General features: G+C 74.5%; 45 protein-coding genes (1 of these 45 running past the window's edge). 21 read left to right on the top strand and 24 right to left on the bottom strand.

What is annotated here, in order from left to right:
* Together ACH436_RS09360 and ACH436_RS09355 are read left to right on the top strand one after the other, a co-directional pair.
* A protein-coding gene (locus tag ACH436_RS09360; RefSeq protein WP_430559930.1) for a LutB/LldF family L-lactate oxidation iron-sulfur protein crosses the window boundary here: on the top strand, positions 1-963 show its 3' portion. It extends 603 nt beyond the left edge of the window; the window shows 963 of its 1,566 coding nt (coding positions 604-1,566); its start codon lies beyond the left edge, outside the window; the stop codon is at positions 961-963.
* Positions 960-1,685 (top strand): lactate utilization protein C, encoded by a 726-nt coding sequence (locus ACH436_RS09355; RefSeq protein ID WP_430559929.1) that lies wholly within the window; start codon positions 960-962, stop codon positions 1,683-1,685. Before ACH436_RS09360 ends, ACH436_RS09355 begins: the two co-directional genes overlap by 4 nt.
* 24 nt (positions 1,686-1,709) lie before the next feature.
* Here the strand turns inward: ACH436_RS09355 and ACH436_RS09350 are convergent, their stop codons facing one another.
* From ACH436_RS09350 to ACH436_RS09340, 3 genes are all read right to left on the bottom strand, one after another.
* Entirely contained in the window at positions 1,710-2,474 is a 765-nt protein-coding gene (locus tag ACH436_RS09350; protein WP_430559928.1) for a CPBP family intramembrane glutamic endopeptidase, read from the bottom strand.
* Positions 2,475-2,636: 162 nt separating this feature from the next.
* Positions 2,637-3,302: a response regulator gene (locus tag ACH436_RS09345; protein ID WP_430559927.1), complete on the bottom strand. Its 666-nt coding sequence runs from the start codon at positions 3,300-3,302 to the stop codon at positions 2,637-2,639.
* Positions 3,299-4,495, bottom strand: coding sequence for a sensor histidine kinase (locus ACH436_RS09340; protein WP_430559926.1), 1,197 nt, complete (start codon positions 4,493-4,495; stop codon positions 3,299-3,301). Before ACH436_RS09340 ends, ACH436_RS09345 begins: the two co-directional genes overlap by 4 nt.
* Before the next feature lie 91 nt (positions 4,496-4,586).
* Between ACH436_RS09340 and ACH436_RS09335 the strand changes: the two genes are divergently transcribed.
* The 3 genes from ACH436_RS09335 to ACH436_RS09325 all read left to right on the top strand — a co-directional run bounded on the left by ACH436_RS09335 (position 4,587) and on the right by ACH436_RS09325 (position 7,033).
* Positions 4,587-5,252: a uridine kinase gene (locus ACH436_RS09335; protein ID WP_430559925.1), complete on the top strand. Its 666-nt coding sequence runs from the start codon at positions 4,587-4,589 to the stop codon at positions 5,250-5,252.
* A 46-nt stretch (positions 5,253-5,298) separates the two neighbouring features.
* On the top strand, positions 5,299-5,673 hold the full coding sequence (locus ACH436_RS09330) for a VOC family protein (RefSeq protein ID WP_430559924.1): 375 nt from the start codon (positions 5,299-5,301) through the stop codon (positions 5,671-5,673).
* 115 nt (positions 5,674-5,788) lie between these two features.
* Entirely contained in the window at positions 5,789-7,033 is a 1,245-nt protein-coding gene (locus tag ACH436_RS09325; protein ID WP_430559923.1) for a glycosyltransferase, read from the top strand.
* 38 nt (positions 7,034-7,071) lie between these two features.
* Here the strand turns inward: ACH436_RS09325 and ACH436_RS09320 are convergent, their stop codons facing one another.
* The gene (locus ACH436_RS09320; RefSeq protein ID WP_430559922.1) at positions 7,072-8,085 is read right to left on the bottom strand and encodes a LacI family DNA-binding transcriptional regulator; all 1,014 of its coding nucleotides are present in this window, start codon (positions 8,083-8,085) and stop codon (positions 7,072-7,074) included.
* Positions 8,086-8,271: 186 nt separating this feature from the next.
* On the opposite strand from ACH436_RS09320, the gene ACH436_RS09315 reads away from it, so the two are divergent.
* The gene (locus tag ACH436_RS09315; protein WP_430559921.1) at positions 8,272-8,979 is read left to right on the top strand and encodes a GntR family transcriptional regulator; all 708 of its coding nucleotides are present in this window, start codon (positions 8,272-8,274) and stop codon (positions 8,977-8,979) included.
* 44 nt (positions 8,980-9,023) lie between these two features.
* On the opposite strand, the gene ACH436_RS09310 is transcribed toward ACH436_RS09315, so the two are convergent.
* The 6 genes from ACH436_RS09310 to ACH436_RS09285 all read right to left on the bottom strand — a co-directional run bounded on the left by ACH436_RS09310 (position 9,024) and on the right by ACH436_RS09285 (position 15,498).
* Entirely contained in the window at positions 9,024-10,367 is a 1,344-nt protein-coding gene (locus tag ACH436_RS09310) for an MFS transporter (protein WP_430559920.1), read from the bottom strand.
* A 102-nt stretch (positions 10,368-10,469) separates the two neighbouring features.
* Complete coding sequence (locus ACH436_RS09305; RefSeq protein ID WP_430559919.1) at positions 10,470-11,429, bottom strand: 3-hydroxyacyl-CoA dehydrogenase family protein; 960 nt, start codon at positions 11,427-11,429, stop codon at positions 10,470-10,472.
* Positions 11,430-11,464: 35 nt separating this feature from the next.
* Positions 11,465-12,220: a triose-phosphate isomerase family protein gene (locus ACH436_RS09300; RefSeq protein WP_430559918.1), complete on the bottom strand. Its 756-nt coding sequence runs from the start codon at positions 12,218-12,220 to the stop codon at positions 11,465-11,467.
* A complete protein-coding gene (locus ACH436_RS09295) occupies positions 12,217-12,765 on the bottom strand; it encodes a ribose-5-phosphate isomerase (RefSeq protein ID WP_430559917.1) in 549 nt (182 codons plus the stop codon). The genes ACH436_RS09300 and ACH436_RS09295 overlap by 4 nt, the downstream gene beginning before the upstream one ends.
* Positions 12,762-14,504: a dihydroxyacetone kinase family protein gene (locus tag ACH436_RS09290; protein ID WP_430559916.1), complete on the bottom strand. Its 1,743-nt coding sequence runs from the start codon at positions 14,502-14,504 to the stop codon at positions 12,762-12,764. Before ACH436_RS09290 ends, ACH436_RS09295 begins: the two co-directional genes overlap by 4 nt.
* Before the next feature lie 64 nt (positions 14,505-14,568).
* Positions 14,569-15,498 (bottom strand): sugar phosphate isomerase/epimerase family protein, encoded by a 930-nt coding sequence (locus ACH436_RS09285; protein ID WP_430559915.1) that lies wholly within the window; start codon positions 15,496-15,498, stop codon positions 14,569-14,571.
* Positions 15,499-15,744: 246 nt separating this feature from the next.
* Between ACH436_RS09285 and ACH436_RS09280 the strand changes: the two genes are divergently transcribed.
* The 11 genes from ACH436_RS09280 to ACH436_RS09230 all read left to right on the top strand — a co-directional run bounded on the left by ACH436_RS09280 (position 15,745) and on the right by ACH436_RS09230 (position 30,700).
* Positions 15,745-16,881 (top strand): Gfo/Idh/MocA family protein, encoded by a 1,137-nt coding sequence (locus ACH436_RS09280; protein ID WP_430560520.1) that lies wholly within the window; start codon positions 15,745-15,747, stop codon positions 16,879-16,881.
* 74 nt (positions 16,882-16,955) lie between these two features.
* Complete coding sequence (locus tag ACH436_RS09275; protein ID WP_430560519.1) at positions 16,956-18,143, top strand: dihydrodipicolinate synthase family protein; 1,188 nt, start codon at positions 16,956-16,958, stop codon at positions 18,141-18,143.
* Between the two features lie 5 nt (positions 18,144-18,148).
* Entirely contained in the window at positions 18,149-19,039 is an 891-nt protein-coding gene (locus tag ACH436_RS09270) for a sugar phosphate isomerase/epimerase family protein (RefSeq protein WP_430560518.1), read from the top strand.
* A 220-nt stretch (positions 19,040-19,259) separates the two neighbouring features.
* Entirely contained in the window at positions 19,260-19,691 is a 432-nt protein-coding gene (locus ACH436_RS09265) for a hypothetical protein (protein ID WP_430559914.1), read from the top strand.
* Positions 19,692-19,938: 247 nt separating this feature from the next.
* On the top strand, positions 19,939-21,465 hold the full coding sequence (locus tag ACH436_RS09260) for a glycoside hydrolase 43 family protein (protein ID WP_430559913.1): 1,527 nt from the start codon (positions 19,939-19,941) through the stop codon (positions 21,463-21,465).
* Complete coding sequence (locus tag ACH436_RS09255; RefSeq protein ID WP_430559912.1) at positions 21,465-23,432, top strand: DUF6807 family protein; 1,968 nt, start codon at positions 21,465-21,467, stop codon at positions 23,430-23,432. Before ACH436_RS09260 ends, ACH436_RS09255 begins: the two co-directional genes overlap by 1 nt.
* Positions 23,433-23,488: 56 nt before the next feature.
* Positions 23,489-24,094 (top strand): hypothetical protein, encoded by a 606-nt coding sequence (locus tag ACH436_RS09250; RefSeq protein ID WP_430559911.1) that lies wholly within the window; start codon positions 23,489-23,491, stop codon positions 24,092-24,094.
* On the top strand, positions 24,046-24,867 hold the full coding sequence (locus ACH436_RS09245; RefSeq protein WP_430559910.1) for a glycosyltransferase family 2 protein: 822 nt from the start codon (positions 24,046-24,048) through the stop codon (positions 24,865-24,867). The genes ACH436_RS09250 and ACH436_RS09245 overlap by 49 nt, the downstream gene beginning before the upstream one ends.
* Positions 24,868-25,118: 251 nt before the next feature.
* Positions 25,119-27,893, top strand: coding sequence for a pectinesterase family protein (locus ACH436_RS09240; protein ID WP_430559909.1), 2,775 nt, complete (start codon positions 25,119-25,121; stop codon positions 27,891-27,893).
* Positions 27,890-29,935 (top strand): pectinesterase family protein, encoded by a 2,046-nt coding sequence (locus ACH436_RS09235; RefSeq protein WP_430559908.1) that lies wholly within the window; start codon positions 27,890-27,892, stop codon positions 29,933-29,935. Before ACH436_RS09240 ends, ACH436_RS09235 begins: the two co-directional genes overlap by 4 nt.
* A gap of 216 nt (positions 29,936-30,151) precedes the next feature.
* Complete coding sequence (locus ACH436_RS09230) at positions 30,152-30,700, top strand: ATP-binding protein (RefSeq protein WP_430559907.1); 549 nt, start codon at positions 30,152-30,154, stop codon at positions 30,698-30,700.
* Here ACH436_RS09230 and ACH436_RS09225 read toward each other — a convergent pair.
* The 5 genes from ACH436_RS09225 to ACH436_RS09205 all read right to left on the bottom strand — a co-directional run bounded on the left by ACH436_RS09225 (position 30,685) and on the right by ACH436_RS09205 (position 37,087).
* A complete protein-coding gene (locus tag ACH436_RS09225) occupies positions 30,685-32,151 on the bottom strand; it encodes a rhamnulokinase family protein (protein WP_430560517.1) in 1,467 nt (488 codons plus the stop codon). The genes ACH436_RS09230 and ACH436_RS09225 overlap by 16 nt on opposite strands.
* Positions 32,152-32,156: 5 nt before the next feature.
* Entirely contained in the window at positions 32,157-34,223 is a 2,067-nt protein-coding gene (locus ACH436_RS09220; RefSeq protein ID WP_430559906.1) for a bifunctional aldolase/short-chain dehydrogenase, read from the bottom strand.
* Positions 34,224-34,287: 64 nt separating this feature from the next.
* The gene (locus ACH436_RS09215) at positions 34,288-35,265 is read right to left on the bottom strand and encodes an alpha/beta hydrolase (RefSeq protein ID WP_430559905.1); all 978 of its coding nucleotides are present in this window, start codon (positions 35,263-35,265) and stop codon (positions 34,288-34,290) included.
* Between the two features lie 2 nt (positions 35,266-35,267).
* Positions 35,268-36,449, bottom strand: coding sequence for an L-rhamnose isomerase (rhaI, locus tag ACH436_RS09210; RefSeq protein WP_430559904.1), 1,182 nt, complete (start codon positions 36,447-36,449; stop codon positions 35,268-35,270).
* A gap of 263 nt (positions 36,450-36,712) precedes the next feature.
* A complete protein-coding gene (locus ACH436_RS09205) occupies positions 36,713-37,087 on the bottom strand; it encodes an L-rhamnose mutarotase (RefSeq protein ID WP_430559903.1) in 375 nt (124 codons plus the stop codon).
* Between the two features lie 111 nt (positions 37,088-37,198).
* Between ACH436_RS09205 and ACH436_RS09200 the strand changes: the two genes are divergently transcribed.
* The 4 genes from ACH436_RS09200 (at position 37,199) to abc-f (ending at position 44,652) form a co-directional block, all read left to right on the top strand.
* Positions 37,199-38,218, top strand: coding sequence for a LacI family DNA-binding transcriptional regulator (locus tag ACH436_RS09200; RefSeq protein WP_430559902.1), 1,020 nt, complete (start codon positions 37,199-37,201; stop codon positions 38,216-38,218).
* 165 nt (positions 38,219-38,383) lie between these two features.
* Positions 38,384-40,453, top strand: coding sequence for a beta-galactosidase (locus tag ACH436_RS09195; RefSeq protein ID WP_430559901.1), 2,070 nt, complete (start codon positions 38,384-38,386; stop codon positions 40,451-40,453).
* Entirely contained in the window at positions 40,450-42,843 is a 2,394-nt protein-coding gene (locus tag ACH436_RS09190) for a hypothetical protein (protein ID WP_430559900.1), read from the top strand. The genes ACH436_RS09195 and ACH436_RS09190 overlap by 4 nt, the downstream gene beginning before the upstream one ends.
* Positions 42,844-42,978: 135 nt before the next feature.
* The gene (gene abc-f / locus ACH436_RS09185; protein WP_430559899.1) at positions 42,979-44,652 is read left to right on the top strand and encodes a ribosomal protection-like ABC-F family protein; all 1,674 of its coding nucleotides are present in this window, start codon (positions 42,979-42,981) and stop codon (positions 44,650-44,652) included.
* A 67-nt stretch (positions 44,653-44,719) separates the two neighbouring features.
* Here the strand turns inward: abc-f and ACH436_RS09180 are convergent, their stop codons facing one another.
* The 9 genes from ACH436_RS09180 to ACH436_RS09140 form a co-directional block, all read right to left on the bottom strand.
* Entirely contained in the window at positions 44,720-47,797 is a 3,078-nt protein-coding gene (locus ACH436_RS09180) for a glycoside hydrolase family 2 TIM barrel-domain containing protein (protein WP_430559898.1), read from the bottom strand.
* 7 nt (positions 47,798-47,804) lie between these two features.
* Complete coding sequence (locus tag ACH436_RS09175) at positions 47,805-48,722, bottom strand: carbohydrate ABC transporter permease (RefSeq protein ID WP_430559897.1); 918 nt, start codon at positions 48,720-48,722, stop codon at positions 47,805-47,807.
* The gene (locus ACH436_RS09170) at positions 48,719-49,675 is read right to left on the bottom strand and encodes a carbohydrate ABC transporter permease (protein WP_430559896.1); all 957 of its coding nucleotides are present in this window, start codon (positions 49,673-49,675) and stop codon (positions 48,719-48,721) included. Before ACH436_RS09170 ends, ACH436_RS09175 begins: the two co-directional genes overlap by 4 nt.
* A complete protein-coding gene (locus ACH436_RS09165; RefSeq protein WP_430559895.1) occupies positions 49,672-51,009 on the bottom strand; it encodes an ABC transporter substrate-binding protein in 1,338 nt (445 codons plus the stop codon). The genes ACH436_RS09170 and ACH436_RS09165 overlap by 4 nt, the downstream gene beginning before the upstream one ends.
* 208 nt (positions 51,010-51,217) lie before the next feature.
* Positions 51,218-52,369 carry a Gfo/Idh/MocA family protein gene (locus ACH436_RS09160; protein ID WP_430559894.1) on the bottom strand — a complete coding sequence of 384 codons (1,152 nt, stop codon included), beginning with the start codon at positions 52,367-52,369 and terminating at the stop codon, positions 51,218-51,220.
* Between the two features lie 37 nt (positions 52,370-52,406).
* The gene (locus ACH436_RS09155; protein ID WP_430559893.1) at positions 52,407-53,732 is read right to left on the bottom strand and encodes an ABC transporter substrate-binding protein; all 1,326 of its coding nucleotides are present in this window, start codon (positions 53,730-53,732) and stop codon (positions 52,407-52,409) included.
* Between the two features lie 135 nt (positions 53,733-53,867).
* Positions 53,868-56,189, bottom strand: a complete 2,322-nt coding sequence (locus tag ACH436_RS09150; RefSeq protein ID WP_430559892.1) for a rhamnogalacturonan lyase — start codon at positions 56,187-56,189, stop codon at positions 53,868-53,870.
* A gap of 95 nt (positions 56,190-56,284) precedes the next feature.
* The gene (locus tag ACH436_RS09145; RefSeq protein WP_430559891.1) at positions 56,285-56,935 is read right to left on the bottom strand and encodes a hypothetical protein; all 651 of its coding nucleotides are present in this window, start codon (positions 56,933-56,935) and stop codon (positions 56,285-56,287) included.
* Between the two features lie 50 nt (positions 56,936-56,985).
* Positions 56,986-57,671, bottom strand: a 686-nt coding sequence (locus ACH436_RS09140; RefSeq protein ID WP_430559890.1) for a carbohydrate ABC transporter permease, incomplete at its 5' end; no start/stop codon positions are given.

Here is a 57,671-nt window from a genome sequence, read left to right as displayed (position 1 = left end):
CGCATGGGCGACGCCCCGCCGGACCTCTCCGACGTGCCGCGGGAGCTCGCGATGGCGGCCCGCGCGCACCTGCGCCGCAAGTTCCTGTCGGCCAAGGTGGCGGTGAGCGGCGCGAACTTCGCCGTCGCGGACACGGGCACCCTCGCCGTCGTCGAGTCCGAGGGCAACGGCCGCATGTGCCTCACGCTGCCCGAGACGCTCGTGACCGTGATGGGCATCGAGAAGCTCGTGCCCACCTTCGACGACCTCGAGGTGTTCCTGCAGCTGCTCCCCCGCTCCTCCACCGGCGAGCGGATGAATCCCTACACCTCCCTGTGGACCGGCGTGACGCCGGGCGACGGGCCGCAGGAGTTCCACCTGGTGCTGCTGGACAACGGCCGCACCGACGTGCTCGCCGACGAGGTCGGTCGCTCCGCCCTGCACTGCATCCGCTGCTCCGCGTGCCTCAACGTCTGCCCCGTCTACGAGCGGGTCGGCGGCCACGCCTACGGCTCGGTGTACCCCGGCCCGATCGGCGCCATCCTCACGCCCCAGCTCACCGCGTCGACGGGCGGCGTCTCCGGGCACCACGACCCGAACGCCTCGCTGCCCTACGCGTCGACGCTGTGCGGCGCCTGCTACGAGGTGTGCCCCGTGAAGATCGACATCCCGTCGATCCTCGTCGACCTGCGCGCCCGCGAGGTCGACGCCGACCGCTCGTCGCGCGGCGTCGACCCGTGGAAGACGGCCATGAAGGCCGCGTCCTGGGTCATGGCCGACGGCGACCGGTTCGCCCTCGCCGGCCGCGCCGCCACGCTGGGCAGCGGGCTCGGCGGGCGGGACCACGCCGTCTCGGTGGCGCCGCCGCCCGCGTCGGCGTGGACGAGGGCGCGCGACCTGCCCGCGCCGCCCCGCCAGACGTTCCGGCAGTGGTGGCAGGCCGAGCACGAGACCACCCAGCAGCACGAGGAGGACGCCCGATGAGCGAGGCCCGCACCGAGGTCCTGGCGCGCGTCCGTGCGGCGCTGGGGCAGACCGGCTCCGGCACGACGCCGTCGGGCAAGGTCGGCACCGCGCCGCACCCCGAGCCGGTGCCGCGCGCGTACCGCGCCGCCGGCGAGCACGCCGCCGGGTCCCCCGAGGTCCTGGAGCAGCTCGTCGACCGGCTGGTGGACTACAAGGCGCACGTGCACCAGGTCTCCGCCGCCGATCTCCCCGCCACCGTCGCCGCCCTCGTCGCCGACCTGTCAGGACCAGCGCACGGTATGCAGGGCGCTCACCCTGACAGGTCGCTGCGGGTGGTGGTGCCCGACGGGCTGGACGACGCGTGGCTGGCGGCGCTGCCCGACGACGTCGAGGTCGTGCGCGACTCGCGCGAGCGGCCGCTGGCCGCGACGGACCTCGACTCCGTGGCCGCGGTCGTCACCGCGGCGCGGGTCGCGATCTCCGAGACGGGCACGATCGTGCTCGACGGCGAGCCCGACCAGGGCCGGCGCGCGATCTCGCTGGTGCCCGACGTGCACCTGTGCGTGGTGCGGGCCGACCAGGCCGTGCAGACCGTGCCGGAGGCGGTGCGCCTGCTCGGCGAGCACCCGGACCGTCCCCAGACGTGGATCTCGGGCCCCTCCGCGACGTCGGACATCGAGCTCGACCGCGTGGAGGGTGTGCACGGCCCGCGGACCCTGCACGTCCTCCTGGTGGGCTGACCCCGCCGGGCCGGCCCCCGCGGCTCAGCCGAGGATCGCGGCCGAGCCGAACAGCGCCCAGTCGTTGAGCACGTGCGCGGTGGCGGAGGCGGTGAGGTTCTTGGTGACCAGGTAGGGGATCAGGAGGATCACCCGCGCGGTGCCGATGACCAGCACGCACTGCAGCACGTTCCAGCCGTAGGTGGGCAGGTGCAGCGCCGCGAACAGGAGTGCCGAGACGACCACGGCGAGCACCAGGCTCGAGCGGCGCGACAGGCGCAGCACCGACATGCCGAGCGTGAGGACCGCGAGCAGCGGCAGGACCGTGAAGACCTCCTCGCCGACGAGCTGCGGGATCATCGCGAGGAACGTGAGCACCTTGTCGAGGCCGCCCTGGGCGGCGATCGTGCCGCCCAGGGGGTTGGGCCGGGTCCCGACCAGGACCGAGACGAGCGCCCCCACGAGGACCGACGCCAGGACGTTCGCGACGGCGATCCCGACGGCGAGCAGCCCGGCCCGCGGCCGCAGCCGCTGGAAGAGCCGGCCGACCGTGCCCGGCGCGACCAGGTGCAGCGTCAGCAGCGGGATGCCGGCGAACAGGGTGCCGCGCAGCGCGAGCGCCAGCCAGGCGGGCCCGGGGACGGCGACGAGCAGGTCGCACGCGGCGGCCACGACGACGGACGCCATCAGCACCGCCCACCGGCGGCCGGACAGCCGCACGGGGTCCCCGGCGTAGAGGGGGAAGTCCGGGGCCGGGCCCCTCGTGGGCACCTCGTGGGTGGTGGCGCTCCTGCTGGTCATGGTGGTCATCGTGCGCTCCTGGCGTGCGGGTTGCTCGGTGAGGTCCCGCTCCTCGATCGATGCCTGCTGCATCGATGACCCCAGGGTGCGCGCCGTGCACCCCCGCGGTCGTCGTGCCGGAGGGTGGACCTGCGCGTACTCCGCAGGGAGTACGCCCGACGACGACGCGGCTCAGCGCGGCTCGACCAGCCCCGACCGGTAGGCGATGACGACGAGCTGGGCGCGGTCCCGGGCACCGGTCTTCGCCAGCGCCCGGCTGACGTGCGTCTTCGCCGTGAACGGCGACACCACGAGCTCCGCGGCGATCTCGTCGTTCGACAGCCCCTGGCCCACGAGGGCCACGACCTCGCGCTCCCGGTCGGTGAGGTGCGCGACGAGCCCCGGGTCGATGCCGCGCGCGGCGTGCGGGCCGCCGCCCAGGTGCGCGACGACGGCCCGCGTCGCGGCGGGCGACAGCAGCGCCTCGCCGGCCGCGACCGTCCGCACGGCGGCGACCAGGTCGGCGGGCGCCACGCCCTTGCCGAGGAAGCCGCTGGCGCCGGCGCGCAGCGCCCCGAGCACCTCGGCGTCACCCTCGAACGTCGTGAGGACCACGACGCGCACGGCCGCGAGGTCCGGGTCGTCCGCGATGCGCGCTGTGGCCGTGAGGCCGTCGGTGCCCGGCATGCGCAGGTCCATGAGGACGACGTCGGGGCGCAGCTCGCGCGCCAGGCGCACCCCCTCGTCGCCGTCGCCCGCCTCGCCCACCACCTCGACGCCGTCGGCGTGCCGCAGGAGGGCGACGAAGCCACCGCGGATGAGCTCCTGGTCGTCGACGACGAGCACGCGGACGGTCATGCCGGTCCCTCCTCAGGGGTCGGGGCGGGGGTCGTGGGGGAGGCCGGGACGGGGGCCGGCAGCTCCGCGCGCACGACGAACTCGCCGCGGCGGGGGCCGGCGTCGAGCACTCCGCCCACCGCCGCGACGCGCTCGCGCATGCCGAGCAGGCCGTGGCCCGTGGACGGCGCCGGCGTGACGTCGCCCGCCTCGCGGGACACCGGGTTGACCACCTCGAGGCCGAGTCCGGCCGGCGTCCAGGCGAGGACCAGCCGTGCCGTGCCGGCCCCATGCTTGTGCGCGTTGGTGAGCGCCTCCTGCACGACTCGGTAGGCAGCGAGGTCGACGACGGGGACGAGCGACCGGGCGTCGCCGTCGACCCGCACCTCCACCCGCAGCCCGGTGGCGCGCACGGCGTCGAGCAGCTCGTCCAGACGGGTGAGCGACGGCGCCGGCGCGGCGCGCTCGGGGGCGTCCTCGTCGCCGCGACGCAGCAGGTCGAGCAGGGTCGCGAGCTCCCGCAGCGCGTCGGCGGAGGCCGTGCGCACGTGCACGAGCGCCTCCCGCGCGGCGTCGGGGTCGTCGACCAGCAGGGTCTCGGCGACCCCGGACTGCACGCCCACGACGGCGACCTGGTGTGCCAGCACGTCGTGCAGCTCGCGCGCGATCCGCAGCCGCTCCTCCGCGACGGCGCGGCTCGCCTCGGCCTCGCGCGCCGCCTCCGCGCGCGCGGCCCGGTCCCGCGCCGTCGTCAGCTCCGCCCGCCGGGCCGCGACGACGAGCCCGACCACCGCCGCGAGCGCCAGCAGGAGCGGCACAGCCGCGACCACGCCCGAGCCGGCGCTCGCACCTCGCAGCAGGAGCACGCCGTCGAGCACGACGGCGGAACCCGCCGCGGCCAGGAGCCCGAGCCGGCGCTCGCCGAGGGAGACGACGGTGTAGACGGCGATCGCCAGCGGCAACAGCAGCGTCCCGCCGGGCGCCGCGGCCACGGTCTCCGCGGCTCCGAGCACCGCGGTGACGGCGAGGACGACGGTCGGGTGGGTGCGGCGCCAGAACAGCACCGCGCAGGAGGTCACGGTGGCAGCGGCGCCCCACGGCACGAACGGCATCGCCCCCGTGGCCCACAGCGTGACCGGGAGGGTGAGCACGACGACGGCGACCGTCGCGTCGAGCGCGACGCCGGCGGCCGGCCGGGGCGCGCGGTCCTGCACGTCCGCAACGTACCCGGGGGCGGGGCGGCGCGCCCGCCGGTCGGGCCCAGGTTTCGACAAGTGCGACCGCGCCCGCCGAGAATGGGTGCCCGTGACCGACAGCGCGCCGCCGACCGACGACCCGGCGAACGAGTCCGACGCCCTCTTCGAGGTGCCGCCCGGTGCCCGCCGCCCCGCGCGGCGGATCGTGCTCCTCACGGGGCCGTCGGGGTCGGGCAAGACGGCGCTCACGCGGCGGCTGGGCCTGCCGGTGATGAACCTCGACGACTTCTACCACGACGTCGACTTCCCGGGGATGCCGATGCGGTACGGCATCGTCGACTGGGACGACCCCCGCTCCTGGGACTCCGCCGCCGCCCTGGACGCCCTGCGCACCGTGGTCCGCACCGGCCGCGCGGAGGTCCCGGTGTACGACATCCCCACGTCGCGCCGCACGGGCGGCGCGGTGCTCGAGGCGGGCGACGCGCCCGTCGTGGTCGCCGAGGGGATCTTCGCCGCGGAGCTCGTGTCGGCGTGCCGGGGCGAAGGGTTCCTCGCCGACGCGATCTGCCTCAGCCAGCCGCGCGTCGTGAACTTCTGGTTCCGGTTCCTGCGCGACGTCGCCGAGTCGCGCAAGCCGTTGCCCACGCTGGTGCGCCGGGGCTGGGGGCTGCTGCGCGCCGAGCCCGCCCTGGTGCGCCGGTGGACGGACCTCGGCTGCCGGCCCGCCACGCCCGCCCAGGCGGAGCGGGACATCCGCGCGCTCCTCGCGCCCTGACCGTTTTTCCCTTCGGCGCCCCCGCGCCAGCACCTACGGTGGGCGCATGGCCACGGTGCGCAAGGTCCAGGTGACGTTCGACTGCGCGGACCCGGAGCGGGTCGCCCGGTTCTGGTGCGAGGTGCTCGGGTACGTCATGCCCGACGGGGTGGACTGCGTCGCGCAGGACCCCACTGGCGAGGGCCCGCGGCTGTACTTCCAGCAGGTGCCCGAGGGCAAGGTCGTGAAGAACCGGGTGCACCTCGACGTCCGCGTGGGCACGGGGCTGGTGGGCGACGAGCGCCTGGCCGCGCTGCGGGCCGAGCAGGCGCGGCTCGAGCCGCTGGGCGCCGTGCACCTGTACACCCAGTACGCCGACGGCGAGGAGGAGTCCTGCATCACGATGCAGGACGTCGAGGGCAACGAGTTCTGCCTGGACTGACGCCGGATGCCCAAAACCTGCCCATCGCCGGCCCACGACGCGTCATGAGAATGTCACACGCCGGTCATCGGCCCCACACCATCGCCGCTCACGCTGGGGGCAGGAGGTGGTCCCCATGGCCGAGCTGCACGTCGATCGCACGATCGACCGGTACGTCGAGCACGGAACGGTCCGCGTGCTGTCCCTCTACGAGGGCTTCTTCAGCGGCGGCGCCCGCGTGCTGCACTCGTCGGTCGTGGCGGGCCTGCACGCCCAGGGCCGCCAGCGGCACGCGGCGCTGAGCATCCACGACGAGGTGCGGCGCGACGCCGCCCTGCAGCGGATGGTCGACGACCGCCGGTACCGGCAGCTGACGGCCGCGGGGGTCCGCGTGACGTCGCTCGGCCGGTCCTCGGAGGTGCCCCACGACCCGGAGGTCCTCACCGACGCCGAGACCGAGACGCTGGCCCGCGAGCTGCGGCGCACCGACGTGGTGCTCTCGCTCAAGGAGCAGCCGCTGCGGCTCCTCGCCCGCGCGGACGCGCTGCCGGACCGGCCGGTGGTCGCCTGCCTGCACCGCTCCGACCCGGAGCACCAGGGGTCGGGGCTGGGGCACCTGCTCAGGGCCGCGGACGACGGCCGCCTCGCCGCCGTGGTCTGCTGCGCCGAGTCCACCCGGGACGCCTACGAGGCCGCCGGGGTGCCCGCGCACCTGCTGCGGGTGATCCCCAACGGCGTCGACCTCACCCGGTTCCGCCCGGCCCGCCCCGCACGGCGCCTGGCGGTCCGTGGGGCGCACCGGCTGCCCGCCGACGGGACGGCCGTGACGTACGCGGCCCGCTACGACGCGATGAAGAACCCGCGCCTGTTCCTGGCGGCGGCACGCGAGCTCCTCGGGCAGGACGCCGACGCGCACGTCGTGATGTGCGGCTCCGGCATGAGTGCCGCCAACCCGGACCTGGCCGCCGACCTGCGCGAGGCGTTCGGCGACCGGCCCGACCTGCTGGGACGCGTCCACCTGCTCGGCGTGCGCCACGACATGGAGCAGGTGCTCGCGGCATCGGACGTCGTCGCGCTGACCTCGGCGTTCGGCGAGGCCGCCCCGCTGTGCCTCATCGAGGGCGCCATGTGCGGCGCGGTGCCGGTGACCACGCCGGTGGGCGACAGCGCGCGGATCGTGGACGGCATCGGCCTCGTCACGAGCTTCGACCCGGCGGAGATCGCCGCGGCGTGGCGCGAGGCGGCCGCGCGCCGGGACGCGCTCACGGCGGCCCTGGTCGCGGCGCGGCCGCGGTTCAGCCACGTCCGCATGCTGTCCTCGTACGCGGCCACGATCGAGCGGGCGCACCGCGGGCTGGGGCTGACGCTCGCCCGCGCGTGAGGTCCGCGCGACCCGCCGAGGACGGGCGGCGGCGCAGGTCAGCGCGTCGAGTCGCGCAGCTGCACCTCGAAGTCGACCTCGGTCACGGCGCCGGGCGCGGTGTCGCCGACGGCGGCCTGCACGGCGAGGCTGCCCATCTCCTCCAGCGGGATGCGGACGGTGGACAGGGCGGGCGCGTGGTCGCGCAGCGTGGGGACGTCGTCGAACCCGGCGACGCGCACGTCGCGCGGCACCTCGACGCCGAGCTCGCGCAGCCGGGCGATGAGCCCGATCGCCATGACGTCGGTGACGGCGAAGACCGTCAGCGGCTTCTCGGCGGCGCGCTCGCGCACCAGCTCGGCGACGTCCTCGCCGGCCGCGTACCCGCCGTCGCGGGAGAACTCGGTGACCAGCACCTCGGCGACCTCGCCGCCGCCGGCACGGGCGGCGGCGGTGAACGCGTCGGTGCGCTCGCGGGAGGTGACGACGCGCGTCGGCCCGCCGAGCACGACGAACCTCCGCTGCCCCTGCGCCAGCAGCGCCTCCGCCAGGGCGCGGGCCCCGGTGGCGTTGGGCGGGCGCACCACCGAGCCGTCGCCCACGGGCTGGCCGACGATGACGGACCGGCCCCCCGCGGCGACGAAGGCGTCCAGCTCGGCGGCGAGGGCGGCGTCGTCGTCGGGGGTCCACCGGGTGCCGGCCACGACGACGGCGTCCACCCGCTGCGCGGCGAACGCGGCGACGGCCTCCCGCTCGGCGACCGGGTCGCGGCCGGTCGACGCGAGCAGCACGAGCCGCCCGCTGGCCCGGGCCGCGGCCTGCGCGCCGGCGGCGATGGAGGAGAAGTAGGGGTCGGAGATGTCCTGCACGACCAGCCCGAGCAGCCCCGACCGGGCGCGCGCCAGGGCCTGGGCCTGCGCGTTCACGACGTAGCCCAGGTCCGCGGCCGCGGCCTTGACCCGGGCGACCAGCTCGGCCCCGGGCTGCCGCGCCGAGCCGTTGAGCACCCGCGACGCCGTGGCGAGGGAGACCCCCGCGCGGTCAGCGACGTCCTGCAGCCTTGCTCGGGCCACGAGCACACCTCCATCTCCGGGGCGGCCGGTAGCCCGCCCGACGCGGGCACTCCGGACGTGCTCGCCGGTGCACAGCCTATCGGCGCCCGGAAAGCGGATTCCGTGGACGGGCGGCACCTCGCCGGGACGGTCGGCGCACCCGCCGCGCCGCGGGGCCGGCGGCGCGTGCACCGATAGAATCGGCACGTGCCCAGGACCAGCAACTCGACGGCGCGTCCCGTCCCGCGGCGGGCGCTCGCCGACCACGTGTTCGACGAGCTGCTCTCGTGGCTCATGGACGGCACCCTGACGGCGGGCAGCAGCCTCAACATCGACGGCATCGCCCGCGACCTCGACGTCTCGCCCACCCCCGTGCGCGAGGCGCTCGCGCGCCTCGAGGCGACCGGCATGGTGCGACGGGTGGCCCTGCGCGGCTACTTCGTGAAGCCGGCGCCGACCACCAAGGAGCTGACCGACCTCATGGACGCCCGGCTCGCCGTCGAGCCGGCGAACGCGTACTTCGCGTGCGAGCGCGGGGACGCGGCGTTCCTGGCGAGCCTCGAGGACGCCGTCGACGAGCTGGAGAGCTCGCCCAACGGGCCCACCTACCAGGACTTCCGCGACTACTGGGAGGCCGACGAGCGGTTCCACGCCCTGGTGGCCGAGGCCGCGGACAACTCCTACCTGCAGGCCGCCTTCGCCGCCCTCGGCGGGCTGGCGCAACGGTTCCGCCAGTTCTCCGGCAAGGGCGTCACCGACAAGGCGGTGGCGGTCGAGGAGCACCGGGCGATCCTCGAGGCCCTGCGGTCGGGGGTGCCGGAGCGGGCCCAGGAGCTCATGCGCCGGCACATCGAGGGGGTGCGGACGCGGTCCCTGTCGGAACGCGAGGAGCCGGCACCCCCGCAGAGCGCGTAGCCCTGCGGGAGCGCCGGCTCCCCGACCCGGTGCCAGACCCGGAGTCAGACCCGGGCGGCGTCACGCTCCTCGGGGCTCGACCCGGCATCCTGCTCCGGCGCGTCGTCCGCCCGCTGCATCCGCACGACGGCCCGCCGCGCGACGAACGTGCCGACGGCGCCGAGCAGCAGCACCCCCATGAGGAAGTACATCCCCGCCTCGGTGGTCCCGGTCGCCTGGGTGAAGATGCCCACCACGTACGGCCCGATGAAGCCGCCGAGGTTGCCGAACGAGTTGATCGCCGCGATCGCCACCGCGGCCGTGGCCCCGGCGAGCACCCCGCTCGGCAGGGACCAGAAGACGCCCGCGATGGAGTAGACGCAGAACGCCGCGAGGGACAGGGCGGCGAGCTGCAGCACCGGCGAGTCGACGGCGGCGCTCGCCCCCATGCCGATCGCGGACCCGACGAACAGGCAGGCGAGCGGCACCCAGTTGTCCCGGAAGTGCCGGGCGGCCCAGCGCGACGTCACCAGCACGCCCACGAGCGCGAACAGGTACGGGACGTCGGTGAGGAGCCCGGTCTGCAGGGTGGACGTGGAGAACTGGTTCACCACCTGCGGCAGCCAGAACGACAGCCCGTACACGCCCACGGTCGAGGGGAAGAACAGCAGGGCGAAGACCAGCACCCGCTTGTCGATCAGCGTGCGCAGCGGGTTCTTCCCGTCCTCCTGCTTGCGCTCGGCCTTGTCCTTGTCGAGCTCGCGGGCGATCCAGTCGGACTCGTCCTTCGACAGCCACTTCACGCGGTGCGGGCCCTCGGGCAGGAGCTTCCACGTCGGGATCGCCATGAGCACGGCGGCCGCGCCCACGACGAGGAACAGCCACTGCCAGCCGGCCATGCCGAGGCCCGAGACGCCGAGCAGCCACCCTGCCAGCGGCGACATGATGATGAAGGCGAGCGGCGCCGAGATCACGAACGTGCCCGTCGCCTTCGTCCGGTGCCGGTGCGGGTACCACGTGGTGAGGTAGAAGATCACGCCGGGGTAGAACCCCGCCTCAGCGACGCCGAGGAGGAAGCGCAGCACGTAGAAGCTGATCGGCCCCTGCGTGAACGCCATCGCCATGGTGATGGCGCCCCAGGTCACGAGGATGCGCACGAACCACATCCGCGGCCCGTACTTCTGCATGAGGACGTTGCTCGGCACCTCGAACAGGAAGTACGCGATGAAGAACAGCCCGGCGCCGAGGCCGAACGCCGCGTCGCCGATGCCGACGTCGGCGCCCATGCTGAGCTGCGCGAACCCGACGGCGGAGCGGTCGATGTAGGCCACCGTGTAGAGGGCCACCAGCAGCGGCAGCAGCCGCAGCGTGACCTTCTTGACGAGGGCGGACTCGTTGACCTGTGTCACGTTCGAGGACTCCTGTGTCTCGTGCGGGGGCACGGCTCGACGACGAGCCGTGCACGGGGGCGCGGCGCGACCCGCCGGGGGTCGCGCCGCGGGGGGAAGGGGTCAGGCGGGCGAGGGCCCGAGCGAGCGGACGAGACGCCCCATCTCGCTGTACGCCTTGTTCCGGTGGGCGACCAGCGCCTTGACCTGCTCGGGCGTGTAGTCCTTGAGCAGGCCCTTGCCGTTCTTCACGCCGCGACGGTCGCCGGCGACGGCGTCCTGGATGAGCGCGGGCGTGCTGAGCCGCTCGCCGAAGGCCTCCTCGAACGTCCGGAAGCCGCCGGCGTACACGTCGAGGCCGGCCTGGTCGGCGATGGCGAACGGGCCGAAGAAGCCCAGGCGGAACCCGAAGGTGGTGCGGACGACGGTGTCGATGTCCTCGGGGGACGCGATGCCCTCCTCGGCGATCGACATCGCCTCCTTGAGCAGCACGTACTGCAGCCGGTTGAGGACGAAGCCGGGCACGTCGGCGACGATCGCGGCCTCCCGGTCGGCCTTCGCCAGCAGCTCCTTGACCACGGGCACGACGGCCTCGTCGGTGCGCTCCCCCAGCACGAGCTCGACGCCCGGGATGAACGGGGCCGGGTTGGAGAAGTGCACGGTGAGGAAGCGCTCGGGGTTCTTCACCGCGGTGGCGAGCACGCGCGCGGGGATCGTCGACGTGTTCGAGCCGATGATCGCGTCCTCGCGGGCCGCGGCCGAGATGCGGGCGAGCACGTCGTGCTTGACCTCGACGGACTCGAAGACGACCTCCTCCACGAAGTCGACGTCGGCGACGGCCTCCTCGATGGAGGGCGCGGTGCGCAGGTTGGCGCGGATGGTCTCGGTCGCGCCCCCGTCGTACAGGCCCGCGTCCTCGAACTCCTGCGCCTCGGCGATCAGGCGCGCGAACGCGGTCTCGGTCGCCTCGGCCGAGACGTCGGCGATCGTGACGGGCAGGCCCGCGAGCGCGAGCGACTGCGCGATGCCGCCTCCCATGTAGCCGGCACCGATCACGGCGACGCTGCTGATGCTGGTGACCATCGTTGCTTCCTCTCTCGTGGTCCAGTCTGTGGCGGTCACGGCCGAGCGGCCGAATCCGCAGGTCGCGCGGACGCGGCCTCGTCGAGCACGTCCCGCAGGGCCGCGACGTCGTGGGCGAACCGCCCCAGGAACACTCCGTCGACGGCGCCCGCGAGCGCGGTGAGCGTGCCGGGCCCGGCAGCCCCGCCGTAGAGCACGCGGCCCTCGACACCCAGCGCGTCGAGCCGCTCGCGCAGCGCGTGCGCGACGGTCACGACGTGCTCGGCAGGCGCCGGCCGCGGGGCGCCGATCGCCCAGACGGGCTCGTAGCCCACGACGACCTCGCGCGGCGTCGAGCCCCGCAGCGCGCTCTCCAGCTGCGCCGTCGCGACGTCCGCCGCCTCCCGGGCGGGGACCTGCTCGCGCTCGCCCACGCACAGCAGCGGGGCGACCCCCGCCTCGGCGAGGCGCGCGACCTTGGCGCGCACGACGTCGTCGTCCTCGTGGAACGTCGAGCGGCGCTCGGCGTGCCCCACGACGGCGAGCTCGCAGCCGAGCTCGGCGAGGAGGGCCGCCGTGACCTCGCCGGTCTGGGCGCCGTGCGCGGCCGGTGCCACGTCCTGCGCGCCCCAGGCGACGCCGGTCCCCGCGAGCAGCCGCGCGGCCGCCGGCAGCAGGGGGAAGGCGGGGAGCACGGCGAGATCGACGTCGGCCTCGGGGGCGGCGTCGCGGACCGCGGCGAGCCAGCGCTCGGTGTCCGCGGCCCCGAGGTAGGCCTTCAGCGAGACCGCGACGAGGGGGCGGCGCGTCATCCGCAGGACCCGGCGGGCTCGGCGACCGTCCCGGTGCCGGCCCCGGCCTCGACCTCGCCGATCGCCGCGACCTTGGGGGCGGAGGCGGAGGTGGGGTCGAACCGGTAGCCCAGCCACTCGCGCAGCAGGCGGCGCGCGAGCTCGATGCCCACGACGCGCTGGCCGAAGCACAGCACCTGGGCGTCGTTGGACAGCACTGCGCGCTCGACCGAGAACGAGTCGTGCGCGGTGACGGCGCGGACGCCCGGCACCTTGTTGGCGGCGATCGCGACGCCGAGCCCCGTGCCGCACACGAGCAGCGCGCGGTCGGCCTTCCCCTCGGCGACCAGCCGCGCGGCCGCCGCCCCCACGTACGGGTAGGGCGTGTGCTCGTCGCCCCCGACGCCGACGTCGGTCACGGCGACCACGCGGTCGTCGGCCTCGAGGTCGGCCTTGAGCAGCTCCTTGTAGTCGAACCCGGCGTCGTCCGAGCCGATCACGACCCGCAGCGTCTGCGGCGTGCCGCCGGAAGCCGTCTCGTGGGCCGTTCCCTGGGTCGTCGTCATCGTGCCGCCACCTCCGCGTCGTCCGTGCTGACGCCGAGCGCGGCCCCCACCTCGGCGAGGAGGAGCGCGAGCGACGTCGCCCCCGGGTCGGCGACCCCGAGGCTCTTGTCCCCCAGCACGCGCGAGCGACCGCGACGTGCCGTGATGTCCTTGGTGCGGTCCGCGCCGCCCCGCGCGGCCCGCACGGCGGCACGCCAGGCGTCGTCCGCCGGTCCGCCGTCCGCGTGCACCTCGACGAGCGCCTCCACGGCGGGGTCGAGGGCGTCGACGAGCGTCTTGTCCCCGGCGCGGGCGCCACCGACGGCGCACACCTCGTCCCGCGCGGCGCGCACGCCGTCGACGACGTGCGTGCCGTCGAGGGCCGCGTCGGCGGGCAGCCGGTCGGCCAGCGCCAGCAGCCCCACGCCCCACAGGGCGCCGGACGTGCCGCCCGCACGGTCGGCCCAGCGGTCCGCGGCCCGGCGCAGCACGGACGGGGCGTCGGCCCCGGCGGCGAGGGCCTCGTCGGCGGCCTCGACCGCGGCGTCGACGCCACGGCACATGCCGCGGCCGTGGTCGCCGTCGCCGGCGATGGCGTCGAGCGCGCCGAGCTCGTCCTCCGCGGCGTGCAGGACCTCCTGCGCGCGGTGCAGCGCCCGCACGACGAGGCGCGCGGCCTCCGTGCCCTGCGCCGTGGTCGCCGCGACGAGCGGCGGCTCGGGCTCGGCGACCGCCTCGGGCGCCGCCTGCGCCGGCGCGGCGCGCCAGCCGCCGTGCCGGAACGCGGGGGTGACGGCGGGGGCGAGCCACAACGGCTCGAGCTCGTCGTCCAGCCAGGTCACCGTGAGGGAGCAGCCGGCCATGTCGAGGCTGGTGACGTACTCCCCCACGAGCGGCGCGACCAGCGTCACGCCCCGCTCCGTGAGCAGGTCGTGCACCCGGTCCCACAGGACGAAGAGCTCCTCGTACTTGACCGTGCCGAGGCCGTTGAGCAGCACGGCGGCGCGGCCGTCGGCGTCCGCGGGCCGGTCGGCCAGCACCCGCTCGACGAGCTCGGCGGCCAGGTCCGCGGCCGGCGGCACCGGCTCCTCCCCGATGCCCGGCTCGCCGTGGATCCCGAGGCCCCAGCCCGCCGTCCCCTCCGGCAGGCTGAACAGCGGCGCGTCGGCGCCCGGCAGCGTGCAGCCGTCGAAGGCGACGCCGAAGGAACGGGTGCGCTCGTTGGCCTGCCCCGCGAGCCGGTCGACCTCGGCGAGGTCCGCGCCGGACTCCGCGGCGGCACCCGCGACCTTGAAGACCACGAGGTCGCCCGCGACCCCACGGCGCTCCTCGGCACGGTCGGCGGGGGCGGAGGCGACGTCGTCGGTCACCAGGCGGACGGCCACGTCGACGCCCTGCGCCCGGAGCCGGCTCGCCGCGGCGCCGAAGTTGAGGACGTCGCCCGCGTAGTTGCCGAAGGACAGCCAGACGCCGGCCCCGGCGTCGGCGGCCCGGCACACGTCGATCACCTGGCGCGTGGACGGGGAGGCGAACACCTCGCCGCACACGGCGGCGTCGGCCACGCCCTCGCCGACGAGCCCGGCGAACGCCGGGTAGTGGCCGGAGCCGCCGCCGACGACGACGGCGACCTTGCCGGGACGGGTGCCCTCGGCGCGGGCGACGCCGCCGGGCACGCGACGCAGCACGCCGGGGTGGGCCTTGACGAGGCCGCTGAGGGCCTCGCGGGCGAAGTCCTCGGGACGGTTGTGGACGTACGTCATGGGGGCAGCACCTTTGCTCGTGCGGTGACGGGTGGGCGGCGCGCGGCGCCGGAGTGGTCGGGGCTCAGCGCCCCGCGGAGCGCAGCACGCCGCGGATGTACTCGCGGTTGATCGCCGCGACGCCGAGGCTGTCCGACCCGTAGTGCTCGCAGACGAACACGCCCTCGAAGCCGAGCTCGAGCGCTCGCCGGATCATCACGCGGTAGTTGACGACGCCCTGCACCAGCGGGGTGGGGTGGGTGGCGTACGCGCCCGTCGCCAGGTCCACGTCGCGCGTGTAGTTCTTGATGTGCCAGAAGTTCGTGTGCGGCAGGACCTTCTCGAACATCGTCGGGATGTCCTCGATCTCCCGGTGCAGCCGCACGAGGTTGCCGAGGTCGGGGTTGAGGCCCACGTTGTCGCGGTCGACGTCCTCGAGGAACCGCACGGCGAGGTCCGGCGTGCCGATGTAGGTGTCCTCGTACATCTCGAGGCTGACCTGCACCCCCACCTGGGCCGCGTGGTCGGCGAGCTCGCGGATGCGGCGCACCGCGAGGTCGCGGTTCTCGACGTCGGCGAGGTCGTCGTGGTGCCCCTCCGCCAGCCAGAACCACAGCGCCTTCTCCTGCGCCGGCGTGAGCGCCTGCATGAAGCCGAAGTTCACGACCTCGGCACCGAGCGCCGGCGCGCGGTCGATGATCGTGTGGCCGAACCGCAGGTAGTCCTCCCCGCGGGCGGCGTCGACGACGCTGCGACGCGTGGTCGACACGGACGGGACCGTGAGGCCGACCTCCTTGAGGACGACGAGCAGCTCGGCGAACCGCGCGTCCGTCATCTCCCCGATCGACAGCCACGCGTCCGTGGGGTCGACGTCGGTGAACCCCAGGTCGGCGACCTGCTGGAGCTGGCCGCGCCAGGACTCCGCCGGGGCGTCGACGTTCGGGGTGCCGTCGGCCGCGGTCGGGCCGAAGGACAGCATGTTGGCGGCGATGGGCCAGGTGTCCGCAGTGCGCAAGGAGATCTCCGTCGATCGGCGAATCATGTTTCCTATAGGAAACAGGGAATGCACCGGAGGTGTCAAACCTGCCCCCGCGCCGGGCCCGCGACCCCTCGGCCCGGAGCTCCTGCTTGACGCGTGGCGCCAGGACGGCCTAACTTGATGGAAAGCGCATTCCGCCCACGCGTCGCAGCGACCGCCGAGACGCACCGACGAAGGAGTCTCCGAGTGACCACCACCCCCACGCGCACGCTGCGCATCGCGATGAACGGCGTCACGGGCCGCATGGGCTACCGCCAGCACCTCGTGCGCTCGATCCTGCCGATCCGCGACCAGGGCGGCGTCGTGCTGCCCGACGGCACGCGCGTGCAGGTGGAGCCCGTGCTGGTGGGCCGCAACGAGTCCAAGCTCGCCGAGCTGGCCGCGAAGCACGGCGTCACCGAGTACACGACCGACCTCGACGGGATCATCGCCGACCCCGCCACGGACATCGTGTTCGACGCCTCGATGACGTCGCTGCGCGCCAAGACGCTGACCAAGGCCATGCAGGCCGGCAAGCACGTCTACACCGAGAAGCCGACCGCCGAGACGCTGGCCGAGGCCGTCGAGCTCGCCCGCCTGCGCGAGGAGACCGGCGTCACCGCCGGCGTCGTGCACGACAAGCTCTACCTGCCCGGCCTGGTGAAGCTCCGCCGCCTCGTCGACGAGGGCTTCTTCGGCCGCATCCTGTCGCTGCGCGGCGAGTTCGGCTACTGGGTCTTCGAGGGCGAGCACCAGGCCGCCCAGCGCCCGTCGTGGAACTACCGCAAGGAGGACGGCGGCGGCATGACCACGGACATGTTCTGCCACTGGAACTACGTCCTCGAGGGCATCCTCGGCGCGGTCAAGACCGTCAACGCGCAGACCACCACCCACATCCCCACCCGCTGGGACGAGCAGGGCAAGGAGTACGCCGCCACCGCCGACGACGCCGCGTACGGCATCTTCGAGATCGAGACGCCGGGCGGCGACCCGGTCGTGGCGCAGATCAACTCCTCCTGGGCCGTGCGCGTGTACCGCGACGAGCTCGTCGAGTTCCAGATCGACGGCACGCACGGCTCCGCCGTCGCCGGCCTGCGCAAGTGCGTCGCGCAGCAGCGCGCCCACACCCCCAAGCCCGTGTGGAACCCGGACCTGCCCGTCACCGAGCCCTTCCGCGACCAGTGGCTCGAGGTGCCCGCGAACGCCGACCTCGACAACGGCTTCAAGCTGCAGTGGGAGGAGTTCCTGCGCGACGTCGTCGCCGGTCGCCCGCACCGCTTCGACCTGCTGTCCGCCGCGCGCGGCGTGCAGCTCGCCGAGCTGGGCCTGCAGTCGTCGGCCGAGGGCCGCCGCCTCGACGTCCCGGAGATCACGCTGTGACCGCCCCGACGAGCACGCCGACCCTCAACCCCGCGCTCGCCCCCGAGCTGACGCCCAGCGGCGTCACCGTCCGCCTGCCCCGGTTCGACGCCGCGGGCCGCGCCACCGGCACCGAGGTGCGCGAGCTCAACGCGCCGGGCCCGTGGCACGCCCCGGCCGCGCCGATCACGTCGCGCGTCGCGTTCGCCGCGGCGCACGTGGTGCCGCAGGTCGGCGCCGAGAACGTGCCGGGCGCGCCCGCCGTCGTCGACTGGGACGCGACGCTCGCCTACCGGCACGAGATCTGGCGCTTCGGGCTCGGCGTCGCCGACGCCATGGACACCGCCCAGCGCGGCATGGGCCTGGACTGGGCCGCGACGCAGGAGCTCGTGCGCCGGTCGTCGGCGGAGGCCGCGTCCGTCGGCGCGCGCATCGCGTGCGGCGCGGGCACCGACCAGCTCGACCCGGCGTCCGTCGAGCCCGGCGACGCGGGCCTCGCCGCGGTGGTCGACGCCTACCGCGAGCAGGTGCACGTCGTGCAGGACGCCGGCGCGCAGGTCATCGTCATGGCCTCGCGCGCGCTGGCGAAGGTGGCCCGCTCCCCCGAGGACTACGCCCGCGTCTACGACGCCGTGCTGGCCGAGGCCGACCGGCCCGTCGTCCTGCACTGGCTGGGCACGATGTTCGACCCGGCCCTGGCGGGCTACTGGGGGTCCGACGACGTCGCGTCCGCGACGGCGACGTTCCTCGACCTCATCAAGGCCCACCAGGACAAGGTCGACGGCGTCAAGGTCTCGCTCCTCGACGCGCAGCACGAGATCGGCCTGCGTCGGTCGCTGGCCGCGCTCGACGGCTCGCCCGTGCGCCTGTACACCGGCGACGACTTCAACTACCCCGAGCTGATCGCGGGCGACGAGCAGGGGCACTCCGACGCCCTGCTCGGCATCTTCGCGGCGATCTACCCGGCGGCGTCCACGGCCCTCCAGGCGTTCGACGCCGGAGAGGGCGCGCGCGGTCACGCGATCCTCGCCTCGACCGAGAAGCTGGGCCGGCACATCTTCGCGGCGCCGACCTACTACTACAAGACGGGCGTGGCATTCCTGTCCTGGCTGAACGGCTTCCAGAGCGGGTTCCAGCTCGTGGGCGGGCTCCAGTCGGGACGCTCGCTGGCGCACCTGGTGGAGCTGGCCCGCCTCGCCGACGGCTGCGGCATGCTGCTCGACCCGGCCCTGGCGGCCCGCCGCCTGGACGCCCTGCTGGTGACGAACGGGTTCGCCGCGTGAGCGCCGTGCCGGCCGGGGCAGACCTGAGCCGCTGCTCCCTCAACACGGCGACCGTCAAGCACGCCACGCTCGCCGAGGCGGTCGACGCCGCGGCCGCGGCCGGGCTCGGCGCCGTCGGGCTGTGGCGCCACCAGGTGCAGGAGCACGGCGCCGACAAGGCGGCCCGCATCGTCGCCGACGCCGGGCTGCGCGTGTCGTCGCTGTGCCGCGGGGGGTTCCTCACCGCCGCCGACGACGCGGGCATCGCCGCCGCGCTCGACGACAACAAGCGGGCCATCGAGGAGACGGCGGGCGTGGGCACCCGCGAGCTCGTGTTCGTCGTCGGCGGGCTGCCCGCCCTCAGCGTGCCCGGCCAGGGGCCCCGCCCCGACGCCGGCCCGGGCGACCGCGACGTCGTCGCCGCCCGCGCCCGGGTGGCCGACCGGCTCGCCGAGCTCGCGCCGTTCGCGGCCGAGCACGACGTGCGGATCGTGCTCGAGGCCCTGCACCCGATGTTCGCCGCCGACCGGGCGGTGATCTCCACGCTCGGGCAGGCCCTCGACCTCGCCGCGCCGTTCGCCCCCGAGACCGTGGGCGTGGTCGTGGACACCTACCACGTGTGGTGGGACCCGCAGCTGCGCGAGTCGATCACGCGGGCGGGGGCCGAGGGGCGCATCGCCGGCTACCAGGTGTGCGACTGGAACCTGCCGCTGGCCGCCGACCCGCTCAACTCGCGCGGGCACGTGGGCGACGGGTACGTCGACTTCCCCACGATCTCGCGCTGGGTGGCGGAGGCGGGCTACACCGGCGACGTCGAGACCGAGATCTTCAACGAGGAGATCTGGGCCGACGACCCGCGGGACACCGCCCGCACGGTCGGCGAGCGGTACGCACGGCACGTGCTGCCGCACCTGTAGGCCGCGCCACCCTGCAGCACACCGGGCCTTGACACCCCGGTGCGGGCCTGTCGCCGACGCCGGCCCGCCCACGACGCCCCGTCGCCTCCCCGGCGGCGGGGCGTCGTCGTGCCGGCGGGGAGATCCGGTCAGGATCGGAGAAGCGAGGGAGGGTGCGCGGTCCCTAGCGTGGGTGGTGCGACGCCGCGGGGCGCCGCACCACCATCCGAGAGGAACCGTCATGGCCACGTCCGAGGGTCTGAGCGCCGCCGAGCGCGCGGCAGTGAAGCAGCGCGCGAAGGAGCTGCGCGAGCAGGAGAAGGCGGGGAAGAACCGCGCCGCGGGCGAGAAGGCGGTGCGCGAGGCGATCGAGCCGCTCGAGGGCACCGACCGGGACATCGCCGAGGGTCTGTACCGCGTGGTGACCGACGTCGCGCCCCACCTGGTGCCGAAGACGTACTACGGCATGCCGGGCTTCGCGAACGCCGCCGGCAAGATGGTGGTGTTCGTGCAGCCCGCCGCGAAGTTCGGCACCCGCTACGCGACCGTCGGCTTCGACTTCGCCGCGCAGCTCGACGACGGCGACTTCTGGCCGACCGCCTTCGCGGTGCTGGCGTGGACCCCGGCGTTCGAGGCGAGGCTCACGACCCTGGTCCGCACCGCGGCGGGCTGACTCGTCGACGCACGCCGTCGACGCGCGTGCTCGCACCGGCACTTTCGGATCAGCGCGGCAGTTCGAACTGCCGCGCTGATCCGAAAGTGCCGCACTCGGCTCCCACGTGCTGGCCGGCTGGAGGCCCCGCAACGAGAGATTGGCTTCCCCATGGTGGAAACCGGTTGCTAGGCTGTCGGTCGCGCGGCGGGAACCGGTTTCTCATGGTTTCTCGCCGACTGTCCCAGCGACGTGACGGAAGGCGACCATGACCCACTACAGCAACCCGGTCCTCGACGCGGACTGGCCGGACCCCGACGCGGTGCGCGTCGGGGACGACTACTGGCTGATCGCGTCCAGCTTCAACCGCGCTCCCGGGCTGCCCGTGCTGCACTCGCGCGACCTCGTGTCCTGGGAGCACGTGGCGAACGCGCTGCCCGCGCTGCCGCAGGCGGGCCACTACGCGCTCCCCCGGCACGGCTCCGGGGTGTGGGCGCCCAGCCTGCGGCACCACGACGGACTGTTCTGGATCGTCTACCCCGACCCGGACCACGGCATCTTCGTCCTCACCGCCGAGGACCCGCGCGGCCCGTGGTCCGAGCCGTGGTGCCTGATCCCCGGCCAGGGCCTCATCGATCCCTGCCCGCTGTGGGACGACGACGGCCGCGCCTACCTCGTGCACGGCTGGGCCAAGAGCCGCGCGGGCGTGAAGAACCGCCTCACGGTGGTCGAGGTGGACCCCGGCCTGCGCCGGGTCGTCGGGCCGGCGCGCACCGTCGTCGACGGCGACGAGCTGCCGGGCTTCCGCACGCTCGAGGGGCCCAAGCTGTACCAGCGCGACGGCTGGTACTGGATCTTCGCCCCGGCGGGCGGCGTCGCGACCGGCTACCAGGTCGCCTTCCGCGCGCGGTCGGTGTGGGGCCCGTACGAGCACCGCGTGGTGCTGGCCCAGGGCGACTCGCCCGTCAACGGCCCGCACCAGGGCGCGTGGGTGGACACCCCCGGCGGCGACGACTGGTTCCTGCACTTCCAGGACCGCGGCCTCTTCGGCCGCGTCGTGCACCTGCAGCCGATGCGGTGGGACGACGACGGCTGGCCGGTCATGGGCGACGAGGGCACGCCGGTGCTCACCCACCCGACCCCGGTGGCGGACGCCGAGCCCGGCGAGCCGGCGCGCAGCGACGACTTCACGACGCCGGGCCTCGCGCCCCGCTGGCACTGGCAGGCCAACCCCGCCGAGGGCTGGGCGGTGGCCGGCGGCGACGGCACGCTGCGCCTGCCCGCGCAGCCCACCCCGCGCGGCAACCTGCGCGGCCAGGGCGCCGTCCTGAGCCAGCAGCTGCCGGGGCAGCCGAGCACCTGGGAGACCCGGGTCGAGCTGACCGGCGACGCGCCCGGCACCCGGGCGGGCGTCGTCGTCCTGGGCCGCGAGTACGCCTGGGCCGGCCTGGTGCGCACGCCCGGCGGCGTCGAGGTGACCGTGCGGCGCGGAGGCACTCACGGCGACGAGGAGATCCTGGCGCAGGAGCCTGTGCCCGCCGGCTCGACGGGGGTCGTGCTGCGCACCGTCGTCGACGCCGACGGCCGCGTCACCTGGGCCTGGCGCGACGCCGCGCCGGTGCACGACGACGCCGAGTGGCACGAGACCGCGCCCCCGTGGCAGGCGGTCGTCGGCCACTGGATCGGCGCGGAGGTCGGCCTCTTCGCGAGCGCCCCGCTCGGGGCGGACCTGCGCCCGGACGACGGCGGCACGTTCGGCCCGGTGCGCGTCACCGTGTCCGGGAAGGACGCCTGATGCCCCGCTCGGGGGGGCCGACGATCGACGAGGTGGCGGCCGCCGCGGGGGTCTCGCGGGCGACCGTCTCGCGCGTGATGAACGGCCGGGCCAGCGTCGCGCGGGACATCGCCGAGCGGGTGCGGGTGGCCGCCCGGGACCTGCGCTACCAGCCCAGCCGGGTGGCGCGCAGCCTGTCGCTGGGCCGCACCAACTCCGTCGCCCTCGTCGTGCCCGACCTGGCGAACCCGATGTTCCAGCAGATCCTGCGCGGCACGATGGCGGCGGCCGCCCCGCACGACTACCGGGTCCTGGTGGCCGACACCGCCGAGAACACGGCCGACGAGGCCGAGGTCGCCCTGGAGGCACGCCAGCGGTGCGACGCCCTCGTGCTCGCCGCGCCGCGGACGTCCGAGGACGAGCTGCTGGAGCTCCTGCCGCGGCTCGAGCCGGTGGTCGTGGTCAACCGGCTCGTGCCCGGCCTCACCGTGCCGACCGTGCGGGTGGACTACGCGGCCGGCGTGCGCAGCATGGTCGACCACCTCGTCGCCCTCGGGCACCGCGAGCTGGCCTACGTCGCGGGCCCGCGGTCGAGCGCCTCGAACGCGCTGCGCGCCCGCGCCCTCGACGACGCCCGCGAGCGGCACCCGGGCCTGCGCGTCACGACCGTGCCGTGCGGCCCGACCGTCGATGCCGGGTACCGTGCCGCGGACGCGGTGCTGGCCACCGGGGCGACCGGCGTCGTCGCGTTCAACGACCTCGTCGCGTTCGGCCTGCTCGCGCGTCTCAACGAGGCCGGCGTGGCCGTGCCCGGCGACATCTCGATCGGCGGCTTCGACGACATCGAGCTGGCCCGCTACGCGACGCCGTCGCTGACCACGGCCGCCGTGCCGCAGGCGGACCTGGGCCGCCGGGCCTGGGAGCTGCTGCACGCGCGGGTGCTGGGCACCGAGCGCACGCGGCTCGGCGCCGAGGGCATCGCCGTGCACGTGACGCCCGGGCTCGTGGTGCGGGGCAGCACGGGGCCCGTGCCGCCCGCGCGCCGCCTCGGCGTGACGTCGGCGGACCTCGCGGGCCGCGCGCACGCGCGCGACGACTCGGTGCGGGCCCGGTGGCGGACGGTCGACGACGACTGGGTGCTGGGCGTCGGAGACGACCGCCCCCTCGCGCGCTACGCGCGGGGCGACGGCATGCCCGGGGTGCACAGCCCACGGCCGTTCCTGCACCCGGTGCACTCGGCGCAGGGCGTGGCCATGACGACGAAGAGCCCCCTGGACCACCGCCACCACTACGGCGTCTCGATGGCGGTGGCGGACGTCGACGGCACCAGCCACTGGGGCGGGCGCACGTACGTGCGCGACCAGGGACCGACGCTCCTCGCCAACCACGGCCGCCAGGAGGCAGGCCGCACGGAGGTGACGGACGACGGCGGCACCCTGGTCCAGCAGCTGCGCTGGCTGGACGAGCGCGGCGGCGTGCAGCTGACGGAGGAGCGGCGGCTGACCGCCGTCGTCCTGCCGGAGGTCGACGCGTGGGCGCTCGGCTGGCACGGCACCCTGCGCGCGGGCGACGCCGACGTCGAGATCGGCAGCCCGGCGACGAACGGCCGCCCCGGGGCGGGGTACGGCGGATGGTTCTGGCGGCTCCCGTCGGGGGACGAGGCCTTCGCCCTGAGCCCCGACCGGGGTGGGGACGTGCACGGCTCGCGGACGCCCTGGGTGGCCGTCGTGCGGCGCAGCGGGGCGGCCTGGACGACCCTGGTGCTCGCCCAGGCGTCGGGCGAGCCCGACCCGTGGTTCGCCCGCGTGGGCGACTACGTGGGCCTGGGCCCGGCGCTCGCCTGGGACACGCTGCGCACGGTCCCGGCGAGGGCGTCGCTCGAGGTCGACGTCGTGGCGGCCGTGGTCGACCGGCGCCTCGACATCGCGGGCGCGGGCGACGTCGCGGAGCTCGCCGTGGGCCGCGTGGGCGCCGCTCGGCTGACCTGATCCGCGCGCGGGCCCTCGGCGGGTGGGCAACACCCGCTGCTGCCTAGGCTGCTCAGGTGACGCCGCTGACCACACCCGCCCGGACGGCCGGGGGCCGCGCGCCGGGCAGCCCGGCGCGGGGCCCCGTGCCGGGCGACCTGGTCCGCGTCGGGGCCCTGGTGAGCGTCCTGGGCGCCGCGGTGGCGTCGGACGGCGTCGCGGTCGCGCTGTTCGCCCTCGTCCTGGGCGGCACGGTCGTGCCGCGCGCGACCGCGGCCCCTCCCGCGCTCGACGTCGCGTCCGGCGTGGTGACGCTCGCCGCCGCGTGGTGCGCCGTGGCCGGGCTCTACGAGCGGGTCGAGGGCCTGGACCTGCTGGTGCACGGGGTCGCGACGGGGGTGCTCGCCGCGCTGGCCCACCACGTGCTGCGCCGGCGCGACGGGGCCGCCCGGCTTCTGCGCACGCGCCGGGCGGCCGCGGCCACCACGGTCGCCGCCGGTGCGCTGCTCGCCGTGGTGTGGGAGCTGCTGGAGGTGCTGGGGCACACGCTCGTCGACGACACGATCTACGTGACGCCCGCCGACACGGCCGGCGACCTGGCGGCCGGGCTGGTGGGCAGCGTCGCGGCGGCCTGGTGCGTCGCGAGGCGGCACCCCCGCACGCCGGCGGAGGCCCGCGCGTGACGGGCGCGCGCCCGCGGTCGGCGCGACCGCTGCCCACCGTCTCCGTCGTGATCCCGGCCCGGGACGACGCCGCGGCGCTCGAGCGGTGCCTGGCGCTGCTCGCGGCGCAGTCCGTCCCCCCGCTCGAGGTCGTGGTGGTGGACAACGCCTCGACCGACGGGACGGCCGACGTCGCGCGGCGCGCGGGCGCGGTCGTCGTCCACGAGCCGCGCGTCGGTATCCCCGCGGCGGCCGCGGCGGGGTACGACGCCGCCCGCGGCGAGGTCGTGGCGCGCCTCGACGCCGACTCGCAGCCCGGCCCGGACTGGGTGCGCGCCGTGGCCACGCGCCTCGCGGACGACCCGGCGGCCGAGGCCGTGACGGGCTCCGGCACGTTCACCGACCTCCGGGGCGGCCGCTGGGTGTGCGCCCTGTACCTCGCCGCCTACTACGCCGGCACCGGACTGGCGCTCGGCCACTGGCCGCTGTGGGGCTCGAGCATGGCGGTGCGCCGCAGCACGTGGTGGGCCGTGCGCGACCGGGTCGAACGGGTCGACCCGGAGGTGCACGACGACCTCGACCTCGCGTTCGCGCTCGGGCCCCGCCGCCGGATCGTCCGGGACCGCGGCCTCCGGGTCGGCGTGTCCGCCCGGTCGCTGCGGTACGCCCGCCGCCGACGCCTGGTCCGGGCGCTGCGCACGCTGCGCCTGAACTGGGCGGTGGCGCCGCCCTGGCAGCGGTGGGGCGACCGGTTCGCCGCGGCGCGACGAGGAGCACTCCCTCTCGCCGATTGATGACGGCGATTGAACTATTGACGCGGGCGCCGTCGTCGACTAGGTTATGAGAAACCGGTTTCTGAGGCGTTTCCGGTCGCAGAGCGCGACGGGCACGGGAAGACCGACACCGACGTCGGCCGCACCACGAGCAGCACGACCAGCAACGACAGGCACCACCGGGCACCCGCCGCCGTCGACGGGCGACCGGCTGCCGCCCCGCTCGTCCCGACCCGAGGGCCACCGGCCCGAGTCTCACGAGAGGCGCGTCGATGCCCTTCCCGGCAGATCCCCGTCACGGTCCACGACCCCACCCCTCCCCCCGGCCCCGGACCGGCGTCCGCCGGTGGGTCGCCGCGGTCGGCGCCCCCGCGCTGGCGCTGACCCTCCTCACGGCACCCGGCGCCCAGGCCGCGCACGGCCCGGCGGCGCCACCGCCGCGACCGCCCACCGCCGACGCCCTCGCCCGGCAGACCCTCCCCGCGGGAGACGGCTGGGCCTCCGCGGAGGGCGGCACCACCGGCGGGTCCGCGGCCGAGCGGATCGTCGACGTCCGCACCCGCGACGAGCTCGTCGCGGCCGTCCAGGGCGACGAGCCCAAGATCGTGCGCGTGGTCGAGGACATCGACGCCAACACCCGCCCCGACGGCAGCCGGATCTCGTGCGAGGACTACGCCGTCGACGGGTACACCTTCGAGGCGTACCTCGACGCGTTCGACCCGGCGCACTGGGAGGGCGCGGCCAGCGGGCCTCTCGAGGACGCGCGCAAGGCGTCGCAGAGCGTCCAGCGGGCGCAGATCAAGGTCGGCCTCGGCGCGAACACCACCCTGATCGGCGCCGGCGACGTCACCCTCACCGGCTTCAACGTCGACGTGGCGAACGTGGACAACGTCATCGTCCGCAACCTGCGGATCTCCGACGCCTACGACTGCTTCCCCGGCTGGAACGGGGAGACGTGGAAGACCGAGTGGGACAACCTCGTCGTCTCGGGCGCCACGCACGTCTGGCTCGACCACCTCACGCTCGATGACGGCGAGACCGTGGACGCCGAGCAGCCCAGCTACTTCGGCGAGAAGCTCCTGCGGCACGACGGGCTCCTCGACGTCGTCCGCCAGGCCGACCTCGTGACCATCTCCTGGAACCGGCTCGAGGGGCACGACAAGTCGATGCTCTTCGGGAACGGGGACGGCGCCACCGGCGACCGCGGGAAGCTGCGCGTCACCATGCACCACAACGAGCTCGTCGACCTGGCGCAGCGCGGGCCGCGGGTGCGGTTCGGGCAGGTGCACGTCTACGACAACGTCTACCGCGTCACCGACCCGTCGCACTACATCTACTCGTGGGGCGTCGGGGTCGAGTCCAGCATCGTCGCGCGGGAGAACACGTTCCACCTCGCCGACGGCGTCGACGCGTCGTCGATCGTCGGGAACTACGGCGGCTCGGCGCTCGACGAGTCCGGCACGGTGGTGAACGGCGAGCCGGTCGACGTGCTCGCCGCGTACAACGCCGCGCACCCGGACGCCCCGCTGTCCGGCGAGGTGACCGGGTCGGCCGGCCCGCACCGCGTGATCCAGCCGGCCGACGTCGCGGAGCGCGCGGTCCGGCACGGCGCGGGCTCGGGCGCCCTGCACCGGTGGCAGGACCCGACCGACCCCGCCGTCGCCGGGGCCGAGCTCGTGCGGCGGATCGGCGCGCCGCGCACCACCACGGCGGACGGCCCCGTCTGGTCTCCCACCGCGACCGGCTTCGCGTCCGTGCCGACCGACGAGCTCCCCGACGGCACCACCGGCGGCGCGGGCGGGGCGACCGTCGTCGTGCGCGACGCCGCGGCGCTGGCCGAGGCGGCGGCGACCGAGGGACCCCTGACGGTCCTCGTGCAGGGCACCCTCGACGTCGAGCCGTTCGGCTCGATGATCGACGTGGCGAGCGACAAGACGATCGTCGGCGCGGCGTCCGGGGGCGAGCTGGTCGGCGGCGGGCTGCGGCTCCTCGAGGTCGAGAACGTCATCATCCGCAACCTCACGTTCCGCGACTCGTACGTCGCCGGCGACTGGGACGGCAAGAGCGCGGACAACGACAACGACGGCATCCGGATCGACACCTCCGACCACGTGTGGATCGACCACAACGAGTTCGCCCGCGTCGGCGACGGCCAGCTCGACGTCCGCAAGGACTCCACCGCCGTCACGGCGTCCTGGAACTCCTTCCACGACCACAACAAGACCCTCGGCGTGGGGTGGACCGACAACGTGGTCACGACGATCACGCTGCACCACAACCGGTTCGCCAACGTGCACCAGCGCAACGCCAGCCTCGACAACGTCGCCCACGGGCACGTGTACAACAACTGGATGTCCGGGGTGAGCTCCTACGGGATCAACGCCCGGGGCGGCGCCCAGGTGCTCGTCGAGAACAGCGTGTTCGAGGACGCGCGCAAGCCGCTCATCGCCGACGGCGGGACCGTGCACCAGCGCGGCAACGTCTTCCGGGACGTCTGGGGCGAGGAGCCCGCCGAGACCGGCCCCACGTTCGAGGCCTCCGCGTTCTACCCGTACACCGCCGACCCGGCACGGAAGGTCCCCGCGCTGCTGACCCGCCACGCCGGCACGACGCAGACCCCGGCGAAGGAACGGCTCGGCAAGCGGGTCACCGTCGCCCAGGACGGCACCGGCGACTTCCTGTCCGTGCACGCCGCGGTAGGCGCCGCCTCCCGCGTGGACCACCCCGTCGAGATCGTCGTCGAGCCGGGCACGTACCGCGAGGTCGTGTCCGTGTGGCCCGGCGCGAAGCACCTGACGATCCGCGGCGCGACGGGCGACCCGGCCGACGTCGTCGTCACCTACGACAAGCCCGACACCGACTGGGCCAACACCCCCACCCTCACCGTCCTCGCGGACCACGTCACCCTGCGCGACCTCACCCTCGAGAACGCCTACGACGGCGCGGCCGGACCGAGCCCCGCCTACGCCCTGCGGGACGCCGGCGAGCGCACCGCCCTGCGCGACGTCGTCGTGCTCGGAGACTCGATCGAAGGAGACCCCCGATGACCCGACCGCCCCTCACCCGGCTCGTGGCCGCCGCCGGCGCGCCCGTGCTGGCCCTGACCCTGCTCGCCCCGGCCGCGCACGCGGCCCCCGCGGACGTCGACCCGGCCGCGGCCGGCGCCGCCGTCCTCGACCGCATCGGCGCCCCGGCCACCACGACCGCCGACGGCACCGTGTGGTCGCCGGTCGCGACGGGCTTCGCCTCCACGCCCACCGACGACCTTCCGCACGGCACCACGGGCGGCGCGGGCGGCGACGTCGTCACCGTCCGCGACGCGGCCGCGCTCGCCGAGGCCGCGGCGTCCGACGAGCCCCTGACGATCTATGTCAAGGGCACCATCGAGCCCGACGAGTTCGGCTCGATGATCGACGTCGCGAGCGACAAGACGATCGTCGGCCTCGCGTCGCGCGCCGAGCTCGTGGGCGTCGGCCTCAAGCTGGACCGCGTCGAGAACGTCATCGTGCGCAACCTGCGCTTCCGCGACTCGTACGTGCCGGGCGACTGGGACGGCAAGAGCCCGGACAACGACAACGACGGCATCCGGATCGACACGTCCAGCCACGTGTGGATCGACCACAACGAGCTCACGCGGCTCGGCGACGGGCTGATCGACGTCCGCAAGGACTCCACCGCCGTGACGCTGTCGTGGAACTACCTGCACGACCACAACAAGACCGTGGGCGTGGGCTGGACCGACAACGTGGTCACCGAGATCACGATGCACCACAACCGGCTGGCGAACACCTACCAGCGCAACGCGAGCATCGACAACGTCGCCGCCGGCCACCTGTACAACAACTGGTTCGACGGCCAGGCGCAGTACGGCACGATGTCGCGCGGCGCGTCGCAGCTCGTCGTCGAGTCGAGCGTGTACTCGAACGGCGAGGACGCGATCGTCGCCAAGGACCCGGCGTCGAAGGTCGACTCGCGCGACAACCGGTTCACGACGATCCGCGGCCGCAAGGACGACACCGGGCCGACGTTCGACCCCGCCGCCCGGTACCCGTACACGCCGGACGACGTCGCCGACGTCACCCGCATCGTGACGGAGGGCGCGGGCACCCTCGGCGCGCAGGAGAAGGTCCGCCGCACCGTCACGGTGGCGCTCGACGGCACGGGCGACTACGCGTCGGTCGGGGCCGCCGTGGGCGCCGCGTCGCGGTCGCCGCACCCGGTGGACGTCGTCGTCGAGCCGGGGGTGTACCGCGAGGTGGTGCGGGTCTGGCCCGGCGCCGACCGGCTGACGATCCGGGGCGCCACCGGCGACCCGGAGGACGTGGTGATCACGTACGACCTCGCCGCCGGCCAGGCCAAGTTCTACGGCGGCACGTTCGGGCACACCGGCTCGCCGGTGCTGTCCGTGCTGGCCGACGACGTCACGCTGCGCGACCTCACGGTCGAGAACGCCTACGACGAGGCCGCGAACGGCGGCAGCCAGGCGCTCGCGCTGCGCACGTCGGGCGACCGCACCGTGCTCGACGGCGTGCGGCTGCTCGGCAACCAGGACACCTACCTGGCCGACCCGGGCTCCGGCGACACCGCGGCCCGCACGTACGTGACCGGCTCGTACATCGAGGGCGACGTCGACTTCGTCTACGGCGGTGGCACCCTCGTCGTCGAGGACTCGGAGATCCGCTCGCTCGACCGCGGCTCCGCGACGAACAACGGCTACGTGGCCGCACCGGCGACCGTGCCTGGCGGCAAGGGCTTCCTGTTCACCGGCACCCGGTTCACGTCGGACGCCGCGGCAGGCTCCGTCTTCCTCGGCCGGCCGTGGCACCCGAGCAGCAACCCGCTCGTCGACCCGTCCGTCGTCGTGCGGGACTCGTGGCTGGGCGCGCACGTCGGCACCCCGGCCTGGTCGGACATGAGCGGCTGGTCGTGGCGCGACGACTTCATGCGCGAGTACCGCAACTCCGGCCCGGGCGCCGCTCCCGCCGGCGAGGCCGTCGACGGCCGTCCGCAGCTGACCGAGGACGAGGCCGCCGAGCACACCCGCGAGGCGTACCTGTCCGGCGACGACGGGTGGGCGCCCTGGCGCTGACCCGACGGTGCTGACCTGACCGTGGTGAGCGCGGGCCGCGGCCGGCGGGCGACGTCGGCCGTGCCGCGGGCCGTGCTCACCACGACGGTCATCACGGCGCGCGGGAGCGCCTTCGGGGCAGTAAGGTCGACGACGGTTCAGGCCGCCTTCGCGGCCCTCGGAAAAGCACCCATCTCCCGTGGCCACAGGAGGCTGCATGGTTCCGGACGTGCGCCCGTGACGCCGGTCGAGGCCGCCCCCGTCGGGCGGCTCGACGTCGTCGGGACGTGGGCCGTGCGCACCGTCGACGACCTCGCCGACGTGCGTGCGGAGCTGGAGGCCTGCCTGCCCTGCGACTGCTCCGCCGCCCGGGTCGGCCCGGCACGGGACGTCGGCGGGCTGTCCGGGCGTCAGCGCATGGTGCTGGTGGCGAGCGAGCTCGTGGCGAACGCGCTGGAGCACGCCCGGCCGCCCGTGGTCGCCCGGCTGCTGTGCGACGGTCACGTCGCCGTGGTCGACGTCGTCGACCGCAGCCCCGAGGCGCCGCCCGTCGTCCCGCACGACCGCGAGCCCGGCGAGGGCGGCCACGGCCTGCGCCTCGCCGAGACGATCGCCGACCGCGTCGGCTGGTACCGCACGGATCGTGGCGAGAAGCACGTGTGGGCGCGGTTCACGGGTGCCGACCACGCACGCGCCGCCGCGCCGCAGGTCCCGGCGCGGCAGCGCCTGGCCACCCACGGCGCGGCGGTGGGTGCGTCGACCGGCGAGGTCTACCGCGGGGCGTAGCGCTCCGGCGTGAACGCGGCCGCGACGAGCGCCCGCAGGTCCTCCAGGCCACCGCCCACCAGGCCCCGGGCCCGCGCCTGGACCAGCAGGTTGCCGATGGCGGTGGCCTCGACGGGTCCCGCGACCACCGGCAGCCCGGAGCGGTCCGCCGTCGCCTGGCACAGCAGCGTGTTCTGCGCCCCGCCCCCGACCACGTGGATCGTCGAGACGGTGCGGCCGGCAAGCTTCGCCGCCGTCGTCACGGCGTCGGCGAACGCCTGGGCGAGGCTCTCGACGATGCTGCGCACGTACTCCCCGCGCGTCGCGGGCACCGGCTGGTCGTGCTCGCGGCACCAGTCCGCGATCCGTCCCGGGATGTCGCCCGGCGGCAGGAAGCGCGGGTCGTCGACGTCGAAGACCGCCACCGGCGCGGTGACGTGGGCCGCCTCCGCGAGCAGCTCCTGCAGGGTGCTGGAGCGCTGTGCCGCGGTGGACTCGCGCTCCCACGTGCGGATCGACTCGCTGAGCAGCCACAGCCCCATGACGTTGTGCAGGAACCGCGTGCGCCCGTCGACGCCGCCCTCGTTGGTGAAGCCGGCGAGGCGGGCCTCCTCGGTGAGCACGGGCGCGTCGAGCTCGAGGCCCACCAGCCCCCAGGTTCCGCACGAGACGTAGGCGACGTCCCGGTCCGTGGCGGGCACCGCGACGACGGCGGACGCCGTGTCGTGCGAACCCACGGCCGTGACCTCCAGCGCCCTGCCGACGAGCTCGGCGACGTCGGGCCGCAGGGTGCCGAGCGGCGTCCCCGGGTCGACGACGGGCGGCAGCAGGCCGGGGGGCAGGCCGAGCAGGCCGGCGAGCTCCGTGTCCCACTCCCCCGTGCGCGCGTCGAGCAGGCCCGTGGTGGAGGCGTTGGTCCGCTCCGCGACCTCCGCCCCCGTGAGCCAGTGCGCGAGCAGGTCGGGGACCAGCAGCAGCCGGTCGGCGAGGTCCAGCAGCGGCCCGTCCGTGGCCAGCTGGAACACCGTGTTGAACGGCAGGTGCTGCAGCCCGTTGCGCGCGTAGAGCGCGGCGGCGTCGACGCGGGCGTGCACCCGCTCCACGCCGCCCGCCGTGCGCGCGTCGCGGTAGTGGTACGGCACGCCGAGCAGGCGACCGCCGCGCAGCAGGCCGTAGTCCACCGCCCACGAGTCGATCCCGACGCCGAGGATCTCCCCCGGCGCCTCGCGCTCGGCCGCCGCCAGGCCGTCGAGCACCTGGCGGTACAGCTCCAGCAGGTTCCAGTGCAGGCCGTCCGGCGTGCGGACCGGGTCGTTGGGGAACCGGGCCACGTGCTGCAGCCGCAGCCCCTCGCGCCCGCCGAACCGGCCCAGGATGACGCGCCCGCTGGTGGCCCCCAGGTCGACGGCGGCGAGCGTGCCCGCCGCCGTCGCCCCTGGCGCTGCCGCCGTCCGTGCCGTCGCCGCCGTCACTGCCGTCACCGCAGGAACGCCTGCGCCACGCCGGCGTCGACGGGCACGTGCAGACCGGTGGTGCGCGAGAAGTCGGACGTGCACAGCGCGTAGACCGCGTTGGCGACGTGCTCGGGCAGCACCTCGCGCTTGAGGAGCGTGCGCTGGGCGTAGAACTTGCCCAGGTCCTGCTCCTCGATGCCGTACGTCTTGGCGCGGTTGGCGCCCCAGCCGGAGGCGAAGATGCCCGAGCCGCGCACGACGCCGTCCGGGTTGATGCCGTTGACCTTGATGCCGTGCTCGCCCAGCTCGGCGGCCAGCAGCCGCACCTGGTGCGCCTGGTCGGCCTTGGTGGCCGAGTACGCGATGTTGTTCGGGCCGGCGAACACGGAGTTCTTCGACGAGATGTAGACGATGTCGCCGCCGAGCTTCTGGTCCACGAGGATGCGCGCGGCGTTCTTGGCCACGAGGAACGAGCCCTTGGCCATGACGTCGTGCTGGAGGTCCCAGTCCGCCTCGGTCGTGTCGAAGAGCGACTTGCTCAGCGACAGGCCCGCGTTGTTCACGACGATGTCCACGCCGCCGAAGGCCAGCACGGCCTCGGCGAGCGCGGCCTGCACGGCGGCCTCGTCGGCGACGTTCGCCGCCAGGCCGATCGCGACGTCGGTCGAGCCGAGCTCGGCCGCGGCGGCCTGCGCCTTGGCGAGGTCCAGGTCGGCGACGACGACGCACGCGCCCTCCGCGGCGAGGCGGGTCGCGATGGCCTTGCCGATGCCCGACGCCGCGCCGGTGACGAACGCGATGCGGGTGGCGAGCGGCTTCGGCTTCGGCTTGCGCTGGAGCTTCGCCTCCTCGAGGGCCCAGTACTCGATGCGGAACTTCTCCGACTCGTCGATCGGGGCGTAGGTCGACAGGGCCTCGGCGCCGCGCATCACGTTGATCGCGTTGACGTAGAACTCGCCCGCCACGCGCGCGGTCTGCTTGTCCGCGCCGTAGGAGAACATGCCGACGCCGGGCACGAGCACGATCGCCGGGTCCGCGCCGCGCATGGCGGGCGGCTCCTCGCCGCGGGCGCGCGCCTCGGCCGCGCCGCGCTCGTAGTAGGAGGTGTAGTCGGCGCGGTACGCCTCGTGCAGCTCGGGCAGCCGCTCGACGATCTCCTCGACCGTCGCGGTGGCGGGCAGGTCCACGACCAGCGGCTTCACCTTGGTGCGCAGGAAGTGGTCGGGGCAGCTGGTGCCCAGCTCCGCCAGGCGCGCGTGCTCGGCGCTCGCGAGGAAGTCGAGCACGACGTCCGCGTCGGTGAAGTGGCCCACCTGCGGCCTGTCGTGCGACGCGACGGCGCGCAGGTGCGGCGCGAGCGCGGCCGCCTTGGCGCGGCGCTCGTCCTCCGGCAGCGCGCCGAAGCCGTCGAGGGCCGGGCCGAAGGGCTCGGGCGCGCCGTGCTCGGCGATGTATGCCGCCGCGGTCTCGATGATCCACAGCGAGTTCGCCTCGGACTCCTCGGCCGTCTCGCCCCACGCGGTGATCCCGTGCCCGCCGAGGACGGTGCCGATCGCGTCGGGGTGCGCCGCCTTGATCTCCGCGATGTCGAGGCCGAGCTGGAAGCCGGGCCGGCGCCACGGCACCCACACGACCTTGCCGCCGAAGATCTTCTGCGTCAGCTCCGGGCCGTCGACGGCGGTCGCGATCGCGATGCCGGCGTCCGGGTGCAGGTGGTCCACGTGCGCGGCGTCGACGAGGCCGTGCATGGCCGTGTCGATGCTGGGGGCGGCGCCGCCCTTGCCGTGCAGGCAGTAGTCGAACGCGGCGACCATCTCGTCCTCGCGCTCCACGCCCGGGTACACCTCGGTGAGGGCGCGCAGGCGGTCGAGGCGCAGGACGGCGAGGCCCTTCGCCGTGAGGGTGCCGAGGTCGCCGCCGGAGCCCTTGACCCACAGCAGCTCGACGTCCTGCCCGGTGACCGGGTCCTTCTCGATCCCCTTGGCGGACGTGTTGCCGCCCGCGTAGTTCGTGTTGCGCGGGTCGGCGCCCAGGCGGTTCGACCGCGCGACGAGGGCCTCCACGGTCGGGTTGACGGTCTGCTTCGACATCGGTGCTCCGGTGGTCGGTCCGTCGGCCGACGGACGGGGGGTGGGTGCGGTCAGGGGTGCAGGGTCAGCGCGGCGGCTCGTGCGCCGTGCCGACGAGCGCGGCGGCAGGCAGCTCGGGGTGCAGCCACGCCGCGATCCGCGCGAGGGTGCGCGCGAATCCGGGCTCGGCGGGCCGGTTGAGGTGTCCGTGGGTGGTGCCGTCCTCGCGGATCACGAGGACGTCCACCCCGGCCGCCGCGAGCTCGGCGGCGTAGGCCTCGCCGCCCGAGCGCAGCGCGTCGTGGTCGGAGTTGACGATCAGCGTCGGCGGCAGGCCGCGCAGGTCCTGGCCGCCGGGGAAGGCGTAGGGCGAGGTCGCCGGGCCGTCGTGACCCAGGTAGTTGCCGTTCATCGCGCGCACGGCGGCCGGCGGGAAGTCCTTCTCCGGCGGCAGCGCCGCGATCTTGGCGGCCAGCTCGGCGCTGGGCGCGGGCAGCTCCTGGTGCGTCACCGGGTAGGCGAGCACGACGCTGCGCGGCGTGGGGACCGCGCCGTCGGGCCCGACGGCGTCGCCCGGCACCGCGCCGTCCCGCAGGCGCAGCGACGCCCCGGCAGCGAGGTCGCCCCCGGCGCTGGCGCCGCCCAGCGACCACCGCCCGGCGGGGACACCGAGGTCGGCGCCGCCGCCGGCCGCCCACGCGAAGGCGAACGCGACCTCCTCCGACGGCACCGGGAAGCGGACGCCGTCCGAGCCGGGCGTCGCCGTCGGGTCGCGGTAGTCGATCCCCGGCACGAGCCGGTACTCGACGCTGACGACGGCGACGCCCGCGGCGGCCACGGCGCGCGCGACGCCGTCGGCCTCGGGCATGTCGAGGTCGCCGTGCACGAACGCGCCGCCGTGCGCCCACACGAGTCCCGCGACGGGCGTGCCCGACGGCCGGTAGACGCGCACCCGCAGGTCGCCGTGCGGCCCCGCGAGCACGCGGTCGGCGACCGCGACGTCCGGGTCCGCCGGGACGGGCGGCACGATGTCCGCCCTCGTGCCCGCCGCCGTCGTCGTCATGCTCAGGCGCCCCAGCCGGCCTGCTGGCCGCCGACGCGCTCGGCCGCGGTCTGCGCCAGGTAGCCGGACGCCGCGAACGCCTTCATGGGCTCGGGGTCGAGGCCCTGCTCGACGCGCAGGTCGGCGAGGAGCCCCCGGACGTCCGTGTTGTAGGCGTCCATGAGGATGCCGTTGGCGCCGAGCACGTCACCCGAGCGCTGCGCGGCGTCGAGCGCCTCGGCGTCCACGAGCAGCGCCTTGGCCGTGGCCTCCTGCACGTTCATCACCGAGCGGATCTGGCCGGGGATCTTGTCCTCGATGTTGTGGCACTGGTCGAGCATGAAGTTCACCCCCGACTCGGGGCGCAGCGCGTCCGCCTGCACGATCTCGTGCATGATCCGGAAGAGCTGGAACGGGTCCGCGGCACCCGCCATGAGGTCGTCGTCGGCGTAGAAGCGCGAGTTGAAGTCGAACGCGCCGAGCCGGCCCTGGCGCAGCAGCTGCGCCACGATGAACTCGATGTTGGTCCCGGGCGCGTGGTGGCCCGTGTCGAGCACGACGCTGGCCTTCTCGCCCAGGGCGAGGCAGTGCAGCAGGGAGGTGCCCCAGTCCGGCACGTCCGTGTGGTAGAACGCCGGCTCGAAGAACTTGTACTCGAGCACCATGCGGTGGTCGTCGTCGAGCTCGGCGTAGATCTCCGCGAGCGACTCGGCGAGCCGGTCCTGGCGGGCGCGGATCGAGTCCTGGCCCGGGTAGTTGGTGCCGTCCGGCAGCCAGACCTTGAGCTCCCGGGAGCCCGTCGCGCGCATGACGTCGATGCACTGCACGTGGTGCGCGACCGCCCTGCGGCGGACGGCGGGGTCGGCGTGCGTGAGCGAGCCGAGCTTGTACTCGTCGTCCTGGAACAGGTTCGAGTTGATCATCCCGATGGTCACGCCGTGCTCCTTGGCGTGCCGGGCCAGGTCGGCGAAGTCGTCGACCAGGTCCCACGGGATGTGCAGCGACACGCGCGGCGCGATGCCCGTGTGACGGTGCACCTGGGCGGCGTCCGCGATCTTCTCGTAGGGGTCGCGGGGGGTGCCGGGCGTGCCGAACACCTTGAACCGCGTGCCCGAGTTGCCGAACGCCCACGAGGGCAGCTCGATGGTCTGCTCGCCGAGGGCCTTGCGCAGCCGTGCGTCGAGCACGGGCGTCGTCGCCGTCATGTCTCCTCCTCGTCCGCGCTCCCTCGCGCGGTGCTGGTGCGGCCGGCGGGGCGACCGCGCTTTGAATCGTTTCATAGCCTAGGTGGGCGGCTGCGCGCCGTCAACCGTCAGAGCAGAGCCGGACGCCGCCGTCCGACTCGCCCCGAGCTGTCAGGACGGGCGCGGGCCATACCGTGCGCTGATCCTGACAGCCCGCGGGCTCGCCGAGCCGTCAGGGCTCGCGCACGGTATGCCGCGCGCTCCGCCTGACAAGTCGCGGGTGGTCAGCCGGCGCGGCGCGCGGCGTCGAGCTGAGACTCCAGGTGGAAGACCTCCTCGAGCTGCACGAAACCCTCGTCGGGCCGGCCCTCGGCAGGCTCGAAGAAGTCCTTCATCGCGGCCTGCCAGCGCTCGTTCACCTCGCGGGCGGCCATGTCGCGCTGGGCGCGCTCGTAGTCGTCGGTGCGCAGGACGCCGACCAGCAGGCCGTCGGCGCCCAGGAACAGGCGGTAGTCGTGCCAGCCGGTCTCGGCCAGGGCCTCGAGCATCTCCGGCCAGACGGCGGCATGGGCCGCCTTGTACTCCTCGAGGCGGTCGCGCCGTACGCGGGACACGAAACAGACGTGCGTCGTTGCGCCGTCGTCGGTGAAACGGTTCATACGATGAACCTAGCAAGCCGAGACGCCGCCGGGCAGCCACCGGCCCGGCGCCCAGGTGCCTCTACGCTGGAGCCCAGGCGCGACGACGCGCCCGAACCCGAGGAGCAGACCATGACCACGACCGCCCCCCGCCGCCGCGCGTCGATCAGCGACGTCGCGCGCCAGGCCAAGGTGTCGGTCGGCACGGTCTCGAACGTGCTCAACCGTCCCGACCGTGTCTCGCCGGCCACGCGCGAGCGGGTGCTCGCCGCCATCGACGACCTCGCGTTCGTGCCCAACGGCTCCGCCCGCCAGCTCCGCGCCGGCACGATCACGACGGCGGGCGCCATCGTGCTCGACGTCTCCAACCCGTTCTTCACCGACGTGGCCCGCGGCATCGAGGACCGCCTCGAGGAGGCCGACTACACCCTCATGCTGGCCAGCTCCGACGAGAAGCCGGAGCGCGAGGCCCGCTACCTGCGCCTCTTCGAGGAGCACGGTGTGCAGGGTGTCATGGTCGTGCCGGCCACGCCGGACCTCGAGCACCTGGAGACCCTGCGCGGGCGGGGCCTGCGCGTGGTGCTGCTCGACCGCCCGTCGCCGGTCGACACGCTGTCGTCGGTGGCCGTCGACGACCGCGCGGGCGCCGCCGCCGCCGCGCGCCACCTCGTCGACCTGGGCCACGAGCGGATCGCCTTCCTCAACGGGCCGCACACCATCCGCCAGTGCGCCGACCGCAGCGCCGGCCTGCACGACGCGCTCGTCGAGCTGGGCCTCGACCCCGCCGAGGCGCTGGTCGAGATCACGATCGCCACGCTCAACGCCGACGGCGGCCAGTCCGGCACCGAGCAGGTGCTCGCGCTCCCCGACCGCCCCACGGCCACCATGTGCGTCAACGACCTCACCGCCCTGGGCGCCCTGCGCACGCTGCGCGCGGCGGACGTCCCGGTCCCGTCCGGCATGGCCGTGGTGGGGTACGACGACGTCACGTTCGCGGGCGAGCTGGCCACGCCGCTCACGTCGGTGCGCCAGCCGACGCACCAGCTCGGCCACCGCGCGGCGGACCTGCTGCTGGACCCCGACGACGTCGTCGAGCAGGTGACGTTCCAGCCGGAGCTCGTCGTCCGCGAGTCCACGACCGGCGTCGGCTGACGGCCCGTCACGTTCGAGCAAGCGATCTGTCGCGGCAACGGGCCGGTTGCCGCGACAGATCGCGTGCTCGAAGGTGACCCGCGGCCAGGTTCTGCACGCCCGGGACAGGGTCACGACGCACAGCAAGCGCTTCCCCGTTGAATCGATACATGACAGACTCGGGCCATGCGACGACGCACGACACCGGAGTCCACCCCGACCCCCCGCCCCTGGAACGACGGCCTCGACGGCCTCGGCTTCGGCGGCGACTACAACCCCGAGCAGTGGCCGCAGGACGTGCGCCTCGAGGACCTCGAGCTCATGCGCGAGGCCGGGGTGAGCATCCTCAGCGTGGCGATCTTCTCCTGGGCCACGATCGAGCCGCGCGAGGGCGAGCTCGACTGGGGGTGGCTCGACGAGACGATGGACCGCCTGCACGCCGCCGGCATCCGCGTCGCGCTCGCGACCGCCACCGCGTCACCTCCCCCGTGGCTCACCCGCCAGCACCCCGAGATCCTGCCCCGCACCGCCGACGGCACCGTGCTGCACCAGGGCGGGCGCCAGGCGTACGCCGTCACCCACCCCGTGCACCGCGACTACGCGCTGCGCATGACCACCCGCATCGCGGAGCGCTACCGCGACCACCCGGCGCTCGCCGTCTGGCACGTGGACAACGAGATCGGCTGCCACGTGCCCCGGGACTACTCGGACTCCGCCGCCGCGGCCTTCCGCGAGTGGCTGCGCGCCCGCTACGGCAGCGTCGACGCGCTCAACGAGGCGTGGGGCACGGCGTTCTGGTCGCAGCGCTACGGGTCGTTCGACGACGTGCTGCCGCCGCTGACGGCGCCGACGTTCGCCAACCCCACGCAGCAGCTCGACTTCCACCGCTTCTCGTCCGACGCGCTGCTCGACTACTACCTCGACCTGCGGGACACCCTGCGCGAGATCACGCCGGACGTGCCCGTCACCACCAACCTCATGGCGACGGCGCACACCCCCGGCATGGACTACTTCACGTGGGGCCCGGAGCTCGACGTCGTCGCGAACGACCACTACACGTTCCCCGCGGACCCCGAGCGCCACGTCGACCTCGCGTTCTCCGCGGACCTCACCCGCGGCGTCGGGGGCGGCGCGCCGTGGATCCTCATGGAGCACTCGACGTCGGCCGTGAACTGGCAGCCGCGCAACACGCCCAAGGCGCCGGGCGAGATGCTGCGCAACTCCCTGGCGCACGTGGCCCGCGGCGCGGACGCGGTGATGTTCTTCCAGTGGCGCCAGTCCAGGGCCGGGGCCGAGAAGTACCACTCGGCGATGGTGCCCCACGCCGGGCGCGACTCCGACGTCTGGCGCGACGTCGTGACGCTCGGCCGGGCGCTGCGGGCGCTGGGCGAGGTCCGCGGTTCGCGGGTGCGGTCGCGCGCCGCGGTCGTCGTGGACTGGCCGTCGTGGTGGGGCGCCGAGCTCGACTCGCACCCCACGCAGGACCTGCGCTACATGGACCAGGTCAAGGCCTGGTACCGGGCGCTGTGGCGGCTCGGCGTCACGACCGACCTCGTGCCGCCGGGCGCCGACCTCGACGGCTACGACCTCGTCGTACTGCCCACCACGTACGTCGTCACCGACGCCGACGCGGCGAGCGTCGCGGCGGCCGCCGAGCGCGGGGCGACCGTCGTCGTCACCTACTTCTCCGGCATCGTGGACGAGCACGACCACGTGCGCCTCGGCGGGTACCCGGGCGCGTTCCGCGACCTGCTCGGCGTGCGCACCGAGGAGTTCCACCCGCTGCAGGAGGGCGAGGAGGTGCGCGTGGTCGGCAAGGCCGTCGCCGGCGAGGCGACCGCGGACCTGTGGACCGAGAAGACGCACGTGGCCGAGGGCACCGAGGTCGTCGCGTCGTACGACGACGGCGCCCTCGCCGGGCGGGCGGCGGTCACCCGCCGCGAGGTCGGCGCCGGGCAGGCGTGGTACGTCGCGACGCGGCTCGACGACGCGGGCCTCGGCGCGCTCGCCCAGCGGCTCGTGGCCGAGGCGGGCGTGGGGCCCGACGTCGTCGCCCCGGCGGGCGTGGAGCTCGTGCGCCGCTGGGCGGAGGACGGCTCGACCTCGTGGCTCTTCGCGATCAACCACACCGTCGACGACGCGACCCTCGGGGCGGACGGCTCGCCGGTGACGGGCACCGAGCTGCTCACCGGTGACGCGGTCACCGGCACCCTCACAGTCCCCGCGGGCGCCGTGCGCGTGGTCCGGGTCGGATGAGCGACGCCGCGCGGCTCCCGGCCGGGCCGGTGGGGCCGTACGCGTTCGTGTTCTGGAACGACGACCTCGACGACGCCGGCGTGCTCGCGCAGCTCCGGGAGATCGCGGGCGCCGGCTTCGTCGGGGTGACGCTCAGCGCTCGCGTGGGGCTCAGCCGGCGGGTGGGCTACCTGACGCCGGAGTTCCTGCGGCTGGTCCGCGTCGCGGTCGACGAGTGCGCGCGGCTCGGCCTCGCGGTGATGCTGTACGACGAGGCGTCGTACCCGTCCGGGTCCGCGAACGGCGCCGTGGTGGCGCGCGACCCGGCGTTCGCCGCACGGTGCCTCGTGCCCGTGACGCGCGACATCGAGGTACCGGCCGGTGCCGACCCCGCGGAGGCCGGCTACTGGCGGCCCGCGCTGGGCCGCGACCTTGACGCCCGGCTGCTGGCCGTCGTCGCACGGCGCACGGACGAGGACGGCGAGGTCGTGGGCGACGACGCCGTCCTGCTCCCGGTCCGCGCGCCGGGGCTGGTGCGCCTGGACCTCCCGGCGGGGACGTGGGGCGTCGTGGCCGTGTTCGACGCGGCGAGCGGGGGCACGATCCGCGGGGCGCACGCGGAGCAGGACGACGGCTCGGCGCTCGCGCCGCCGGCGGCCGACCTGCTGAACCCGGACGCCGTCGCGGCGTTCCTGGAGCTGACCCACGACGCCTACGCCGCCGCGCTCGGGGAGCACCTGGGCACGACCGTCGTGGCGATGTTCACCGACGAGCCGTTCCTGCTGGGCCGCGGGCACCGACCGCTCGCCCGCCCGTACACGCCGGGGCTGGAGGCGGAGGTCGCGTCCGCCCTGGGCGTCGAGGTCGCGGAGGTGGCGCGCCGCCTGCCCGAGCTGTGGGACGGCGAGGGCACGCGCCCGGGCGGCACCGACCCGGACGCGACCGGGTTCGTGCGCGACTGGGACGACGCCGTGCGGGCGCGGCTGCACCGGGTGTACTACGACGCGCAGGCGGCGTGGTGCGCCGCGCACGGGATCGCGCTCACCGGCCACCCGGCCGAGCCGGACGACCTGGCCACCGCCGCGCGCCTGCACTGGCCGGGCCAGGACACGGTGTGGCGCTGGGTGGTGCCGCGCAGCGCGGCGAGCCGCGACGAGGGCGGCAGCAGCACGGGGCTCGACGGCCCGGAGAGCACCGCCCCGAAGGTCGCGGCCAGCGCGGCCCGGGCCCGCGGCGGGGCGTCGGCGGTGACCGAGGTGCTCGGCGCGTACGGCTGGCGGCTCAGCCTCGACGAGGCGCGCTGGCTGCTGGACTGGTACCTGTCACGCGGCGTGACCACGCCCGTGCTGCACGCGTTCTTCTCCTCCGTGCGCGGCGGGCGCGCGTTCGAGAGCGAGCCCGACCTGGGCCGCTGGAACTCGTGGTGGCCGCACCTGCCGCCCCTCGTCGGGTACGTGCGGCGGGTGGCGCAGCTGCTCGACGCCGCGCCACCGGTCTGGTCGGTCGGCGTGCTCAGCCGCGCCGACTCCGTGCCGTCCGGCCCGGTCGTCCGGGCGCTGCTGGAGTCGCAGGTCGACTTCGGGTACGTGGACCGGGACGACGCGCGCGCGGCTGCCGGGTACGCCGTCCTGGTCGACCCCGACGACGGCGTGCCCGACGTCGCCGCCCTCAAGGTGCGGCTGCGCGCGGCCGGCGCCCCGGTCGTGGAGGCCGGTCCCGCGGTGCCCGACCTGCGCGCCGTCGTCCTCGGCGGGCACGCCGGGTACCTCTTCTTCCACGAGGGCGAAGCCTCCGTCCGCACCTGGCTGCGGCTGCCGTCGGTGCCCGACGACGCGTGCTGGTGGGCCCCGTTCACCGACGCCCGGCACGCCGTCGAGCGCGACGACCAGGGGCGCGTGCTCCTGGAGCTGGGGCGGCGCCGCACCCTGGCGCTCGTCCCCGCCGCGGGGCAGCCGGTCGCGCCCGCCGTCGCCACGCCGGGACACCGCGTCGAGGTCACGGGCTGGCGGGGCACGGTCGAGCGCACGGTCGAGCGCACGGTCGGCGAGCCGAGCACGACCGCGGAGGACGCGTCCGCCGTCGTGCCTGCGGAGCTGAGTCCGGGCGACTGGACCGAGGTGCCCGGCCTGCGCCGGTTCTCGGGATCGGTGCGCTACACGGCCGAGGTCGACGTGCCGGACGGCGCGGGCCACGCCCGCCTGGACCTCGGCGTCGTGGGCGAGGCCGCCACCGTGCGGGTGGACGGCGCCGTCGTCGGGCACGCGCTGGCGGCGCCGTACGTGGTGGACCTCGGCGCCCTGGCGCCGGGCCCCCACGCCGTCGAGGTGCTGGTGAGCAACAGCGCCGCGAACTGGTACGAGGGCGACCGCCGCCCGTCCGGACTGATCGGCCCGGTGACCCTGACCTGGTGACCACCCGCTCCCCACAATCCCCTGGCAGCGCGGGACGCTCGTGCGTAGGGTGCACGGCCATGGGAACTCTGTGAGCGCACGCGCGACCGCCGTCCTCCACGACCGCCGACGCCGGCGACGGAAGGAGTCCCGCCCGTGGACCCGTCACAGCTCACCCTCACCGACATCACCCTGCGCTACGCCGACCGCGTGGTGCTCGACCGCCTGTCCCTGACCGTCTCGCCGGGCGAGCGCGTCGGCGTCGTCGGCGACAACGGCTCCGGCAAGAGCACGCTGCTCGCCGTCGTCGCCGGCGTGCTCGAGCCGCAGAACGGCACCCGCGTGGTTCGTGCGCCGGGCGGCCTCGGCTACCTGCCCCAGACCCTCGACCTCCCGGCCGCGCACACGGTCGGGCAGGCGATCGACCACGTGCTGGCGGACGTGCGCGCGCTCGCGGCCGAGGTCACCGCGCTCGAGGACCGCCTCGGCACGCTCGACGGCGCCGCGCTCGACGACGCGCTGCGGCGGTACGCGGAGCTCACCGCGCGCTTCGACGCCCGTGACGGGCGCGGAGCCGACCGGCGGGTGGACGTGTCGCTGCACCGGCTGGGGCTGCCGGGCCTGGACCGCGACCGCTTGCTCGGCACGTTGTCGGGCGGCGAGCGCTCCCGCCTCGCGCTGGCGGCGACCCTCGCCGCGGACCCGGAGCTGCTGCTGCTCGACGAGCCCACCAACGACCTCGACGACGACGCCCTCGACTGGCTCACGGAGCGGCTGCGGTCGCACGACGGCACCGTGGTCGCCGTCACGCACGACCGCGCCTTCCTGGCCGACCTCACGACGACGCTCATCGAGGTCGACGCCGGGCGCGCGCGGCGCTACGGCACCGGCTGGGCGGGCTACCTCGCCGCGAAGGAGGCCGAGCGCGAGCAGCTGCGGCTCGCCTACGAGCGGTGGCGCGCCGACCTCGGCAGGCAACGGCGCATCGCGGAGACCAACGTCGAGGCGATGGAGCAGATCCCGCGCAAGCTGCCCATGGCGTCGTTCGGCTCCGGGGCGTTCCGGTCGCGGGTGCGCACGCACGGCGCCACCGGGCGCATCCGCAACGCCAAGGAGCGGGTGCGGCGGCTCACCGACAGCCCGGCCGAGCGGCCCGCCGACCGCGCCGCGTTCCGGACGGACGTCGTCACCACGTCGCCGGGCACGTCGCCGGGCACAGCCGGCCCGGTGGACGACGGCCCCGCGGCGGTCGACCTCGTGGACGTGGCGGTGCGCGGCAGGCTGTCCGTGCCCCGCCTGAGGGTGGCCGCGGGCGAGCACGTGCTCGTGACGGGGCCGAACGGGGCGGGCAAGAGCACCCTGCTGGACGTGGTCGCGGGCGAGGTCGTGCCGGACAGCGGGACGTCGCGCACCACGGGCGCCGTCGGGTACCTGCGGCAGGCGGGCGCGCCCGGCTCCGACGACGGCCGCACGGTGCTGCACGCGTTCGCCGCCGGGCGTCCCGGCGACCTGGAGGAGCACGCCGAGGCCCTGCTCGCGACGGGCCTGTTCCGCCCGGACGACCTGCCGCGGCCGGTGCGCGAGCTGTCCCAGGGCCAGCGATCCCGCCTCGAGCTCGCGCGGGTCGTCACCGCCACCACGGACGTGCTGCTCGTCGACGAGCCGACCAACCACCTCTCCCCCGCGCTCGTGGAAGAGCTCGAGCGCGCGTTCGCCGCCTTCGACGGCACGCTCGTCCTCGTCTCCCACGACCGCCTCGTGCGCGAGCGCTTCCGCGGCCGGCACCTCGCGCTCGACGACGGCGCGGTCGTCGCCGACCGCCCGGCGTGATGTTGTGGGCGCGATTTCGGGGACAATTCGGTCGCGAATAGTCCCCGAGATCGCGCCCACAACGCTCTCAGAGCGCTCGCCAGCGCAGCTCGAGGGTGCGGGCCTGCGGGCGGAGCATCGCCGTCGGCCACACGTCCGGGCCGCAGGCGCGCGAGCCGAGGCCGTGCTGGGCGGCGTCCACGTACAGGTGGTGGTGCTGCGGGGCGGGCAGCTCGTGCGGGTGCGCCGCCGCGGACAGCTCGTGGGCCGAGTGCCGGGCGAGCGTGAACCCGGGCAGGCGACCCCGCGCGTCGCGGGCGGCGGTCAGGCGCACCCACCGGCTGCCGCCGCGGCTCAGCTCCAGCTCGCGCACCTCGGACCGGTGTCCCGACTCCTGCGGCCGCGCGTACCGCACCGACAGGTCGTCGATCCCGGCACGGTGCCTCCCCACCACCACGGAGGAGCGCGCGTCCGGGTACGAGTCGTGCGGCCCCAGCCCGTACCACTCCGCGCCGTCCACGTCCGTCGGCAGCGCGAGGTGCACGCCGACCCGCGGCCACACGTCGTCCCAGTGGTCGTCGGGGGTCATGACGACCCGCAGCACGGCCTCGACGACGCCGTCGGCCGCCCGCTCGGCGGTCCAGGTCTCCTCCACGTCGATCGACCGGCGGCTCTGCGCCGCCGACACCCGTCGCAGCACCCGACGCCGGTCGGTCGACTCCTCGACGGCGACGGTGCGGTGGGTGAGCCGGTCCAGGCCCTGGCGGCGCCAGCGGTCCGCGACCGGCGGCGCGGGCGTGCCGCGCCACGGCAGGGTGGCCGGGTCCTCGGCGTCGTAGCTGCCCATCGCGGCGCCGCGGTCGTTGTCCGTCGGGGCGCGCCACAGCTCGACGCGCGGTGCGGAGACGTCGGCCCCGGCCAGCGCGACGAGCTCCGGGCCGCGGAACGCGACGGGGGCGTCCGCGAGCGCCACGGCCGCGCGACGCCGCGTACGGACGGCGGCCCGGGACGGCAGGGCCCACTGGTCCCGCGCGACGACGTGCCCGGCGTCGGCCCACGCCGCACCCTCGCGCAGGGCGAGCTCCACGGTGGGGAACACCTCGGCACCGGGCGCCGCCGCGGGCAGCGCCGCCGGGTCGAGCAGCCCGACGACGGCCCGCTCCCCCGCCGCGACGGGCGCGCCGTCGTCGTCCGCCGCCGAGGCCTCGCCGGAGGCGACCACCTCGCCGTCGTGCTCCACGCGCCAGCGCAGCACGAGGTCGCCGGTGTCCGCGGTGTGCCGGCGGTTCCAGACCTCCACGCTCCCCGACGCCGGGCCGCCCGACGGCCGCACGACGACCGGCCGCTCGACGTGCCAGAACTCGACCAGCCCCGGGCTGGGGGTGTCGTCGGACAGCACCATGCCGTCCATGACGAAGTTGCCGTCGTGCACCACCTCGCCGAAGTCGCCGCCGTAGGCGAAGAACTCGACGCCGTCGGGGGTGGTGGTCCGCAGGCCGTGGTCGCGCCACTCCCAGACGAACCCGCCGTGCAGCCGCGGGTGGGTGTCGACGAGCTCGCGGTACTGGTCGAGCGCGCCCGGGCCGTTGCCCATCGCGTGCGCGTACTCGCACAGCAGGAACGGCTTGGACCGCTGCCGGGCCGAGTCGGCGATCGAGCACCCGAGCACGGGCGTCAGGTCGTCGTCGCTGCCGATGGACGCCGTCTCCGGCACGGTCGAGTACATCCGGGAGTAGACGTCGGTGTACTCGCCGGCGTAGTCGCCCTCGTAGTGCACGGGCCGGGACGGGTCGCGGTGGCGGGTCCACTCCGCCATCGCGGCGAGGTTGCTGCCGGTCCCGGACTCGTTGCCGAGCGACCACAGCACGACGCTCGCGTGGTTCTTGTCGCGCTCCACGGTGCGGCGCACGCGGTCGAGGTAGGCCTCGCGCCAGCGCGGGTCGTCGCTGGGGTTGCCGACCCAGCCGCCGGCCTCGAACCCGTGCGTCTCGAGGTCGGTCTCGAGGATCACCCACAGGCCCAGCTCGTCGGCGAGGTCGAGGACGCGCGGGTGCGGCGGGTAGTGGCTGGTGCGGATGGCGTTGACGTTGTGCCGCTTCATCAGCGCCAGGTCGGCCCGGGCGTGCTCCTCGTCGAAGACGCGCCCGCGGTCGGGGTGGGTCTCGTGCCGGTTCATCCCGGAGAACACCACGCGGCGCCCGTTGACGAGCAGGAGGTCCCCCACGATCTCCACCCGCCGGAACCCGACGCGCAGCGACACCGTCTCGCCCGCCGACGCGACGGTCACGTCGTACAGGTTCGGCTCCTCCGCCGACCAGGGCTCGACGGCGCCCACGGCGACGGGCGCGACGTCCTCGGGCGCCGCCCACGCGACGTCGACCCCGAGCTCGGGCACCCGCAGCCGCACGGGGTACGCGGCGGTGTCGGCACGCACCTCGGGCACGACGACGCCCTCCCCCGTGGCGGGGTCGTAGTCGGCGTCCAGCCAGACGTCGTCGAGCGCGCCGACGGGGCGGTGCAGCAGGGTGACGTCACGGAAGATGCCGGGCAGCCACCACTGGTCCTGGTCCTCCAGGTAGCTCGCGGCGGACCACTGCACCACGCGCACGGCCACGGTGTTGGGACCGGGGCGCACCGCGTCGGTGACGTCGAGCTCGTGCGCCAGCCGGCTGCCCGACGCCGAGCCCACCTCCTCACCGTTGACCCACACCGTGAAGAACGACTCCACGCCGTCGAACCGCAGCAGCACGCGCCCGCCCTCGGTCCACGACGCCGGCACGTCCACCTCGCGGCGGTAGTCGCCCGTGGGGTTCTCGTCGGGCACGTGCGGCGGGTCCACCGGGAACGGGAACTGCACGTTCGTGTAGATCGGCCGCCCGTGCGCGCCGTCCCCCTCGAGCACCCAGTGCGCGGGCACGGGCAGCTCGCCCCAGCCCGCGTCGGGCGACGTCGCGTAGCCCGGCCGCGCGAAGTCCGCCGGGGCCTCGCCGTCCGGCAGCACGCCGTGGCCGCCGGGGCTGCCCGGGACCCCCGCCAGGAGGCGGAAGCCCCACGTGCCGTCCAAGGAGAGGCGCGGCGCGTCGGAGTCGAGCGCCGACCGGGCCGGCTCGACGCGCCCCGACCAGGGCGTCGTGGACTCGTGCGGGAGCGAGGAGAGCTGGGTCATGCGGCGATCATGCCTTCACGGCGCCTTCCGTCAGGCCGCCGCGCCAGAACCGTTGCAGCACGATCATGGCGACGGCGAGCGGGATGACCGAGAGCAGCACGCCCCCGGTGGTGAGCTCGTAGAACTCGGGCAGCCGGTCGGTCTGGCTGTTCCAGTTGTTGAGCCCGAGAGTGATCGGGTAGAGGTCCTGGTCGCTCAGCATCACGAGCGGCAGGAAGTAGTTGTTCCAGATCCCGACGATCTGGAAGAGGAACACCGTCACGAGGGCCGGCGTCATGATGCGCAGCCCCAGGGTGTGGAAGATGCGCAGCTCCCCCGCGCCGTCGATCCGGGCGGCCTCGACGAGCGAGGTGTCCACGGTGGCGTCGGCGTAGATGCGGCACAGGAAGAAGCCGAACGGCGACACCAGCGAGGGGATCAGCACGCTCCAGTACGTGTTGGCGAGCCCGAGCTGGCTGAAGAGCAGGAAGAGCGGCAGGGCCGTGGCCGTGCCGGGCACCAGCACCCCGCCGAGCACGAGCCCGAAGATGAGGTTGCGCCCCCGGAACCGGTACTTGGCCAGGGCGTACCCTCCCGCCGCGGCCAGGTAGGTGGCGATCAGGCCGCCCACCCCTGCGTACAGCAGCGAGTTCGCGAACCAGCGGAGGAAGACGCCGCCGCCGTACGTGAGCACCGCGCCCAGGTTGTCGAACAGCGCGAAGGTGTTGCCGAACCAGAAGCCGTTGGTGCCGAACAGGTCGTCCGTCGTCTTCGAGGCCGCGACGACCACCCAGTAGACGGGGACGAGGAAGTAGATCGCGACGACGGCGAGGATGCCGGTGACGAGGATCGTCGTCGCCGGGCGTCGCCCGCGGCCGCCCGGGGTCGCAGCGGGCAGGACCGGCGCGTCGGTGCGGCGTGGCGAGGTGGAGACGGTGGCGGTCATCGCGAGCTCCTGTTCGTCAGCCGGAGGAAGAGGAAGGACAGCGCGAACGCCACGAGCGCGATGAGCACGGACTGGGCGGCGGCGACGTTGTAGTCGTTGTAGGCGAAGGCGGTCGTGTAGGCCGACAGGTTGGGCGTGTACTGCGAGTCGATCGCCGGCGACACCGTCTGCAGCAGCTGCGGCTCGGCGAAGAGCTGGAGCGTGCCGATGATCGAGAACACGGTGGTGAGCACCAGCGCGGGGCGGATGAGCGGCAGCTGGATGCTCCACGCGGTGCGCCACGGGCCCGCCCCGTCGACGCGGGCCGCCTCGTACATCTCCGGCGGGATCGCCTTGAGCTGGGCCACGATGATGAGCATGTTGTAGCCCGCGTACGTCCAGGTGACGATGTTCGCGATCGACCACAGCACCGTCCCCGCGCCGAGGAAGTCGGGCGTGAACCCGAACAGCGTCTCGGTGAGGTCGATGATCGGGCTCAGGCCGGGCACGTAGAGGAACGACCACAGGATGGTCGCGATGACGCCCGGGATGCCGTACGGCATGAAGTAGGTGGCGCGGAAGAAGCCGGGCCAGCGCGCCGACGCCGACTCGAGCAGCAGCGCCAGCACGGTCGCGGCGACGATCATCACCGGCACCTGCACGACGCCGAACAGCAGCATCCGCCAGATCGACGCGATGAAGTTTCCGTCCTCCAGCGCGATCCGGTAGTTCTCGAACCAGGCGAACCCGGTGGTGACGCCCTGCTCGCCGAACAGCCCGGCGCGGGTGACGGTGGTGAAGCTCTGCCCGATCGCCACGATGATCGGCAGCACGAAGGTGAGCACGAACAGCGCGAGGAACGGCCCCACCAGGATCCAGGGGGCCCGCCCGACGGCGGTGCTGCGCCGCCTCGCGGGCGGGCTCCCTGCGGTGGCCGAGGCCCCGCGGGCCGGCGTCGTGGTCTGCGCGCTCATCGCTCCGCCCTCCGGATCGTCAGGCCCTTCTGGCGGAACACCTCGATGGTCCGCTCCTCCGCGGCGACGACGGCGTCGACGAGGGTGGTGCTGCCGGTGGCCTTGCCCCGGAACCCGTCGCCGAGGATGTTGAACGTCTGCTGCGTGATGGGCCACCACTGCCAGTCGGGGTTCTGCTCCTGCGTGGCCGGCTGGAAGACCTCGGTGTTGTAGCGCTGGCCGCCGAAGAACTCGCTCGGCTCCTTGCGCGCCGCGCCGATGTAGTCGCGGGCCGGCGACCACCCGATGCCGGAGTGCTCGATCATCGCGTCGATGCCCTCCGGGTCGGTGTTCATCCAGACGGCGAACTCCATCGCCTCCTTCGGGTGCCTGCTGTTCGCCAGCACGGCCGACGTCGAGCCGCCGATGAACGACGACCCGAAGCCGTGGCCCCAGCGCGGGGCGGGCGCGACGCGCCACTTCCCCTCGGCCCCGCTGACGCTCTGCAGCAGCGCGTCGCCCCAGCTCGCGCTCACCAGCGACGCGATCTGGTCGTGCGCCGCGGCCGCGTACCAGCCGGGCGTGTACGGGTTGGCGGCCGTGGTCACCAGGTCGTCGTCGATCACCTGGTCGAAGAACCGCGCGACCTCCAGAGTCGCCTCGCCCGCCATGTCGATGACCCAGCCGTCCTCGGCGCTGCGCAGCCAGGTGGCCCCGGCCTGCATGGCGTGCGCCGTGAACACGGACGTGTCGTCGAGCGGGAAGGAGTCGATGTAGGCGCCGAGCTCACGGAACGCCGGGGCGACCTCGGCCCACCCGGTCCACGTGGTCGGGACGTCGGCGCCCACCTGCTCGTACAGGTCGGGCCGGTAGTACATCCCGACGGGGCCGGAGTCCTGCGGGATGCCGTACACGCCGCCGGCGAAGCTCACCTGGTTCCACAGCGTCTGGTCGAACTTGTCCGCGTGCTCGGAGACGCCGTACCGCTCCAGGTCGACCAGCCCGTTGACCAGGATGAACTCCGGCACGGTGCGCATCTCCACCTGCGCGAGGTCGGGCCCGCCCCCGGCCGCCAGGGCCGAGTACATCTTCTGGTAGCCGCCGTCGTTGCCGCCCGGGATCCAGGAGACCTGCACCTGGACGTCCGGGTGCTTGGCGTTCCAGACGTCGGCGACCTTCTGCAGGTCCTTGAGCCACGCCCAGTACGTGAGCGTGACCTTCTCCCCTGCCGCGGCCGGCACCACCGGCTGCGTGTTGACCGACGTCGTGCCCGGCGTCGCGCACCCGGCGAGCAGCGCCGACGCTCCCCCTGCGAGCCCCCAGCCGAGGAGCTCCCGTCTCGTGACCTTCCGCATCCGTCCCCACTTCGTCGTGACGTCGGCCGGGGCGGATGCCCCGGGCTCGTGTGAGCGTGGTCACGTTAACAGCGCGGTGGACGGTGCGGTCAAACCCGTCCCAGGCGTGTCCCCCGGAGCCACCGCGAGCTGTTGTGAGCGCGATTTCGTGGACTATGAGGTCGCGAATAGTCCCCGAAATCGCGCTCACAACAGCTCGGGCTGCGCGTCAGACGGCGGTGGGGGCCTCCTTGGCCGGCGGCCAGGGGGTGCCGGAGCCGGCCATGGAGGCGTGGAACGGGTCGCCCTCGACGATGTCGCCCGCCCGCACGGTGGTGTCCGTGAACGCGGACTTGTAGATCGCGGCGGCGAGCTCGAGGGTCGCACGGGTGTCCGCGACGGTGACCGGCGGGACGTCGCCCGCGGCCAGCGCCCGGTAGGTGGGCACGAGCTGGGCCAGGTGCCCGCTCGCCCCGCCGTCGACGGACGCCGACGCCGACGCCGCGGCGTCGGCGGCCCAGGCGTCGGCCACGTCCTCGCGCCCCGGCACGGGGGTGACGGTCCAGCTGGTGTCGTCGTAGCCGTACAGGTGCTCCAGCTCGACGGTCGCGGCCTCGGTGTCGAACCGCAGGCGCGACGTCTGCCGCGGGGAGATCGCCGAGTTGGTGATCGTCGCCATCGTGCCGTTCGCGAACCGCACCAGGGCCGTCGAGACGTCCTCGGTGTCGGTGTGCCGCGCCAGCCGGCCGGCCATCGCGCGCACCTCGGTCCACGGGCCGAGCACGGCGAGCAGCAGGTCGAACTGGTGGATGCCGTGGCCCATCGTGGTGCCGCCGCCCTCGGTGTCGAAGCGACCCCGCCACGGCACCGCGAAGTACTCCGGGGTGCGGAACCACAGGGTGTCGCACTGCGCGACGTACACGGGGCCGAGCGTCCCGTCGTCGAGCAGCCCGCGCAGCCGCCGGATCCCCGCGCCGAACCGGTGCTGCACGATCTGCGTGAAGCGTCCCGGCAGGCCGGCGTCGACGGCCTGCTGCTCGGCCGCCGCCAGGGCGTCGGCCTCCGCGAGCGACAGGACCGCCGGCTTCTCGACGACGACGTGCGCGCCGGCCCGCAGGGCCGCCACCGCAGCCTCCAGGTGCACCGACGGCGGCGTGCAGATGTGCACGACGTCGACCTCGCCCACGTCGAGCAGCGCCTGCAGGCTGGTGCCGCGGTGCGGCACACCGTGCTCGGCCGCGAACGCGGCGGCGCGCCCCGCGTCGACGTCGACGACGTGCGTGACCACCACGCCGTCCGGGCCGCCGTGCGCGGCCAGCGCGCGGACCGCCTCGACGTGCGCGCCGGCGATCGCCCCCGCGCCCAGGATCGTGACCTTCATGCTGCTCCTCTCGTCCGAGACGGGCCGGCGCGCCGGGTCAGGCGAGCTGCGACTCCGCCATCGAGAACCACTGCTCGACGAACTCGTCGACCGTGACGTTGCCGTACGCGAGCTCCTCGCCGAGGCGCTTGAACTCCGCCTCGAGCGCACCGAACCCCTCCACCGGGATGGGCGCGGGCTCCGTGATGTCGTCGGCGTGGTCCTCCTCGTACTGCACCACGCGCTCGTCCACCGACCCGGGCTCGAGCTCCATCGCGTCGCGCTGCGCCTGCGTGGCGGGCACGCCCTTGGAGGTGCCGAAGATGCGCCCCACCTCGGGCTCGTTGACGAAGAAGTCGAGCAGGGCGGCCACGGCCGCGGGGTGCTCGGTGTGCGCGGACCCCGCCATCTGGAACGTGCGCGCGAACATGTGCTTCTCGCCGTCGGACCCGGACGGGGTGGGCAGCATCGCGATGTCGTCCTGGCCGGACCCCGCGACGTACCCGGCGAGGAAGTTGTCCCAGCTCATCTCCAGCGCCTGCTCGTTGACGGTGAACCCGCCCTCGGGCGCGAGCTGCTGCGCGCGCTTCACCGGGAAGAACGCCCCGGCCTCGCGCAGGTCGTCGCCGGAGCGCAGCCACGCGGCCATGTCGTCCCGCGTGAAGCCGAGCTTCCCGTCGTCCGTGAACGGGGTGACGCCCTCCTGCACCAGGTGCTGGAGGAACGCCCAGAACACCCCGGTGTAGTCGTTGGCGCCGTACAGCGCCGGGTCCTTGCCCGCGCCGGCCTCGCTCGCCTCGGCGGTCCACGCCGCGAGGTCGTCCCAGGTGAAGTCCTCCGACGGCGGCTCCATGCCGAGCTTCTCCACCACGGACGGGTTGTAGAACGTGGCCCACGTGTTGGTGGCCGTCGGCACGGCGAAGACGGCGTCGTCGATCTTTCCGGAGTCGACGAGCTCCGGCGCCAGCTCCGTGGTGTCGATCGCCGCGTCGTCCCCCTCGCCCAGGTACGGGGTGACGTCGAGCAGCTGCCCCGTGCCCGCGTACTCGCGCAGGAAGGACGAGTCGAACTGCATGACGTCGGGCAGCGAGCTGCCGGCCGCCTCGGTGGCGCGCGCCGTCCAGTAGTCGTCGAACGTGACGAACGAGCTCTGGATCGTGATGTTCGGGTGCTGCTCCTCGAAGAGGTCCAGGGCCTCCCCGTACCGCGCCGCACGGTCGTCGTCGCCCCACCAGGCGACGGTGAGGGTGATCTCCTCGTTCGGGTCGAGCGTCTCGGCGACCCCGGACGGCGCGTCGTCGGCCGCGCAGGAGGAGACGAGCAGCGCGACGGCGGCTGCGGGGGCGGCGACGGCGACGAGCCGGCGGCGGGCGGGGATCCTCATGGATGTTCCTCTCGGCGAGGTAGTGCGAGAACCGCCGAGGTAGTTCCTGCCCCGCCGAGGTAGTTCCCCTCGCGCCGAGGTAGTGGTCTGGACCACTACCTCGGCGCGAGGGGAACTACCTCGGCGGGGTGCGGACTACCTCAGCGAGGGGACGGGCACCTGCGACCAGTCGGTGTCGGACGCGAGGTAGAACCCCGGGTACGACGGCTGGTTGTAGGCGGTCTGCTGCCGGGCCACCTCGGCCCGGTACTGCGGGTCGTGCAGGAGGGTGTACATCGCCGTGTCGCTCACCTCGGTCGAGGTGAACAGCCGCAGCGCCGACGAGTCGGTCGTGCGCACCAGCACCTCCTCGCGCCAGTCGCCCAGCACGTCGGCGACGAGCGACGGGTTGCCCTTGGTGTGGTTGTTGGTGAGCGTGCCGTCGAGGGTCTTCACCACCGTGCCGTCGCCCTCCACGATCTGCGGGGTCACGTCGATCGCCCCGGTGACGACCTGCGTGGTGCCGTCGGCGGCCCAGCGCACGGACTGGTTCGTGCCCGGCGTGGTGGCGCGCAGCCGCTCGCCCTCCGCGCTGAGCAGGCCCGAGGCGTCGGTGCCGTCCGGCATGGACGCCCAGACCTCGATGCCGGGCGCGGGGTCGACGTCGCCCACCAGGCAGCGACCGGTGTCGCGACCCGAGTAGGCGCCGAAGAGCACCTCGCCCGTGGCGGCGTCGCGCAGCGCCGAGCCGTAGGGCGCCCAGGCGCCGCCCTCGTGGCACGTCCAGATCTCGAGCCCCGGGCGCGACGGGTCGATGTCGGTGACGTGCATGGCGTCACCGTGCCCGAGGCCGGCCTCGGCGCCCGGGTTCCCGCTGCCGTCGGGCAGCGTGTCGAAGGACGAGTAGAGCAGGGAGCCGTCGTCGTCGATGGTCGCCGACCCGTAGACGATCTCCTGCTTCCCGTCGCCGTCGACGTCCGCGGCCGACATCGAGTGGAAGCCCTGCGTGGTGATGGACCCGAACTCGGGGTCCGTGCCGGGCACGCCGTGCGGGCCGTCGTTGAACGGGTTGCTCATGGGCGTCCAGCCCGAGTCCACGTCCCAGCGCTTCGACAGGTGCCGGCCGTCCCAGTCGTACGCGGCGAGCGTGGTGCGCGTGTAGTAGCCGCGGGCGAAGACCGCCGAGGGGCGCTCGCCGTCCAGGTAGGCCACCCCGGCGAGGAACCGGTCGACCCGGTTGCCCGGCTCGATCCGCGCCATCGCGTAGTCGCCCCAGCGCAGGCCGTCGTCGGCGCGCCCGGGCTCGTAGTCCACCGTCTCCAGCGGCTTGCCGGACCGACCGTCGAAGACGCTCAGGTACTCCGGCCCGGAGATGACGAAGCCCTCGAACGTCCGCAGGTCGTTGCGCGCCGAGCGCGACGGCGCGTACACGTCGATGAAGTGGTCCACGAGCTCGCGCGCGTCGGCCGCCGACAGCGGGTAGTCGTAGCGCGGCTCGATGCCGAAGGCCTCCTCGAGCGTGGCCGGCCACTGTCCCGAGACCACCTCGGGCTGGTCGGTCCACCCCCGGAACATCTCCTCCAGGTGGTCGGCGTAGTCCGCGGCGCTGTACCGGTAGTCGTCCGCGTGCGTGACACCGGCCTTCCGGTCGTCCTTCGGGATCTGCACGAAGCGCTCGTTCGCGGGCCGGCCGTTGCGGTAGGTCGTGACCTTGGTGCCCGGCGCGGTCTTGACCATGAGCTCCGCGCGGCCGTCACCGTCGAAGTCGTACACCGGGAACTGGGTGTAGTGCGCCCCCGCACGGATGTTCACGCCCAGGTCGATCCGCCACAGCTGCGTCCCGTCCCGCTCGTACGCGTCGAGGTACTGGTTGCCCGTGTACCCCTTCTGGGAGACGTCCTTGGCGTTCGACGGGTCCCACTTGAGCACGATCTCGAGCTCGCCGTCGCCGTCGAGGTCGGCCACCGACGCGTCGTTCGCCGAGTAGGTGTAGCTCTCCCCGGCGGGGGTGACGCCGTCGGCGGGCTTGTTCAGCGGGATGTCGAGGTGGTCGTCGGCCCACGCGGTCACGGGCGCGCTGCGCTCGCCCACCCGGTCCCGGCCGTGCTTGTCCTGCGTCACGGGCGCGACGGCGTACCGGGAGCTCTCCCCGGCGGCGTGCGACGCGTCGACGTAGTTCGTGGAGTCCGTGACGGTCGCGATCCGCTTCCCGTCGCGGAAGACGGCGAAGGCCGGCCCGGCCATCCCGGTGTCGGTGTGCCCGGTGACCTCGTCACCGAGCAGCCGCCAGGACAGGAACACGCCCTCGCTGGTCGAGGCCGCGACGAGCCCTCGGTCGAGGTGCTCCAGCTGGACGCCGTCCGGCCGGTCGTGGCCTCCGCCGTGCGCCGGTGCGGCGGCGGCCGAGACGCCGGTGACGGCGAGCACCCCGGCCGTCAGCGCGGCGACGGCACCCGCGGTCGTTCTGGTCGTACGCATGGGTCGTTCCTCTCTGCATCGTTGCAATCAGGGATCGGACCACCGGTCCGTCCCGCCGGGTCCCCGAAGGGCTCCGACGGGCGGCCGGAAGAGGGTCAGGCCGCGCGGCCGCGGCGGCGGGTCTCGACGCCCACGACGGCGAGGGCGAGCAGGCCGCCCACCACCAGCGCGAGCGGCGGCAGCATCCAGACGAAGACGACGCACATCGCCGCCGCGACGGCCAGCAGCACCGACCCGGCGAGGTCGTCCTGCGTGCGCCGCGCGCCGGCGGCCAGGGCCTCGCGTGCCGTCAGGCCGGGCCCGTCGTCGTCCACGGCAGGCTCCGACCAGGCCCCTGCCGCCCGGGCCAGCACGACGACGACGGCGGCCGCGGCGACCGCGACCACCACCGCGACGACGCTCGCGCCGGGCAGCACGTCGGCCCGGGCGAGCTGCCAGTCCAGGGCGAGCAGCAGGGCCACCGCGACGGCGGCGAGGCCGAGCGGCCACAGCGCCCGCACCGCCGCCCACCAGTCGCGGGCGAACCGGACCACGCCGATGTCGTGGCCGGTCACCTGGCGGCGGACGTGCGCCACGCCCGCCGCCAGGGAGGGTACCGCCGTGATCAGCAGCAGGCTGCCGACCGCGACGAAGACTCCGGCGAGCACCACCTCGGCGAACAGCCCGAGAGCCGCACCGGTACGGGTCTCCCCGCCGCCGGGGCGCTTCGCGCGCCCCCGCCGCTCCCGTCCGGACCGTGCCGCCATGGCTGCGCCTCCCGTCGTCGTCCGCTGCACCGTCGTGCCGGCCCCCATCCTCAGCCCTTGAGGCCTTGGGTGGCGACGCCGTCGACGATGTAGCGCTGGAAGAGGATGAAGAAGATCATCACGGGCAGCAGGGCCAGGACGGCCATGGCCATCTGGGCGCCGTAGTCGGACACGCTGGTCTGGTCGACGTAGAGCCTGAGCGCGATGGGTAGCGGGTAGAGGTCGGGCTTCTTGAGGTAGAGCAGGGGTCCGAGGAAGTCGTTCCAGGACCAGATGAACGCGAAGATCGAGCTGGTGATGATCGCGGGGCGCATCAGCGGCAGCATGATCGAGCCGAAGATGCGTCCGTGTCCGGCGCCGTCGATGCGGGCGGCCTCGTCCAGCTCTCTGGGGAGGTTGCGCATGAACTGCACCATGAGGAACACGAAGAATGCCTCTCCGGCGAGGAACTTCGGTGCCAGCAGCGGGATGAACGTGTTCACCATGCCGAGCTCGTTGAACATGATGTATTGCGGGATGATCACCACGTGGAACGGCAGCAGCAGGGTGCCGATCATGATCGCGAAGAAGATGCCGCGGCCGGGGAAGTCGATCCGCGCGAACGCGTACGCGGCCACGGTGGAGGACAGCACCACCCCGATCACCGACGCGACGGCCAGGATCATCGAGTTGCCGAAGAAGGTCCAGAACCCGACCCCGCCGATCCCGGACAACGCCGTGGCGAAGTTCGACAAGG

The organism is Isoptericola sp. NPDC019693, from assembly GCF_044389085.1.
Taxonomy (GTDB): domain Bacteria; phylum Actinomycetota; class Actinomycetes; order Actinomycetales; family Cellulomonadaceae; genus Isoptericola.
Note: the sequence above shows the minus strand (reverse complement) of the source record. Positions and strands in the feature narration are given on the sequence as shown.

Bases quoted from the DNA above. Each gene is read 5' to 3' on its own strand.
- ACH436_RS09290 (WP_430559916.1), bottom strand. From the start codon at position 14,504: ATGACGTACGTCCACAACCGTCCCGAGGACTTCGCCCGCGAGGCCCTC.
- ACH436_RS09325 (WP_430559923.1), top strand. From the start codon at position 5,789: ATGGCCGAGCTGCACGTCGATCGCACGATCGACCGGTACGTCGAGCAC.
- ACH436_RS09345 (WP_430559927.1), bottom strand. From the start codon at position 3,302: ATGACCGTCCGCGTGCTCGTCGTCGACGACCAGGAGCTCATCCGCGGT.
- ACH436_RS09155 (WP_430559893.1), bottom strand. From the start codon at position 53,732: ATGAGGATCCCCGCCCGCCGCCGGCTCGTCGCCGTCGCCGCCCCCGCA.
- ACH436_RS09305 (WP_430559919.1), bottom strand. From the start codon at position 11,429: ATGGTCACCAGCATCAGCAGCGTCGCCGTGATCGGTGCCGGCTACATG.
- rhaI (WP_430559904.1), bottom strand. From the start codon at position 36,449: ATGACGGCGACGACGCCCGTGCTCGACGCACGGCTGCGCAAGGCCCTC.
- ACH436_RS09220 (WP_430559906.1), bottom strand. From the start codon at position 34,223: ATGTCGAAGCAGACCGTCAACCCGACCGTGGAGGCCCTCGTCGCGCGG.
- ACH436_RS09215 (WP_430559905.1), bottom strand. From the start codon at position 35,265: ATGACGACGACGGCGGCGGGCACGAGGGCGGACATCGTGCCGCCCGTC.
- ACH436_RS09160 (WP_430559894.1), bottom strand. From the start codon at position 52,369: ATGAAGGTCACGATCCTGGGCGCGGGGGCGATCGCCGGCGCGCACGTC.
- ACH436_RS09295 (WP_430559917.1), bottom strand. From the start codon at position 12,765: ATGACGACGACCCAGGGAACGGCCCACGAGACGGCTTCCGGCGGCACG.
- ACH436_RS09175 (WP_430559897.1), bottom strand. From the start codon at position 48,722: ATGACCGCCACCGTCTCCACCTCGCCACGCCGCACCGACGCGCCGGTC.
- ACH436_RS09350 (WP_430559928.1), bottom strand. From the start codon at position 2,474: ATGACCACCATGACCAGCAGGAGCGCCACCACCCACGAGGTGCCCACG.
- ACH436_RS09180 (WP_430559898.1), bottom strand. From the start codon at position 47,797: ATGACCCAGCTCTCCTCGCTCCCGCACGAGTCCACGACGCCCTGGTCG.
- ACH436_RS09165 (WP_430559895.1), bottom strand. From the start codon at position 51,009: ATGCGGAAGGTCACGAGACGGGAGCTCCTCGGCTGGGGGCTCGCAGGG.
- ACH436_RS09200 (WP_430559902.1), top strand. From the start codon at position 37,199: ATGACCACGACCGCCCCCCGCCGCCGCGCGTCGATCAGCGACGTCGCG.
- ACH436_RS09190 (WP_430559900.1), top strand. From the start codon at position 40,450: ATGAGCGACGCCGCGCGGCTCCCGGCCGGGCCGGTGGGGCCGTACGCG.
- ACH436_RS09260 (WP_430559913.1), top strand. From the start codon at position 19,939: ATGACCCACTACAGCAACCCGGTCCTCGACGCGGACTGGCCGGACCCC.
- ACH436_RS09170 (WP_430559896.1), bottom strand. From the start codon at position 49,675: ATGAGCGCGCAGACCACGACGCCGGCCCGCGGGGCCTCGGCCACCGCA.
- ACH436_RS09255 (WP_430559912.1), top strand. From the start codon at position 21,465: ATGCCCCGCTCGGGGGGGCCGACGATCGACGAGGTGGCGGCCGCCGCG.
- ACH436_RS09240 (WP_430559909.1), top strand. From the start codon at position 25,119: ATGCCCTTCCCGGCAGATCCCCGTCACGGTCCACGACCCCACCCCTCC.
- ACH436_RS09300 (WP_430559918.1), bottom strand. From the start codon at position 12,220: ATGACGCGCCGCCCCCTCGTCGCGGTCTCGCTGAAGGCCTACCTCGGG.
- ACH436_RS09330 (WP_430559924.1), top strand. From the start codon at position 5,299: ATGGCCACGGTGCGCAAGGTCCAGGTGACGTTCGACTGCGCGGACCCG.
- ACH436_RS09355 (WP_430559929.1), top strand. From the start codon at position 960: ATGAGCGAGGCCCGCACCGAGGTCCTGGCGCGCGTCCGTGCGGCGCTG.
- ACH436_RS09145 (WP_430559891.1), bottom strand. From the start codon at position 56,935: ATGGCGGCACGGTCCGGACGGGAGCGGCGGGGGCGCGCGAAGCGCCCC.
- ACH436_RS09280 (WP_430560520.1), top strand. From the start codon at position 15,745: ATGAACGGCGTCACGGGCCGCATGGGCTACCGCCAGCACCTCGTGCGC.
- ACH436_RS09205 (WP_430559903.1), bottom strand. From the start codon at position 37,087: ATGAACCGTTTCACCGACGACGGCGCAACGACGCACGTCTGTTTCGTG.
- ACH436_RS09150 (WP_430559892.1), bottom strand. From the start codon at position 56,189: ATGCGTACGACCAGAACGACCGCGGGTGCCGTCGCCGCGCTGACGGCC.
- ACH436_RS09235 (WP_430559908.1), top strand. From the start codon at position 27,890: ATGACCCGACCGCCCCTCACCCGGCTCGTGGCCGCCGCCGGCGCGCCC.
- ACH436_RS09195 (WP_430559901.1), top strand. From the start codon at position 38,384: ATGCGACGACGCACGACACCGGAGTCCACCCCGACCCCCCGCCCCTGG.
- ACH436_RS09265 (WP_430559914.1), top strand. From the start codon at position 19,260: ATGGCCACGTCCGAGGGTCTGAGCGCCGCCGAGCGCGCGGCAGTGAAG.